This is a genomic window from Micromonospora sp. LOL_021, assembly GCF_048060215.1.
Taxonomy (GTDB): domain Bacteria; phylum Actinomycetota; class Actinomycetes; order Mycobacteriales; family Micromonosporaceae; genus Micromonospora_E.
Genome location: NZ_JBHMIN010000029.1, coordinates 1 through 55,614, shown reverse-complemented (window position 1 = coordinate 55,614; position 55,614 = coordinate 1). Strand labels below are relative to the sequence as shown.

Genomic DNA, 55,614 nt, shown 5'->3' with positions numbered 1-55,614 from the left:
CGGCGGCGTCCAGCCGGGCCCGCAGCGCGTCCAGCTCCGCCCAGAGCACGCCGGGCAGTTTGTCGCCGAACCGCTCGAACCATTCGGTGATCTGCGGCAGCTCCGCGCGCCACTGCGCCGGGTCGACGGCGAGCGCGGCGGCCACGTCGGCCGGGTCGACGTCCAGGCCGGACAGGTCGAGCGCGTCGACGGTCGGTACGTTGCCGATCGGGGTCTCCACCGCCGCGCCGGTGCCGTCCAGCCGCTCGACGATCCACTTGAGCACCCGGGAGTTCTCCCCGAAGCCGGGCCAGAGGAACCGGCCGTCGTCGTCGCGGCGGAACCAGTTGACGTAGAAGATCCGGGGCAGCTTGGCGGCGTCGCCGTCGGTGCCCTTGCCCATCTCGATCCAGTGCCGGAAGTAGTCCCCGGCGTGGTAGCCGATGAACGGCAGCATCGCCATCGGATCCCGTCGGACCACCCCGACCTTGCCGGCCGCCGCCGCGGTCGTCTCCGAGGAGAGCGTGGCGCCCAGGTAGACGCCGTGCACCCAGTCGCGGGCCTCGGTGACCAACGGCACCGTGGTACGGCGTCGGCCGCCGAACAGGATCGCGTCGATCGGTACGCCACGCGGGTCGTGGTATTCGTCGGCGAGGATCGGGCACTGGGTGATCGGGGTGCAGAACCGGCTGTTCGGGTGGGCGGCGTCGGTGCCCCGGTCGGGGTTCCAGTCCTCGCCCCGCCAGTCGGTCAGGTGCGCGGGTGGCTCGCCCATGCCCTCCCACCACACGTCGCGGTCGTCGGTCAGCGCGACGTTGGTGAAGATACTGTTGCCCCGGTCGAGGGTACGCATCGCGTTGGCGTTGGTCCGCCAGTCGGTGCCGGGGGCGACGCCGAAGAGTCCGTACTCGGGGTTGACCGCGTACAGCCGGCCGTCGTCGCCGAACCGCATCCAGGCGATGTCGTCGCCGATCGTCTCGACCTTCCAGCCGGGGATGGTCGGCTCCAGCATGGCCAGGTTGGTCTTGCCGCAGGCGGACGGGAACGCGCCGGCGATGTAGCGGACCCGCCCGTCCGGTGCGGTCAGTTTGAGGATCAGCATGTGCTCGGCCAGCCAGCCCTCGTCGCGGGCCATCACGCTGGCGATCCGCAGCGCGTAGCACTTCTTGCCGAGCAGCGAGTTGCCGCCGTAGCCGGAGCCGTACGACCAGATTTCCCGGGTCTGTGGGAAGTGCGAGATGTACTTGGTCTCGTTGGCCGGCCACGGCACGTCGGCCTGGCCCGGCGCAAGCGGTGCGCCGACCGAGTGCAGGGCCGGCACGAACTCGGCGTCGTCGCCCATCGCGGCGAGCACCTCGGCGCCCATCCGGGTCATGATCCGCATCGAGGCGACGACGTACGCGCTGTCGGTGATCTCCACGCCGAACATCGGCTCCGGGGCGTCCAACGGGCCCATGCAGAACGGGACCACGTACATGGTCCGGCCGCGCATGCACCCCCGGTACAGCTCGGTCATCACCCGCTTCATCTCGGCGGGGTCCATCCAGTTGTTGGTCGGTCCGGCGTCGGACTCGTCGGGTGAGCAGATGAAGGTGCGTTCCTCGACCCGGGCCACGTCGGTCGGGTCGGTGCGGGCCCAGAACGAGTTGGGACGGCGTTCGCTGTCCAACCGGACCAGGGTGCCGGAGTCGACGAGTTCGTCGGTGAGCCGGTGCCATTCGGCGAGCGAACCGTCGGCCCAGACGACCCGGTCCGGTGTGGTGAGGTTGGCGATCTGCCGGACCCAGTCGAGCAGGCGGGCGTGGCTGGTCGGGGCGGGGCCGGGGACGTTCGACGGTACGGACGCGGTGGCCGTTGCAGTCATGGCGATCTCCTCGTGGTCGGCGCTGACCTCGTTCCTGGAGTGCACGGCACCGGCGGATGGTCGGGCCCAGCCGCCGGGATACAAGTCCGGGAGTTGGACTCAGGGTAAACCGATTGATCGTTCAGGGCAGCCGAGGAGCTTGTGAAGAAGTGCACAAGTTATCGACGCATGCAATCTGACGAGCTGTTTCTCGCTCCCACGCGCAGTTGTACGCAAGATTCTCCGGCGCTCGACCGACCCCGACCCAAGTCACTCTGCGTGTTCACGACTCGGGTGGCGAAAGCGTGGGGTGGCCGGAAACTCGGGTGGTGCCGACACATCGGCGGGCGGGAACCCGCTACGCTCGATCACGTGCCCGTCCACGCCGCCGGCGAGCCGTCCGCGCCCGCCTCCAGTCCGGGGTTGATCCGCCGGCTCCGGGACCGGTTCGGCCTGCTGGTTCGCGAGATCGGCAAGTTCGGGGTGGTCGGTGGGATCGCCTTCATCGTCGACATCACCCTGTTCAACATCGCTGCAAGCCTGCTCGGGATGGGCCCGCTCAGCGCGAAGACGCTGTCGACGGTGATCGCCGCCTCGGTGGCCTTCGTCGGCAACCGCTTCTGGACCTGGCGGCACTCGGTCAGGTCCGGGCTGGCCCGCGAGTACGGCCTCTATTTCTTCTTCAACGCCGTGGGCCTGGGCATCGGCCTGGCCTGCCTGGGGATCAGCCACTACGGGCTGGGCAGCATCTGGCCCGGGGTGTTCCAGACGCTGCTCGCCGACAACATCGCGGCCAACATCGTCGGCGTGGCGGTCGGCACCCTGTTCCGGTTCTGGGCGTACCGCAGGTTCGTGTTCACCGTCGCGGCGCCCGCCGTGGTGGCGGCGGCCAGCGAGCGTGACTAGCCCCACCCGGTGCCGCCCTACCCGCCAGTCAACCCGAACGGCCCGTCGACCTGCCGTATGGTGATCTGATGCGAATACTTCGCCTTCTGCCCGAGCGCTGGCAGAGGTTCATCCGCGAGGCGCTGAAATTCGGCACCGTCGGTGGCATCAACACCGCCGTCAACTTCGCGGTGTTCAACGCTCTGGCGCTGACCGTGCTCGCCGACGGTCAGCTGAAGGCGACTGTCGTCGCCGCGCTGGTGGCGACCACCAGCTCGTACTTCATGAACCGGCACTGGACCTACCGGGACCGGCCGAAGTCGGCCATCCGGCGGGAGTACGTACTGTTCTTCCTGTTCAACCTCACCGGCCTGGCGATCGAGGTCGGGGTGCTGGGGCTGGCCAAGTACGGCTTCGGCATCAGCGGGCTGCTGGCCCTGAACATCGTCAAGATCATCGGATTGGTGCTCGGCACAGTGTTCCGCTTCTGGGCGTACCGCACGTTCGTCTTCCGCCCGGCACCCGCCGCCCACCCGACCACTGGGACCGGCCCGACCACCGGAACCGAACCGGCGGCGCAGACCGGACCGGCGGCGGCGGGCAAGCTGGTCCCGCAGCAGATCCAGCGGGACGGGCAGCCGCCAACCGGCCAGTCGACGCAGGTACCGGACAGCCCGGCACCCCTGGCCGACCCGCTCGCCGCCGAGATCGACGCAAGGATCTCCGCGGAGATCGCCGCGAGGATCGACGCGGAGATCACCGCGGCGACGCGCCCGGCCAGGCGCTGACCGACGACCGTGCGCTCCGGCACCGGTGCTGACGCCGACCTGTTCTTCGAGGATCTCGCCCCGGGCGGTTCCTTCGACCTCGGCATCACCACCGTGGACGGCGTCGAAATGGTCAGCTTCGCCGAACGCTTCGACCCGCAGTGGTACCACGTCGAGCCGGAACTCGCTCAGGCCAGCCCGTACGGCACCGTGATCGCCAGCGGATTCTTCACCGTCAGCCTGTTCATGCGGGCGTACGTGGACGCGGTGCTGTCCCGGGCCGCCGCCGACACCTCCCCTGGCCTGGAGGAGCTGCGCTGGCTGGCCCCGGTGTACGCCGGTGACCGGCTCGCCGGGCGGCTGGACGTGCTCACCAGGAAGCTGTCCGACGCCCGGCCGGGCCTGGGCACGGTCACCCTGCTGGGGTCGTTGACCCGGCTCGACACCTACGACCGGCCGGAGCGCGAGGTGCTGCGCACCCGGTTCCGTGGCTGGTTCGCGCTACGCGACGCCGGGCGATGACCTAATCCAGCTGACCGGGCGAGGCGTCGTCCGGTCGCGCCGGGGCTGCCTGGTCCGGCCCGGTGCGTGCCTCGTCAAGGATCTCCCGCAGCTCACCGTCGCCCAAGCTGTGCAGATCGTGATGCGCCTCGACCAGCTCGTAGAGCTGCGTCTGCACCTGGCTCACCCCCGGAAGGTCGGGCAACACGGTCTGCCCGCGTTCACCGGCGGATTCGATGGTCAACGTCCCGCAGCCGAGCAGCCGTTCGCTGAACCGCTGCGTCATGGAGTGGTCGTTGACCCGGTTCAACGGGATGTCCCGGCGCTCTCGGGAGAACACCCCGTGCTGCAGCACCACCCGCTCGTTCGTGAACACGTAGTGCGTACTGCGCCAGACCGCGAACGGCCGGACGGCGAACCAGAACACCGCGACCAGCGCCAGCCCGACGATCACGTACCACACGACGGTGGCTGCGCTGCTCTCCGGCAGCAGCAGGAACCCGGCCACCACCGCGGCGACCGCCAGCACCGTCACCGCCACCGGCCGCACCAGTGCCTTCCAGTGCGGGTGCAGGTGCAACACGACATGCTCGTCGGCGGTGAGCATGTCTTCGGGAAATGCCACGGCAACCTCCTAGCCCGGGCCGGGCGGGGAACCCGGCCGGCGGTCCGTACACCGGCCGCCGGGGTGACCGTAGCGGTTGACCGCCACCCGGACGGTCAACCGGGCGTACCGTTTCCCGGCGCGTCGCCGGACCGCACGTGCACCACGTCCCCTGCCGCGACCGCCAGTTCGCCGCTGGCGGTGCGGACCACCAGGCGGCCGTCCTCGTCGACCGTGCCGGCCAGCCCGGTGTGCGCCGATCCGGACGGCAACGAGACCCGCACCTGCCGGCCCACCGTCACGCAGTGCCGCAGGTACGCCGCCCGTAGGCCGGACGCGACCGGGTCGCCGCCGGCGGCGCGCCACCGCCCGTACCAGTCGGCCACCCCGCGCAGCACCGCCCGCAGCAGCGGGTCCCGGTCGGTCGCCGCCGCTCCGGCCAGCTGCAGCGAGGTGGCCCGCGGACCGCTACCGGGCGGTGGTAGCTCGTCGGCGCGCAGCGTCACGTTGAGCCCGATGCCCAGCACCACGGCCGGGCCGGCCGCCCCGTCCGGGGTCGCCTCAGCGAGGATCCCGGCGCACTTCGCCTCGTCGATCAACAGATCGTTGGGCCACTTCAACCCGGCCGGCAGTTCGGCCAGCCGGGCCACCGCCTCCGCCAGCGCGACGCCGGCCAGCAGCGGCAACCAGCCGTACCGGGACCCCGGCACCGCCGGCCACGACCGGGCGGGCCGAGCCGCCGCCGGCTGCAGCAGCACGCTGACGGCGAGGCCGGCCCGCGGCGGCGAGGTCCAGTCGCGGCCGAGCCGCCCGCGCCCGGCGTGCTGCTGCTCCGCCGTGATCACCAGCCCTTCGGCGGCACCGGCTCGCGCGGCGGCGAGCACGTCCGCGTTGGTGGAGCCGGTCTGCGCCCGGACCTGCACGTCGGTCCACAGGCCGTCGGGAACGATCAGCGCGCGACGCAGCCCACGCTCGTCGAGCGGCGGACGGTCCAGATCGGTGTACGGTGAGCCGGCCATCCGCCCACCCTACGGCGGCTGACTACCGATGGTCGTACCGCTGCGGCACCGGTGCCACGCCACGGTACGGGTGTCCGGTGACGGTCGTACCGATCACCGGCACCGCTGCCGGCGGATCCGACGAGGGAACGGCCGGGTCCGACGCTCGTACGGGTTGTGCGTACGCGTCCGTCGGCCGGTCGAACCAGTCGAAATCCTCGTCGCCAGCAGCCGGCGGCACGGCAACCGGCGGCACAACGACGGGCGGCACAACGACGGGCGGCACAGCGGCGACCGGCGGCTCCGGCAGCATGACGGCGGGCCGACTGCCCCGACGTTGGCGCGGCACGGTCACGCCGACCGTGTGGCGTCCACCGGGCGTCGCCCGGCGACGGAACAGCCCGGTGCGGGTGGCCCGACGTCGCCCCCGCCCTCGACGGCGCCGATGCGGCGCGGCGTCCAGACTTCCGGCCCTGCGGCTGCCGACGGTGGCCGCCCGCGCCGGCCAGAGCGTCCGCCGCATCACCAGCAGCACCGTCAGACCGGACGCGATCAGCGCAACTCCCAACACTGTCACGTGGTGGTAACGAATCGGGCAACAAGCAGGAAACGTCGTCCCGGGGTCGATCGAGCCCGGCCAAGGCCCGCCCGACGACGGTGTACTGAGGGAAACCGCACACCGTCGGCCCCTGACCGGCGGTCGCGACGTCGATAGCATCCGCGGTGTGGGCGTGACGAGTGAGCAGTCCGGGACCGGAACCGACCTCCACAGCACCGCCGGCAAGCTGGCGGACCTGGAGCGCCGGGTCGACGAGGCGGTGCATGCCGGCTCGGCCCGCGCGGTCGAGAAACAGCATGCCCGGGGTAAGAAGACCGCTCGGGAACGGATCGCGATGCTGCTCGACGAGGGTTCCTTCGTCGAGCTGGACGAGCTGGCCCGGCACCGGTCGACAAACTTCGGGCTGGAGCACACCCGCCCGTACGGCGACGGGGTGGTGACCGGCTACGGCACCGTCGACGGCCGGCAGGTGTGCGTCTTCGCGCAGGACTTCACCGTCTTCGGCGGCTCGCTCGGCGAGGTCTTCGGCGAGAAGATCGTCAAGGTGATGGACCTGGCGATGAAGATCGGCTGCCCGATGATCGGGATCAACGACTCCGGCGGCGCGCGCATCCAGGAGGGCGTGGTCAGCCTCGGGCTGTACGGCGACATCTTCTTCCGCAACGTCCGCGCCTCGGGCGTCATCCCGCAGATCTCCCTGGTGATGGGGCCGTGTGCGGGCGGCGCGGTGTACTCCCCGGCGGTCACCGACTTCACCATCATGGTCGACCAGACGTCGCACATGTTCATCACCGGCCCGGACGTGATCAAGACGGTCACCGGCGAGGACGTCGGCATGGAAGAGCTCGGTGGCGCCCGCACCCACAACGCCACCAGCGGAAACGCCCACTACCTGGCGACCGACGAAGAGGATGCCGTCGACTACGTCAAGGCGCTGCTGGCGTACCTGCCCAGCAACAACCTGGACGAACCGCCGACGCTGCCAACCGAGGCGGAGCCGGCCGTCACCGACACCGACCGTGAGCTCGACACCATCGTCCCCGACTCGGCCAACCACCCGTACGACATGCACCGGGTGATCGAACACGTCCTGGACGACGGCGAGTTCTTGGAGGTCCAGCCGCTGTACGCGCAGAACATCGTGGTCGGCTTCGGCCGGATCGAGGGCCGGCCGGTGGGGGTGGTCGCCAACCAGCCGATGCACTTCGCCGGCTGCCTGGACATCGGGGCCTCGGAGAAGGCCGCCCGGTTCGTGCGCACCTGCGACGCGTTCAACATCCCGGTGCTGACCTTCGTCGACGTGCCCGGTTTCCTGCCGGGCACCGACCAGGAGTGGGACGGCATCATCCGGCGCGGCGCGAAGCTGATCTACGCGTACGCCGAGGCGACCGTCCCGAAGGTCACCGTCATCACCCGCAAGGCGTACGGCGGCGCGTACGACGTGATGGGGTCGAAGCATCTCGGCGCGGACCTGAACTTCGCCTGGCCGACCGCGCAGATCGCGGTGATGGGTGCACAGGGCGCGGTGAACATCCTCTACCGCGCCGAGCTGGCCGCCGCCGACGACCCGGCAGCGGTACGGGCGCAGCGGATCGCCGAGTACGAGGAGCGGCTGGCCAACCCGTACGTCGCCGCCGAGCGCGGCTACGTCGACTCGGTCATCGCGCCCTCGCAGACCCGGGTGCAGGTGGCGCGCGGGCTACGGATGCTGCGCGGCAAGCGGGAGACCCTGCCGCCGAAGAAGCATGGCAACATCCCGCTCTGACCGGTGCGGGTCACAGCGGTACCAGTCGCAGCGGTACGGGTCACCCGCCCGGCGGCGTCGGCAGGTCCAGGTCGGCCAGCCACGGGCTGGCGAGCAGCAGCGCTCCGATGAACAACGCGGCGAGGTTGATCAGGCCGAAGAATCCCACCCAGACCAGGCCGGGCACCCGGGTCAGCCAGGCGAGCTGGTCGGCGTCCGACTCCGGCGATCGGCCCTGGGCACGTAGCCGCTGCAGCTCACCGACCGGCCGCACTCCGCCGATCAGTAAGTACCACACCCCGGTGTACGCGAACGCGGCCTGCACGTCCGGGCCGGTGAACCACGAGACGGCGAAGACCACACCGCCGGTGACCAGGATGGACACGATCCCGAAGAGGTTGCGGATCATCACCAGCATGGCGAGCAGCAGCGCCACGGCGATCCAGAGCAGCAGAGTGATCCGGTTGCCGCCGAGCAGCAGGGCACCGGCCAGCCCGACCAGCGACGGCGCGACGTAGCCCGCCAGCAGGGTGAGGATCATGCCCAGTCCGGTCGGCCGGCCGGCCGACAGGGTCAGCCCGGAGGTGTCCGAGTGCAGCCGGATCCCCTTGAGCTTGCGGCCGGTGAGCAGGGCGACCAGCGCGTGCCCGCCTTCGTGGGCGATGGTGATCGCGTTGCGGCCGATCCGCCAGGGCAGCCGGGTGAACACCGCGACCAGCGCGACGGCGGCGGTGATGAGCACGAGCAGTGGTGGCGGGTCGGTCTGGGCCGTGAAAAGGCGGTCCCACATTTCCGTCAGCCCGGTGATCGACACAGCCAGCGAGCCTACTCACCGCTCGCCACGCCCACCAGACCACCGTCCGCCGGCAGGCACGACCGTAGGTTCGGCGCCGGCCCGGTCACTGACGATCATGCGGTACGCCGCTACGGCGGCGATCGTCACGGCCGCACCACCGGACAGCACCAGCAGTACGGGTATCAGACCGACGCTGACGACCAGCAGGGCCGCATCGACCAGGGCCACCAGCGTCCACAGTGCCACGCTCGGCTTGACGATCCGTCGACGGTTGACCATGTCGCACTCTCCTTCCGTCGCCCTCCGGTTGTACCCGGAAGATCGGAAGTTCATGCGGGTGAGTCGTGGCTCAGCTTCCGGCGGGCTGGAACCTGCTCGCCATCAGCTCGAAGTAGACCAGGTCCTGCTGCCAGCGTTCGGCCGTGGTGGACCAGTAGATGGAGTACGCCTTGTCCGGCGCGGTGACAAACCCCCGGTTGCGCACCTGCAACCGGTTGCCCCGGTTGCTGGTGTAGCGGAACTCCCAGTCGGCGGCGTCGAGAAAGTAGTCGACGGCTTCGATCCGTACCCGCTCGTAGTCGTTGTAGGTGCCCCGCCGGGCCTGCTCCTGGTTCTGCCAGTCGGCGACCGGATCGGGCTTCGGGTTGTCGGTCTGGTCGATGATGATCAGGCGACCGAGTTGACCGTTCTCCCGGAACTCCACCCGGGTTCGTTCGCGGCTGACCGACCAGCCTTCCGGCACCGGCACCGAGAATCCGGTCTGGTCCTCGTGCAGTCGCCAGCCGTCGGGCAACGGCGACTGCGGGTCCGACGACTGGGGCGACTCGCCGTTCTGCGGCGGCACCGCCGGCACGTCGGGCGACGCCTCGGCCGCCGGTGAACTCGGCTCAGCGCTCGGCTCAGCGCTCGGCGCGCCGGAGGTCGGGGCCGGGGCCGACGGCGTGGCCGAGGCGGCCGGACCGGTGCCGAGCTGTCCGTCGGGCTCGTCCTCGTCGCCCGTAGCCAGCAGCGCGACGGTCAGCAGCAGCGCCAGTACGACGACACCCGCCACACCGCTGATCAGCCAGGTACGGGGCAGCTCGGTCACGGGCCGGACGGCCCGCGCGGCGTGGTCGAACAGCAGGGCCGGCGCGGACCAGTCTCGCCGGTCCGACGCGCTGGCGGCAGCAGCGGGCGACCCGGATTGTTCCTGAACCGGCGGCCGTTCGGCGGGCTCGGCGGCCGCCGGCTGCTCAGCCGCCTCGGTCGCCGCCGGCTGCTTGACCGGCTCGGCGGCCGGTGACCGCTCGGCCGTCTTACGGTCCGGCGCCGTCTCCGTGCGGCCCGGTACCACCTGGGTGCGCTCCGCCAGGGGCAGCACGGTGGTCTCCGACGGCGGCTCACCGGCTTTGGCCGGCAGTACGCTCGTCTCGGCTGCGGCTGCGATCGCCGCGCCGGCAGGCGGGTCGGTCGACGGCACCACCCTGGTCGGGTCCGCCGAGTTGGTCTGGCGGGTGACCGGCGGGCCGTACTTGGCCGGGCCGGGGACCACCGGCAACGCGGTCGGCAACGGGGTCACCGGCGGCGACACCGGCTCCGACGGGACCGGGGTGCGCGGCGCCCTGCCGCGTGGACCGGGCACGATCCCCGACCGGGACTCGCCAGGGCGGACCTCCCGGCTGCCGTACGGGCTGGGTCGGCGTACCCCGTCGAGCAGTGAGCGACCGCGCCGCGGACCGCGACCGGCGGCGCGGGTCAGCAGCCGCTCCGCCTCGTCGGCCTTCATCCGGGTGTACGGGTCCTTGCGCAGCAGCCCAGCCAGCACCGGCTTGAGTGGGCCGGCCCGGCGGACGGGCGGCGGCGGCTCGGTGGCCAGCGCGGAGAGCGTGGCGATGGCGGTCTGCCGGGCGTACGGCGACTGCCCCTCGACGGCCGCGTACAGCGTCGCGCCGAGCGACCACAGGTCGCCTTCCGGCCCGGCGCTGCCGGTACGGGCCCGCTCCGGGGCGATGTACGCCGGTGAGCCCAGCACCAGCCCGGTACGGGTGACGTTGGGGTCGCCCGGAACGGTGGCCAGGCCGAAATCGGTGAGCACCACCCGGCCGTCGTGACCGAGCAGTACGTTGCCGGGCTTGACGTCCCGGTGCATCACCCCCGACAGGTGGGCGGACCGGAGCGCACCGAGCACTCCGAGGCCGATCTCCGCGGCCCGGGTCGCCGGGACCGGGCCGTTCTGGGCGAGCACGTCCTGCAGCGACCGGGATGGCACGTACTCCATCACGATCCACGGGTCGCCGTCGGTGCGCAGCACGTCGAAGACGCGTACCACGTTGATGTGGTTGAGTCGGGCGATCGCCCGCGCCTCGCGCAGCGAGCGCTCCCGCATCTCGCGGCGTTCCTGATCGGTGAGGCCCGGTGGCGGCACCAGCTCCTTGATCGCCACGTCCCGGTGCAGCACTTCGTCGCGGGCCTTCCAGACCCGGCCCATGCCGCCCTGACCGAGCGGCTCGACCAGCCGGTAACGGTCTGCAACTAGTTGCGGGGGCACAGCGGACATCCAAATGACCGTACCCGGAAGGTTTGGGTGCCACACGATCGGCACGCGGCCGGTGTGAGCCGCGCGTCATATGGTACCGGGGTGGCAACCAGACGCCGAGGGTAGCGCGCCAGTAGTGATCACCACTCGCCGGCCGGCCTGATCGGCACGTACGCTCGGCCGATGAGCGACGCGCAGCCGGCCTGGCGGATCGTCCGGGGCACGCCGACCCCCGAGGAATTGGCGGCGCTGGTGGGCGTGCTCGTCGCCCGTACCCGTCCGGTTGCCGACAGCGGCACCGATCGGCCGGCGCCGTCGCGGTGGGCCCGCAGCGCCCGACCCACGCCGGGTTTCCCGGGCCGGCTCGGTCCGGACGCATGGCGGGCCAGCGCGCTGCCCCACTGATCACACTGAGCGTCGGTACCGCCGACCGGGGCCGGTAGCCTGTCCACCCGTGACTACCTCCCTGCGTCCGCGTCTGGTACTCGCCTCGGCGAGCCCGGCCCGACACAAACTGCTGCAGGCCGCCGGAATCACCCCTCAGGTGCTGGTGAGCGGCGTCGACGAGGAGTCAGTGACGCTGGACCGGGCCGACGAGTTGTGTCTGGAGCTGGCCCGGCGCAAGATGGTCGCCGTCGCCGATCGGCTCCGGCCCGATCTCGTCGACGACGGCACCGACCTGCTGGTCCTCGGCTGCGACTCGGTGCTCGACTTCGACGGGGAGATCCTCGGCAAGCCGGCTGACGCCGCCGACGCGACCGCGCGGTGGCGGCGGATGCGCGGGCGGTCCGGGGTGCTGTACACCGGCCACGCGCTGACCAGTCTGGCCACCGGCGGGTACGCCGGGGCCGCCGCCGCGACCGTGGTGCACTTCGCCGAGGTCACCGACGACGAGGTCGCGGCGTACGTGGCGACCGGCGAACCGCTGCAGGTGGCCGGGTCGTTCACCATCGACGGGTTGGGCGGGCCGTTCCTGGAACGGATCGAAGGTGACCACGGCACGGTGGTGGGGTTGTCGCTGCCGTTGCTGCGCCGGCTGGTCACCGAGGTCGGCTACCGGATCACGGATCTGTGGGGCGAGCCCGACACCGGGCGGTAGTCGGACTACCGTCTGCCCATGACCACCAAGACCTTGCCGATGACCGATGCCCTGCAGGCGTACGTCGTCGCCCACGGCACCCCGCCGGACGAGATCGTCAGTGACCTCATCTCCGAGACCGCCAGCACGCTGCCGGAGAACGCGCAGATGCAGGTCGCGCCCGAGCAGGCGGCGCTGATGACCCTGCTGACCCGGCTGGTGAACGCCCGCCGGGCGGTGGAGGTCGGCACCTTCACCGGGCTGTCCGCGCTGGCCATCGCCCGCGGTCTGCCGGCGGACGGGCAGTTGATCTGTCTGGACGTGTCGGAGGAGTTCACCGCGGTGGCCCGGCGCTACTGGCAGCGGGCCGGGGTCGACGGCCGGATCGACCTGCGGATCGGTCCGGCGGCCGACTCGCTGCGGGCGTTGCCGGGCGAGCCCCACCTCGACCTGGCTTTCATCGACGCAGACAAGATCAGCTACCCGGTCTACTGGGGTGAGCTGGTGCCCCGGATGCGGCCCGGCGGGCTGATCGTGATCGACAACGTGCTACGGCACGGTCGGGTGCTGGCCCCGCAGAGCGAAGAGGACGAGGCGATGGTCACCTTCAACCAGCAGGTGGCCGCCGACGACCGGGTGGACGTGGTGATGCTGGCGATCGCCGACGGGCTGACCCTGGCCCGGCGCAGGTGACAGCGGGCCGGCCGGTCCGGCGGTAGCCTGGAACGGCTGCCCTCTGTGCCGTTGCCGTGCGCAGAGGGCAGCCCCATGACCGGCTACCGAAGAGCGGGGCCTACCGGACGCTGCGGGCGAAGGCGCGCGCCGCCCAGGTGACCGCGAGGCTGGCCAGCGCCAGGGTGATCAGCAGACCCTGCCAGACCGCGTCGTCGCCGAGGTTGCCGGCGAACAGCGCCCGGGTGCCGTCGACCGCCCAGGAGAACGGGTTCCACTGCGCCACCCGCTGCAGCCACAGCGGCGCGAAGGCCAGCGGCAGCAGGATGCCGGAGAGCAGCAGCACCGGCTGGGCCACCGTGTTCATCAGCGGGGCCAGCGCGTCCTCGCTGCGGACCAGCAACGCCACGCCGTACGACACCGCCGAGGTCATCAGCGCGATCAGAGCGAGCAGCAGGTACGCGAGCAGCAGGTTGCCCAACTGCACGGTGAGCCCGAACGGGATCGCCAGCACCGTGATGATCACTGCCTGCATCAGCAGCGAGATCACGTCCCGCAGGCTGCGGCCGAGCAGCAGGGCGAGCCGGCTGACCGGAGTGACCCGGGACCGCTCGATCACACCGGCGCGCAGCTCGGCGATCAGGCCGAAGCCCTGGAACAGGCCGCCGAAGATGGCCAGCAGCACCAGCAGACCGGGCACGAAGATGCGGTAGATCTCCGCGTCGCTGCTGGCCCCCATCGGGGCCAGCGCCGGCTTGAGCAGCGGGGCGAACAGCACCAGGTACATGATCGGCTGGAACACCCCGACGAAGATCCAGACGGGGTTGCGCAGCAGCAGCAACGCCTGCCGCTGGAAGATCAGCCAGGTGTCGCGGGCGAATTTCATCGTACGGTCTCCGTCATCGGGGCGGCCGGGCTCAGGACTCGCGCAGCGAGCGGCCGGTCTTGGCGAGGAACACGTCGTCGAGGCTGGGCCGGTGCAGCTCGATCGAGCCCAGTTCGAGGCCGGCGCCGTCCAGGGTGCGCAGGATCTGCGGGATGGCGGTGGCGCCGTCGTCGACGAAGAGCCGTACGCCGCCGTCGTCGGGGGTCTCCAGCTTGCTGACGTACGGCTGGCTGTCGAGCAGTTGCGCGGCGGCGGCCGACTCGTCCGGGCGCAGCCCGACGCTGACCACCTCGCCGGCGACCTCGCGCTTGAGCGCTGCCGGGGTGCCTTCGGTGACGATCTCGCCGTGGTCCATGATCGCGATCCGGTCGCAGAGCGCGTCCGCCTCGTCGAGGTAGTGGGTGGTGATGAAGACGGTCATGCCTTCGGCGCGCAACCGGCGGATCTCGTCCCACATGTGTGCCCGGCTCTGCGGGTCCAGCCCGGTGGTCGGCTCGTCGAGGAAGACCACCTTCGGCTCGTGGATGATGCCCAGCGCGATCTCGACCCGCCGCCGTTGGCCGCCGGAGTAGGTCTTGCACTTGCGGTCGGCGTACTCGGTCAGTTGGAAGGCGGCGAGTGCCCGGGTGGCCCGGCGCTGCGCCTCGGCCTTGCCGATGCCGTACATCCGGGCGTGCATCACCAGCTCCTCGCGGCCGGTGACCTCGTCCCAGGTACTGCCGCCCTGGGCCACGTAGCCGATCCGTCGACGGACCTCGCCGGGGTTGCGCAACAGGTCGGCCCCGGCGATGACGGCCTCCCCGCCGTCCGGCTCGATCAGCGTGGCGAGCATCCGCAGCGTGGTGGTCTTGCCGGCGCCGTTGGGCCCGAGGAAGCCGAAGATCTCCCCCTCCTCGACGAGCATGTCGACGCCTCGGACCGCGTCCACGGTCTTGGCGCCACGCCCTTGTCGGGAGCGGAAAGACTTCCGCAGCCCCTTGGTCTCGATCATGAGGTTTTCTCCTGGCTTGCCTGGCCGGCCGGGCACCGGCCGCTCTCCCCCGTGGGCATGCCGGGCCGCCCAGCTCCCCACGCTGCGTCTGGAACGCTAGACCCCGGCGATCGGGCTAGTCAACATTGATTATTGCCACCTGACCTGGTCGCTTCCCGGTCGGCGGCGTCCAGGTCAGCCTGCCACCCGGCCCAGGTGCCGTCAGTCGGCTCCTCCGCCGGGTGATACGACGCCCCTGACTCAATCAACCCGGCGATCCGTTCGCACCACGCGATCTCCCCGGCGACCCGGGCGATCGTCAGCTGCAGCATCCAGCCGACGTGCGGCGGTTTCTGCCGCAACCATCCGGCGGTCAGGTCACTGCGGGTCGCCGCGTTGCCGGCCCGCAGCATCGCGGCCCGGCCCCGCAACATGGCGACCGCCTCCGCCCGGGGCATCGCCGGCAGAAAGGCGAACGCGCTGAGGAACGGATCGGCCGATGGTCGGCAGTCGTGCCAGTGCTGCCGCAGCAACGAGTCGAACTCGTCGACCCCGGCGGCGGTGATCTCGTAGCTGGTCCGCGCCGGCCGGGCACCCACCTGGGCGGTGCCGACCTGGCGGAGCAGCCCTTCCTCGGCGAGCTTGCGCAACGCGTGATAGATCGACCCCGGTGCGACGTTGGCCCAGCTGTCCGCCCGCCAACTGAGCAGCTCACGGCGCACGTCGTAGCCGTGCACCGGTTGCATCCATTTGACCAGACCGAGAATCATCATCCGGGTGGCAGACACATCCGGAGCCTAATCGCCAGTGTGCCATCCCACACTGAGCGCCGGTTTAGTTGATCAAGCAGGCCGTTAGACTCCGGCTTGATCCGTGAGCAAAGGAGAACAGGGCGTGCGCAAAGTTCTCGTCGCGAACCGGGGCGAAATCGCGGTCCGGGTGATCCGCGCCTGCCGGGACGCCGGGCTGGCCAGCGTCGCCGTGTACGCCGACCCGGACCGCTCGGCGGTGCACGCCGGGCTGGCCGACGAGGCGTACGCCCTCGGTGGGGAGACCGCCGCCGACACCTACCTGCGGATCGACAAGCTGCTCGACGTCGCCGCCCGGTCCGGGGCCGACGCCGTCCACCCCGGCTACGGGTTCCTCTCCGAAAACGCCGAATTCGCCGCCGCGGTCATCGACGCCGGGCTGACCTGGATCGGGCCCAGCCCGCAGGCGATCCGCGACCTCGGCGACAAGGTCACCGCCCGGCACATCGCCCAGCGGGCCGGCGCGCCGCTGGTGCCCGGCACCGCCGACCCGGTCGCCGGCCCGGACGAGGTGGTCGCCTTCGCCGAGCAGTACGGCCTGCCGGTGGCGATCAAGGCCGCGTTCGGCGGCGGCGGGCGCGGCCTCAAGGTGGCCCGCGAGATGGCCGAGATCGCCGACCTGTTCGAGTCGGCGACCCGGGAGGCGGTCGCCGCGTTCGGTCGCGGCGAGTGCTTCGTCGAGCGCTACCTGGACCGGCCCCGACACGTCGAGGCGCAGGTCCTCGCTGACCAGCACGGCAACGTGATCGTGGTCGGCACCCGGGACTGTTCGCTGCAACGCCGCCACCAGAAACTCGTCGAGGAGGCGCCGGCGCCGTTCCTCACCGACGCCCAGCATGCCGAGATCCACACCAGCGCCAAGGCGATCTGCCGCGAGGCCGGCTACCACGGTGCCGGCACCGTCGAATACCTGGTCGGCGTCGACGGCACCATCTCCTTCCTGGAGGTCAACACCCGGCTGCAGGTCGAACACCCGGTCACCGAGGAGACCGCCGGCATCGACCTGGTCCGCGAGCAGTTCCGGATCGCCGCCGGTGAGCCGCTGCGGTTCACCGACGACCCGACCCCGCGCGGGCACTCGATCGAGTTCCGGATCAACGGCGAGGACCCGGGCCGCAACTTCCTGCCCGCGCCCGGTGCCATCACCGCGCTGCGGCTGCCGTCCGGCCCCGGGGTACGGGTGGACACCGGCGTCACCGCCGGCGACGTCGTCAGCGGCAACTTCGACTCGCTGCTGGCCAAGCTGATCGTCACCGGCGAGACCCGCACCGAGACGCTGGAACGCGCCCGGCGGGCCCTCGACGAGATGGTCGTCGACGGGATGGCCACCGCCCTGCCGTTCCACCGCCTGGTGGTCCGCGACCCGGCGTTCACCAGCGAGCCGTTCGCCGTACACACCCGGTGGATCGAGACCGAGTTCGACAACACCGTCCCGGCGTTCACCCCGCTGGCGGCGGCCGACACGCCGGCCGAGGCCCGCGAGACCGTCGTGGTCGAGGTCGGCGGCAAACGACTCGAGGTCAGCCTCCCCGCCGGCTTCGGCGGCGGTACGGCCGCCGCGCCGACCGCCGCCCGGCAGCCGGCCCGCCGCCGCGGTGGTGCCAGCGCGGCGGCCGCCGCCAGCGGTGACGCGCTGGTCTCGCCGATGCAGGGCACCATCATCAAGATCGCCGTGGCCGACGGCGATCAGGTCGCCGAGGGCGACCTGGTCGTGGTGTTGGAGGCGATGAAGATGGAACAGCCGATCAACGCGCCCAAGGCCGGCACGGTCAGCGGCCTGTCCGCCGAGGTCGGCGCCGTGGTCAGCGCCGGTGCCACGATCTGCTCGATCAGCTGACGAACCCATGTTGGCCCGCCGGGCGGGCATGATGGCCGAGTGCGGTTCACTTCCGACGTGCCCGGCGCGCACGAGCTCACCTACAACGACGTCTTCCTGGTGCCCAACCGCTCCGACGTGGCGTCCCGCCTCGACGTCGATCTGGCCACCACGGACGGCACCGGCACCACCGTCCCGATCATCGCCGCCAACATGACCGCGGTGGCCGGCCGGCGGATGGCCGAGACCGTCGCTCGGCGGGGCGGCCTGGCGGTGATCCCGCAGGACATCCCGATCGAGGTGATCGCCGAGGTGGTCGCCTGGGTCAAGCGACGGCACCGGGTGCACGACACGGCGCTGACCCTGGCCCCCACCGACACCGTCGGCGACGCCATCCACCTGCTGCCCAAGCGGTCCCACGGCGCGGTGATCGTGGTCGAGGCCGGGCGTCCGGTCGGCATCGTCACCGAGTCCGACTGCGCCGGCGTCGACCGCTTCGCCCAGCTGCGGGACGTGATGTCACGCGAGCCGCTGACCGTGCCGGAGACCACCGACCCGCGTACCGGGTTCGACCTGATGGCGCAGGGCCGGCGGCGGGCCGCGCCGGTGGTCGACGCCGCCGGCCGGCTGGTCGGGGTGCTGACCCGGGCCGGCGCGCTGCGCGCCACCCTGTACCGGCCGGCGGTCGACGATGCCGGCCGGCTACGGGTGGCGGCCGCCGTCGGCATCAACGGCGACGTCACCGGCAAGGCCACCGCGCTGCTCGCCGCCGGGGTCGACACCATCGTGGTGGACACCGCGCACGGCCATCAGGAACGGATGCTGGCCGCGGTACGCGCGGTGCGCAAACTGGACCCGGCGGTGCCGGTGGTGGCCGGCAACGTGGTCACCGCCGCCGGGGTCGACGACCTGATCGACGCCGGTGCCGACATCGTCAAGGTCGGCGTCGGGCCGGGCGCGATGTGCACCACCAGGATGATGACCGGGGTCGGCCGGCCGCAGTTCTCCGCCGTACTGGAATGCGCTGCGGCGGCCCGCCGGCGGGGCCGGCACGTCTGGGCCGACGGTGGGGTACGGCACCCGCGCGACGTGGCGCTGGCCCTGGCCGCCGGCGCGGCCAACGTGATGATCGGCTCCTGGTTCGCCGGCACCTACGAGTCGCCCGGCGATATCTACACCGATCCGGACGGCCGCCGCTACAAGGAGAGTTTCGGTATGGCGTCGGCCCGGGCGGTCAGCGCCCGTACCGCCGACGACAGCCCGTTCGAGCGGGCCCGCAAGGCGGTCTTCGAGGAAGGGATCTCGTCGGCGCGGATGTTCCTCGACCCGGCCCGGCCCGGCGTGGAGGACCTGATCGACGAGATCGTCGCCGGGGTACGCAGCGCCTGCACCTACGTCGGGGCGGCGACCCTGGCCGAGTTCCACGACCGGGCGGTCGTCGGGGTGCAGAGCACCGCCGGCTACACCGAAGGGTTGCCGGTGGCCGGCAGCTGGTGATTGCGGTCCAGTAGCTGGGCGCGGTCCAGTAGCTGGGCGCGGTCGCGGTTCAGCGCAGCCGGGTGATCGCCACCTCGACGCCCTGACCGGTGTTCGCCGGTCCGGCGTACACCCCCTTTCAGCGGTGGCACGTCGCCGTACTCCCGGCCCCGGCCGACCACCACGTGCCGTTCGCCGACCGGGATCCCGTTGGTCGGGTCGAACGCCGTCCACCGGCCGGCCCACCATTCCACCCAGGCGTGGCTCTGCCCGACGACCCGTTCACCGGTCGCCGCGTCCGGGCTGGGGTGCGGGTAGCCGGAGACGTACCGGGCCGGCGTGCAGGTGACCCGCAGCAACCCCACCACCAGGTGGCTGATGCCCTGGCAGACGCCTTTGCGCTGCCGCCAGGCGTGCACCGCGTCAGACTGCACCCCGGTCGAACCGGTGGTGTAGGCGACCTGCTCGCGGACCTGCTCGCAGATCGCCAACGCCGCGGCGTGCGGCGTCAGGTGGGCGGCCCGCACCGACTCGGCCAACGCGGTCAGCTCGTCATCCACGGCGGTACGCGGAGTGGGCAGCAGGAACTCGTGCCACTGGTCCACCTGCTCGGGTCGGGCGAGATCGGCCCAGCCGGCTGAATCCGCCGCGTCGAGCAGGTGCCCCGGCGGCAGGGTCTCCACCGTGGAGATCGCGGCGACCTCCAGCGCGTCGTGCGGGGAGTGCACGTCGAAGGCGGTCACCCCGGTGCCCCAGTAGTCGTCGTACCGGTAGGTGCGGGCCGGTGGGAAGACCTCGACCCGGGCCTCCAGCACCGCCTGGCGGGCCTCGTTGCGTGGCGACATCCGGGCCTCGTTGTACGACGACCCGACCTGGCCGGCGTAGCTGAACCCGGTGCGGTGCTCCACCTTCAGCCGCCAGGAGTGCACGCTCACGCCACCGCCTCCGGAAGCCAGAGCACCGCCGAGGTCTGCCGGAAGTACCGCCGGGACACCGCGTAGTTCAGGTGTGAACAGGTGCGCTCCAGGTTGTCCAGCACGGCGGCCAGATCGGCGAGAAGTTCGTCTGCGCCCCGGAACTCGAGGTTGGTCCGGGCCCGTCCGATGATCCGCTGCGCGTCGGTGACCGCCCCGGACCGGCCGGTCGACCCGGTGCCGACGGTCCGTTCCAGCTCGGCCAGGCAGGACTCGGCGGCGGTCAACGCGGCGAACACCGACCGGGGGAAGAGCCGGTCCAGCAGCAGAAACTCAGCCGCGTGCTGGTCGTCCAGTGAGCCACGGTAGGTGCGAAGGAAGGTCTCCCAGGCACCGCACGAGCGCAGCAGGGTCAACCAGGACGGGATGCTGCCGCCGGCCCGTACGTGGGTGGAGAGCAGCCGGGCGGTCATGTCGACCCGTTCGATGCTGCGTCCGCTGCTGCTCGACCCGACGGCGGGCGTCCGGCAGCCCGTGCCAGGTGGCGTTGAGGCACTCCCACATCTCCGACGAGATCGTCTCCCGAGCACCCCGGGCGTTCTCCCGGGCGGCGGCCAGCGACCCGACGACCGAGCTGGCGTTACGTCCGTCGAGGCCGAGCAGGCCGACGAGCCGCGCCGACGACACCGGCTGGTCGTCGACGTCGACGCCCATCACGCCGAGCAGCGACCGGCAGGCAGTCTCCTCGGCCACCCACGGATCGGAGAAGATCCGGTGCAGGTGTACGTCGAGGATGCGGGAGGTGTCCTCGGCCCGCTCCACGTACCGGCCGATCCAGTAGAGCGACTCGGCGATCCGGCTCAGCATCCACCGCCCTCCCCGCGTACCTGTGGTCCTTGGACCTGCCGTTGTTCCTGCTGCTGCTGTTGTTGCTGCTGCTGCTGTCGGGCGGAGGTCTCGGCGATGCCGGGGCCGGGGTCCGGGGTCGGCGCGGTCGGCGACTGGTCGGCACCGCCGACGGTCAGGTCGGCGAGCACCGGCGCGTCGTCCGGGTGCGGCGTGGCGGTCGGCGACGCCAGCACCCAGGTGTCCTTGGAGGCACCGCCCTGGCTGGAGTTGACCACCAGGGCGCCTTCGGGCAACGCCACCCGGGTCAGGCCGCCGGGCAGTACCCAGACCCGGTCGCCGTCGTTGACCGCGAACGGACGCAGGTCCGGACGTGTCCGTCGCGCCGGTCAGCGCGACCGGTAGGCATCGCCGCGATGCTCGACGGCGGTGACCGTGACCACGTACCGCTCATCATCGATCTCGTAGAGGACCCGGTAGGCGCCGCGCCGGGCCGACCAGGTCCCTTCGTAGGGCGGGAGCATTAGCGGTTTACCGAGCCGGTGCGGGTTGTTGATCAACACAGTGGTGACGAACTCGTAGACGGCTGTCGCGACCTTCTCCGGCAGCCGCCCGGCAAGGGCACGGGCCGCCGGTCCGGCGATACGGATCTGATAGGGCCGCTGGTCCGAGGGCTGACTCACTGGTCACCAGATGACGGAGCCCGGCTGGCCATCAGCGCGGCTACCTGGCTGGCATCCAGTACGTCACCGGCCGCGATGGCCGCCCGGGACTCGGCGAGCTGGCGCATGGCCTCCGGGCTGGAAAGTACGTCCAGAGTCTCCTCCAGCGCGGCGAGATCGTCCGGAGAGATGAGAACCGCGACCGGGCGTCCATGGCGCGTGATCTCGATGCGCTCGTGGGTACGTTCGACTTCCTCGATCAGCTCCGAGAGCCTGTTGCGGGCATCAGTGAACGGCATGATCGTCATGTCGTCAGCCTAACAGAACTGGCGCGAATTCTGTACAGTTTCCGATCGCTCCAGGGTCCGACGAATTACGCAGCGTCACCTCGTGGGTTGGGTTGTCCGACCGAACCTGATGCCACAGGTGCATCTTGATGCACCTGTGGCATCAGGCTTTAAAAGCACCATGGGTCTGGCGACGCCGTAAGGTCCGGCAGCCGTCGCAGTCGATCAGATCGTGCGCTGCGGCTCAGATCGACCGTCGGATGCGGCGGTACTCGGCGGCGGCCCGGCGGATCCGTGCCCACGACAACTGCCGGCAGTCGGTGGTGCCAGGGCAGCCGGTGTGGCAGCGGCGGCCAGCGTCATGCGCTTGCACCGCGCCGGCCGCCGCCTCGTCGAGGTCCCGGTCGGTGACCGGCCCGTCGTCCATCACGGTCACCGCCCCACCCCGCCGGTCACGACAGGTAGTACCGGCCGCCGTTGCCGCCCCGCCGGTCAGCCCGGTCGGTACGGGTCGCCGGCCGACCGGTCCCGGGCCGGGCCGGCTGGTCGGCGTACCGGCGACGGCCGGGCACCGGACGGACGACGTCGACCACGGCGTCGACCCGGAGAAACCACTTGCCGATCATCTTCGCGCTCCTCGTGTCAGCGAGGGCGACGGCCCGGCGGGCACGGGGGAACCCGGCCAGACCGCCGCCGATCTGGGGCCCGTTCCCGCGGATCCCACGCGAGGGCATTCGCGGGGTACCGAGCAGGACCGGGCCGTACGGGCCGCACGCCCTGCGGCGCTCCAGCGCAGCTACACGACCCGCACGTAGAGTGCCGGCCACGACGCGTGGCGGTCTACCGATCGCACAGTTACGCGGACGGTGCGGACAGAGCGCGGACACCTGCGGACGCCCTGGCGGCGAGGCGGTCGTCCCCTGTGGTGGCCGCTACCGAGGCAGCCTCGGTGTACGCCTGCTCCGCCGCTCGACGGTCGCCGATGTGTGCGTGGGCACCGCCAAGGTCGCACAGGTGTGCGCCGGACCAACCGGGCCGCCGCCGGTCCGGCGCGAGGCCGGTGGCAAGCAGTTCTACGGCCTTCTCGGCGTAGCCCGGATGGCCGGCGTCGGCGAGGTGCAGGAGGACGACGCCCTTCTGTACCAGGAAGAACGCGCCGGTATGAAAGTAGTTCCAGGGCGGCACCGGACGCTCGAACTGCCGGGTAGCGTGCTCGGCGGACCGGTCCAGGACGCCGAGCACTGCGCTGGGCCGATGCCCGCAGGAGGCCATACCGCGCGCCTCCTGACCGGCACTGTACGCCAGCTGGCCAGGGTGGACACCCGGCTGGCGCTGCGCGGCCTGCGACAGCGAGATCATCGCGCCAGCCTGGCCCTGATGCTCGGCGGCGTAGCCACGGAAGCTCAGGATCGTGGCGGCGAGGTCGGTGTCTCCGGTCTCGGCGGTCCACGCGAGCCCGGCAGCCCACGTCCGCTCAGCTCCGGCGGCGTCGCCCACTGCTGCGTACAACCAGCCAACGAATTGCGCCCACTGCCCCGCGACGTCGACCAGGGCGCGCCGGTTCGCGCCGGCAGCGTCGCGGACGAGGCCCGTGATGACGTCGAGCTGCATCGCGGCCGCCAGGAGCACCGAGCCCGAGCCGACCGCGTCGTCCAGTCGCCGCTGGGCCGCGAGCAGATCGGCGAGTGCCGCAATTCCGCCTGCGCTGATCTGGTTGGTGCGGCTCGCGTGGTGCAGCCGGGCGACCTGGTCGCCGTCGAGCACCGTGGCCGGTGTGTGGATCATCGCGGTGAGCCGTCCTCCGGCCTTGAGCGCGTCGTCGAGACGCGCAAGCAGCTCGGGCGGTGGCTTTCGGCGGCTCTGCTCGATGTCGTGCAAATGTGACCGGCTGGAGTAGACGATCCGGGCGAGGTCACGTAGTGACAGGCCTGCCTGCTCCCGTAGCGCCCGCAGTGTCGCGGGTAGACGCGGGTCGACGACGCGCACAGAGCCCCTCCCACACGGATGTTGACGGCTGGCCACTGCACCGGCCAGCGTCCTCATCGCGACGGTACGCCGGACCGGCCACCGCCGCTACGCTGCTCGGTAGGGGTCGGCCTGCACGCCGACCCCGTCGTATCGTCCGGGTGCTCGGCAGTTGCTTCGCGCCGTCGAGGGAACCGTCATTGTTGTCTGAACGGGCCCGAGACAACAATGTGGGTTCCCTCGGCACCTGGCCACGCGACGCCGGCTCGCCCTCGCCAGTTCGACCAGCACCGCGAGGCGGGGGCGGGCTGCCGGCACGGGACCTGCCGGCAGCCCGGGCGTCGTCCGCGACCACCGGGAACGGGGGGATCCGTGGGTAGCGGATGTTGCCGCGTCAACCGTACGCCTTCCTGGCCGATCCGCGCCGCCCCCGAAAGTTCCTAATCAATCACTCTTCGTCATGCCACATGAGCTGACGTGCGGCTTCAGCGACTGATCCGGACAACGAAGGATAAATTGTGATTGTGTGCGCCAACTGGCTCACCGTCATGTGGTTCTCCACCGCGACGGTGATCGGCATGATCAACTCGCTGGCCTTGGGGGCCACCACCACCCCGCCGATGATCTGCCCGCTGGCCGGGCGGCAGAACAGCTTGACGAAGCCGTCCCGCAGGTCGGCCATCTTCGCTCGGGCGTTGCCGGCCAGCGGCAGCATCACCTGCCGGGCCTGCACCCGCCCGTCGTCCACCTCGTCCTGGGACACCCCGACGGTGGCCAGCTCCGGATCGGTGAAGACGTTCGCCGCGACGGTACGCAGCCGCAGCGGCACCACCGCCTCGCCGAGCGCGTGCCACATCGCGATCCGGCCCTGCATCGCCGCGACGCTGGCCAGCGGCAGCACGCCGGTGCAGTCGCCGGCGGCGTAGATGCCCGGCACGTTGGTACGCGACACCCGGTCCACCGGCACGTGCCCACTGTCCGCGACGGTCACCCCGTACTCGGCGAGCCCCAGGTCCGCCGTGTTCGGCACCGAGCCGACCGCGATCAGCGCGTGCGAGGCGGTCACCGTACGGCCGTCGCTGAGCCGCACCTCGACGCCGTCGCCGACCCGGCTGACCGCGTCGGCGCGCGAGTTGTTCAGGATCGTCATGCCCCGGGCCCGGAACACCTGCTCGATCGCCATCGCCGCGTCGGCGTCCTCGTGCGGCATCACCCGGTCCCGGCTGGAGACGAGGGTCACCGGCACCCCCATCGCCAGGTACGCGCTGGCGAACTCGGCACCGGTCACCCCGGAACCGACCACTACCAGGTGCTCGGGCAGCGCCGGCAGGTCGTAGACCTGCCGCCAGGTCAGGATGCGTTCGCCGTCGGGCACGGCGGTGGGCAGTTGCCGGGGGGTGGCACCGGTGGCGACCAGTACGGTCGACGCCTCGATCGGGTACTCAGCGTCACCACTGTCGGGGCTGACGAGCACCCGGTGGGTGTGACCGAGCGTGTCCTCACCGAGTCGGGCCCGCCCCGCGACGAATGTCACACCGGCTTTGACGAGTTTGCTGTGTACGTCGGCCGACTGGGCCAGTGCGAGCCGCTTGACCCGCGCGTGCACTGCGGCGGCGTCGACGGTGACCGCCTCCAGCCCATCGGAGTCGATGCCGAACTCCTCGGTGTCCCGGTACCCGGTGACCACCTCTGAGCTGGCGATGAAGGTCTTGGATGGGACGCAGTCGGACAGCACGCAGGCGCCGCCGGCCCCGTCCGCCTCGACCACCGTGACGTCGGCCCGCAGCTGTGCCGCGACCAACGCCGCCTCGTAGCCGGCCGGGCCACCGCCGATTATCACTATCCGCTTCAAAACGACTCTCTCCCCAAACTCGAACTTTTGCTGACGAAACACCCGGCTGACTACGGCCGCCGACCGGTCGCCCGACACGCGACACGCTCACTCGTATTCTCCCCCACCCCCCTGCCGGGCTATCGTCATCGCCGTGCGTCACTACGCCGCGTATGGCTCAAACCTCGACCCTGCTCGGATGCGTGCTTACTGTCCGCATTCGCCAATGGTGGGCACCGGCTGGCTGGAAGGCTGGCGGCTCACCTTCGCCGGTGAGGGGGTGATCGGCTGGGAGGGAGCGGTCACCACCATCGTGGAGTCGCCCGGCGACCGAGTCTTCGTCGCACTCTACGACGTACACCCGTGGGACGCCGCGCAGCTCGACGAGGTCGAGGGCGCGTTGTCCGGCACCTACCGGCGGCTGACCGTACGGGCGGTCACCCTCGATGGTGCGGTCACCGCCTGGGTCTACGTCTTCGACGGGTACGAGGGCGGGCTGCCCACCGCCTGGTACCTGTCGGAGATCGCCAACGCCGCCGAAAAGGCCGGCGCGCCGGACGACTACGTCGCCGAGCTACGGAAGCGACCCACCCGTACCGCCACCGCCTGACCTGCCTTCCGCCGGTCGACCGGTCGCCGGCCGCACGTGGGACAGCGCGGCGTGCAGCAGCTCGACGAGTTCCCGCCGGTGCTCCGCACGCAGCGCGGCGAACGCCTGACCGGTGATCCGGTTGGTCACCCGGTCCGCCCACAACCGGCGGCGGATCAGCGGGCCGACCGGTGGCCACGGCGGCGACCACCCGGCCGCGACCGCGGCCTTCGTCCCGTCCGGGCCGCCCAGCAGCGCCTCCACCGGCGTCAGCCCGGCCACCCGTACCGCCATCAGGTGTGCCCCGGAGCGGTGCTCGGCGAGCAGTCGCACCGCGACGGCGGCCCGCGCCCCGGCCGTGTCGTCCGGCCGGGACATCGCCCGCCAGGCGGCGAACAGCGGCATCGCGGTCGCGTCCGCCGCCCCCACCACCGCCTCGGCCAGCTCGGCCAGCCGGTCCACCTGCGGGCAGTCGCCGAGCAGCTCGACACCCCACCGGCAGCATTCGGCCATGCTCACCGCCGCCACCTCGGTCGGGTCTATCACCGCGCCGGCGGCCTGCCAGCCGTCGGCCACCGCGTCGGCGGCGATGAATCCGAGCACGGCCGCGACCGTTTCGGCCGGTACGCCGCCGAGCACCCCGGCCCGACCGGCGATGTGGAACGCCCAGCCGCTGAGCCCCAGTTGGCGCGCCCGGCTCAACGTGCGCGGACATTCCTGGTACGCCGTACTCAACTCGTGCAGGCTGCGCCGGCACGCGCCGGCCGCCTGATCGGGAATCACCGCGTCATCGCCTTTCGCCCACCCGCCCGGCCGGTCACCGCCACCGGCTCTCCGGTCAGCGGTCGGTCTGCGGCCCGGGCAGGTCCTCCAGCGCGGCTGCCACGTCGCCGGCGTACCGTCGGGCGGCAACGGCTGCCCGTTCCGCAGTCTTGCGCGCCACCTTACGACGGGCATGCTCCCGCTCGGCTGCTGAGCGTCGCCGTTCCCATTCGGCCAGTTGACGCTGCGCCTCGGCGACGGCGTCGGCCGCGGCCTGCTCGGCGGCGACGGCCCGGTCGAGTTCGGAGCGGGCGGCCCGCTGGCCGGCCTCGGCTTTGTCCAGCTCGTCGACCAACCGCTGCCGGCGGGCGGCCAGCGCACGAGCAGCCTTGTCCGCCGCCCGCTCAGGCTCGGCCGGCCGGGTCGGCTGATCGGCGGCGGCCACCTCGTCGTCCGGGCCGACCAGCCGCAACCGGGGCCGCGGGACCTCGCCGAAACCGGCGTAGTCGACCGCGCGGACCAGCCGGCCGGACCGCACCTGGGCGGCGATCTCCTCGTCGGCGAGGGCGGCGGACAGGGTCGCCTCGACCTCGCCCAACGGCAGCTTCGTCGACGCCACCGCCGGGTCCTCCGCGACGGCCAGCTCCCGGCACTCGGCCACCAGCCCGTCGACCAGCGCCCGCCGCCGGGTCGACAGCTCCCGCAGGGCCGGGCCCCGCAGCTCCCGCTGGGCGGCGCGCAACTGCCCGGACAGCTCCACCAGACCGTCGAGCAGGTCGGCGCGGCGCAGGGCGAGCAGGTTGACCAGCCAGGCGGCCACCGTCGGTTTGCGGAGCTTGCCGATGGCCCGGGCGGTGTCCGGGTCGCTGCCCCGGGCAGCCGAGACGGCCTCGGTACGGGCCGCGACGAACCGCGCGGGCGGTACCGCGTACAGCTGTCGCACCACCTCGGCGGGCACTACGCTGCCGGTCACGGCGCCCGGCTCAGCGTACCGAGGTGCCGGCCGGCAGCCGGGCGTAGTCGCAGCCGGCCAGCTTGGTCATGTTGCCGTCGGTGACCTTGTGCCCGGCGTCGTTGAGCAACCCGTCGTGCAGCGCGAGCGCCCGGCGCGGGGCCACCGCGCGGACGAACCCGACCGCCTCGGAGAGCTTCAGCCAGGGCGCGGAGACCGGCACGAACAGGGTGTCCACCTCGGCGTCGGTAGGCACGTCGAACGAGTCACCCGGGTGGTAGACCGAGTCGGCGATCAGGAAGCCGAGGTTGGGCACCCGGGGCAGGTCGGGGTGGATCTCGGCGTGCCATCCCCCGTACGCCCGGACCGGGACACCGGCGGCCTCGAAGCGCTCCCCGGACTCGACGGCGGTCGCCACCTCACCGAGTCCGTCCAGCTTGGACACAACCGAGGGATGGGTGTGGATGGTCACCGAGGGTCGTCGGGCGAGCGCATCGGTCAACTGGCCGACGTCGAGGTGGTCGAAGTGTTCGTGGGTGACGAGGACCGCGTCGACACCGTCGAGCGCGGCCGGCTCGCTGAACGCGCCCGGGTCGATCACCAGCACCGCGCCGTCGTGTTCCACCCGTACGCAGGAATGCCCGAACTTGGTCAGTCGCACCGTGACCCCCTGTGAGCCGAATCGTGATCTGCCGCCTCGCAGTCTGCCGGAACCGGCCGGCTCGCGCCGCGCGTCTGAACGACACCTGGTGAAAGCGTATGACGATTCCGAGGAGCACCCCTTGACAGTGAACAACGCAAGACGAGGCCGGTGGCGCCAGCGTGGCCGACGCGGCGCGGCGACCGGGACGGCGGCCCTGCTCGCCCTGCTGATCCTGACCGGTTGCTCGGGATCGGAGGACTCCGGGATCAGCAGCTCCGCCGACATGCCGCAACGGGCCGAGCCGGCACCGGCGGGTGGTGCGCCGGGCGACGGCGGGCTGACCGGCGGGGACGATGCGGGCGGCGAGGAGGCAGCCGGAGCGGACCCGGCCGGCGGCGGTGAGCGGGGCGGCCAGGCCGACCGGCCGGACGGGACCTCGCCGGTCGACCTGGCGGTGGGCAACCGGTCGATCATCTACTCCGGGTCGATCACCGTGCAGGTGACCGACGTGCCGGCGAAGGCCGGCGAGGCGGCGACGATCGCCACCTCGGTCGGCGGGTTCGTCGGGCGCGACCAACGCTCCGAGTACGAGTCGTACGGCCGGGCCACGCTGGAGCTGCGGGTGCCGGCGGAGCAGTTCGACCAGGTCGTCGACCGGCTGTCCCGCCTCGGCGAGGAAGTCAGCCGGGAGCTGACCACCCAGGACGTCACCGAGGAGGTGCTGGACCTGGACGCCCGGATCACCACCCAGCAGGCCCGGGTGCGCAGCGGCCGGGCGCTACTGGCCGAGGCGGAGACCCTGGCCGACCTGGTGATGCTGGAGTCGGAGCTGGCCAAGCGGGAGGCGGATCTGGCGTCGCTGGAGGCCCGCAAACGTGGCCTGGACGACCTGGTGACGCTGTCCCGGATCACCGTCGAGCTGGTCGGCCCGGACGCGCCGCCACCGGTCGACGACGAGTCGGAGCTGGGGTTCCTGGCCGGGCTGGGGGCCGGTTGGCGGGCGTTCGTCGGATCGATGCAGGTGCTGGTCACCGTGCTCGGCGCGCTGCTGCCATGGCTGATCGCTCTCGGCGTACCCGCGGTGGGGGTGTTCTGGCTGGTGCGGAAGACGCGGGGCCGGTCCCGGCCGGTCCCGGCCGTCACCGCACCGGCCGTCACCGCACCCGCTGGCGGCGCACCGGTGCCGGCACCGCGAGGTGACGACGGCGGTACGGAAGGTGACCGCACGGACGACAGCCGAGTCACCGGCGACGCGCCGGTCAGCTAATCCGCCGGTCAGTCGGCCGCGGCCAGCTGCAGCACGGTGTGGACGAGCAGGCGGACGCCGACGGCGATCGCCCGCTCGTCCACGTCGAACGAGGCGCGGTGCAGGTCGCTGCCGGCCTCGGCGCGGCCAACGCCGAGCCGGGCCAGGGCACCCGGCACGTACTCCAGGTACCAGGAGAAGTCCTCGCCACCCATGCTCTGCGGGGTGTCGGCGACCGCGGCGGGGCCGAGGGCCGCCGCGGTGGCGGCGGTGAGTACGCCGATCGCGGCGGCATCGTTGATCACCGGTGGTCGACCGCGCAGGTACTCGATGTCGACCGTCGCGCCGGTCGGGGCGACCACTTCCCGGATGATCTGGGTGACGATGTCCGGTGCGGCGTCCCAGGTCGGCCGGTCGAGTACCCGCAGGGTGCCGGCGGCGCTGGCCTCGTTGGGAATCACGTTGTACTGGGTGCCGGCGGACGCCTGACCGAAGACCAGCAGCAGGCCGGCGTTGGCCGGCACCCGCCGGTTGACCAGCGCGGGCACCTCGGTGACCAGCCGGCCCAGGGCGTTGACCAGGTCGACGGTCAGGTGCGGGCGGGCGGTGTGACCGCCCGGACCGGACAGCCGCACGCTGATGTTGTCCGCCGCGGCGGTGATCGGGCCGACCCGCAGCCCGACCCGGCCGACCGGCAGGTTCGGGTCGCAGTGCAGCGCGAAGATCTGGGTGACGTCCTCGAGCCCGCCGGCCGCGATGACCTCCAGCGAGCCGCAGGGCAGGATCTCCTCCGCCGGTTGGAAGATCAGCCGGACCCGCTGGCGCAGCTCGCCGCGGTCGGCGAGCTGGGCGAGCAGCATCGCCACGCCGAGCAGTACGGTCGTGTGCACGTCGTGCCCGCAGGCGTGGCAGACGCCCGGCACGGTCGACCGGTACGGCACGTCCTTGACGTCGGCCAGCGGCAGTGCGTCGATGTCGGCACGCAGCGCGACCACCGGGCCGTCGGCGGGGCCGGCGTCGATGTCGCAGATGACGCCGTTGCCCTTGGGCAGCAGCCGCGCGGTGAGCCCCATCCTGGTGAGCTGGTTGGCGATGAACGCGGCGGTCTCGAACTCGTGGCCGGACAGCTCCGGGTGGGCGTGCAGGTGCCGCCGGATCGCGGTCAACTGCCGCCCGCGGACATCGAGCAACTGGTCCAGCCCGGCCGGCAGGGGGTGGGCACCTGGCAGTGGATCGGGCCAGGACGACGCCATCTCGCTGCCGGTGGGCAACGTCAACGCACTCGTCACGTCAGATTCTCGATCACTGTGGATGGGATGGGACTCCGACAGCCTAGACCGGGGACGGTAACGCTGCGCAACGTCATTCGGGTAGTGACCGCATCGCGTATTGTCATGGAATGCCTGGTAGAGGCGATCGGACCGCTGCGGTCCGCCCCGAATGTCACCATCGTAGGCAGCCATGGGTCCCACACCTCCTACGCCGAGTAACGAGCCACGCAGCGACCCGGCTGCCGGTTCGACCAAAAACTGACAGATATCTGACTGTCGAGACACCCCCCGGTCGGGGCATGCCATCTGATAACGACACCGTGACGGGTTGCGCACCTAGAGTCCGATCCGGTGTACATTGGGCTACCACACAACGACACAGAGTGGACTTCTCACCAACCTCGGCGCGTAGCTTTCGTTCCGCCGAGCGACCCAGCAAGATAGAGGGGTTGGTTCCCCGGCCCCTCAATTTCTCTCGGCGGCATTTCCTGTGACTCAGATTCCGACGTGGAGTGGCGGACCAGTCAGCTCTACCAGCGCACGGGCGGCACCCGGCACCACCATCGGTGGCCGGTACTCGCTGCGTGCCGCGGTCGGGCACGGTGGCATGGGCACCGTCTGGCGCGCCACCGACACCCTGCTCCGACGCGACGTGGCGGTCAAGGAGGTCGTCCTCCCCCCAGGGCTGGCCCCCAGCGACCGCGACGCGATGTACGAACGCACCCTGCGGGAGGCCCGTGCGGCCGCCGCACTGCAGCACCCGGCCGTGGTCCAGGTCTACGACGTGGTCACCGAGGGTGGCCGCCCGTGGATCGTGATGGAGCTGCTGGACGCCCGCAGCCTCGCCGACATGGTCATCGAGGACGGCCCGGTCGCCCAGCGCGCGGTCGCCAAGATCGGCATCGCGCTGCTCGGCGCGTTGGAGGTCGCCCACGCCATCGGCGTGCTGCACCGCGACGTCAAGCCGGCCAACGTGCTGATCTGCACCGACGGTCGCTGCGTACTCACCGACTTCGGTGTCGCCCGGATGCCCACCGACGTCCAGCTCACCACGCCCGGGATGGTGCTCGGCTCGCCGCACTTCATCTCTCCCGAGCGGGCCATGGGCCAGGACTTCGGGCCGCCGAGTGATCTGTTCTCCCTCGGCGTCACGCTCTACACCGCCGTCGAGGGGCGCCCACCCTTCGACAAGGGCGACCCGATCGAGACCATGCACGCCGTCGTCGAGGACCCGCCCGCCGTCCCGGTGCGCTCCGGCCCGCTCACCGAGGTGCTCTTCGGCCTGCTGGAGAAGGACCCGGCGCGACGCTTCGACGTACCGACCGCCCGGAGCATGCTGCGCGAACTGCTCGCCGGGCCGTTGGCCAGCAAGGCCCCGGCCAACCTGGTCACCGACCCGTACGCGGTGGTCTCGGTGCAGCGGCCGCCCAGTTGGCAGCAGCAGGCCCCACCGGCACCGCCGGCGCAGCCCCAGCCGAGTGGCAGGATCGGCGGCCGGGCGATGATCGGCCCGGACGAGTCGCTCACCGACCGCCTCGCCGAGTTGCGCAAGGCCGGTCGGCAGATGCCGAGCGCGGCGCAGTGGTCCGCCGCCGGGCTGGACAACGCCAACCCGACCTCGCCGGCGGCCGGAGCGACCGCCGCGATGCCGATCAGCCAGGCCGGCGTACCCGGTCCGCGTGGGCAGCAGCCGGGCCGGCACGGCCACGGCCAGCAGAGCGGTCACGGCCAGCAAGGCGGCCAGGGCCAGCAGGGCAGCCAGGGCGGTGCGCTGCTCAGCCCGACCGGGGCGATGCCGGCGCCGAGCTGGGGCGACGGGCAGCAGGGCTGGGACCAACCGCCGGCCGGTCGGCCGGCACCGGGAGGTGCCACCACCGCCGGGGCGATGCTGGACAAGGCGATCGCCGGGCTCCGGCAGGGCACCGGCAGCACCGTCGAGAAGGTGAAGAGCTGGGACCGGAAGGTGCAGATCGGCGCGGCGGCCGGCGCCACCCTGCTGATCCTGCTGCTGTCCGTGACGCTGTTCAACAGCGGCTCCGGCGAACCCCAGCAGCCGACGCTGACCGCGCCGCAGATCACCGAGGAGCCCGTGCCGGCCATCCCGACGAAGACCGTCAACGAGCGCGGCGTCACCGTCGACGTGCCGGAGAACTGGGAGAAGGCCAGCGGCGGGCTGTACACCGATTTCACCGACCCGGACGACACGGGCCGGAAGGTCCGGATCGTGGTCGAGCCGTCCGGTTCGTCGGTGCAACGTTGGGCCGAGGTCGCCGAGAAGGGCCTGAAGCGGCCGGAGTCACAGTCCTGCGCCCGCCCGTACGCCCAGCTCGACATGACCACCGACGTCGAGCTGGCCGGTCGGCAGGCCGTCCAGTTCGAGTACACCTGCGGTGACGGCGACAACAAACGGCACGGCGTGTGGCGGGCGGTCGTCGCCAACGGCAAGGCGTACTCCTTCTTCCTCACCACCCCGGACGCGCGGTTCGAGGAGAGCCTGCCGGTCTTCGAGGAGATGGTCCGGACCTTCCAGCTCGCCGAGGCCGGCTGACCGATGTCCATCGACCAGCCGGCAGCAGCCGGCGACCCGGCGACGTTGCCGGCGCGGGTGGCGGCCTGGCTCGGCGACGAGCCGGACCCGGCCGCCCGCGCCGAACTGCTGACGCTGCTGGACCAACTGCCGGGCAGCGCCGCCGAGCTGGCCGACCGGTTCGCCGGACCGTTGACGTTCGGCACCGCCGGGCTGCGCGGCCCGCTGCGAGCCGGCCCGAACGGCATGAACCTGCAGGTCGTCACCAGGGCCGCCGCCGGGCTGGTGAGCTGGTTGGCCGAGCAGGGCGGCACCGGGCCGGTGGTGATCGGCTACGACGCCCGGCACGGGTCACGGGCCTTCGCGGTGCGCACCGCCGAAGTGGTCACCGGTGCCGGGCGGGACGCCTACCTGCTGCCCCGCCCGCTGCCCACCCCGGTGCTGGCGTACGCGGTCCGCGCGCTCGACGCGGTGGCGGCAGTGATGGTCACCGCCAGCCACAACCCGCCGCAGGACAACGGCTACAAGGTCTACCTCGGTGCCCAGCTCGGCGGACCGGCCGGTGCCGGCGCGCAGATCGCGCCGCCGGCCGACCAGCAGATCGAGGCGGCGATCCGGGCGGTCGGAAAGCTGGTCGACGTGCCGCTCGGCGGCCCCGGCAAGACGCTGGACGACGAGATCGTCGCCGGCTACCTGCGGAGTGCCGTGACGGTGGTGGACCCGGCGACCCCCCGGGCGCTGACCGTGGCGTACACGCCGCTGCACGGCGTCGGCGGCGCGGTGCTGCGGGAGGCGTTCGTCGGTGCCGGATTCCCGGCACCGCTGGTCGTCGCCGAGCAGGCCGAGCCGGATCCGCAGTTCCCGACCGTGGCGTTTCCCAACCCGGAGGAGCCAGGCGCGATGGACCGGGTCGTCGCGCTGGCCCGGGCACACGGAGCCGACCTGGCGATCGCCAACGACCCGGACGCCGACCGGTGCGCGGTCGCGGTGCCGCACGGCGGCGGCTGGCGGATGCTGCGCGGCGACGAGCTGGGGGTGCTGCTCGCCGATCACCTGATCCGGCGGGGCCGGCACGGCCGCTACGCCACCACCATCGTCTCGTCGTCGCTGCTCGGCGCGCTGTGCGCGGCACGCGGCGAGCCGTACGCCGAGACCCTCACCGGCTTCAAGTGGATCGTCCGGGCTGGCAGCGACCTCGCGGACACGGCCGAAGTGCCGCTGGTCTACGGCTACGAGGAGGCGCTCGGCTACTGCGTGGCGCCCGACCAGGTACGCGACAAGGACGGCATCACCGCCGCGCTGCTGCTCGCCGAGCTGGCCGCCGAGCTCAAGGCGGCCGGTCGGGGCCTGGCCGACCGGCTCGACGAACTGGCCACCGAGTTCGGGGTGTACCAGACCGACCAGCTCGCGGTGCGGGTCGACGAGCTGAGTGAGATCGCCGCGGCGATGGCGTACCTGCGGGCGAACCTGCCGACTACGCTACTCGGCGAGCCGGTCACCGCGACGCAGGATCTGCTGCCCGACGCCGACGTGGTGATCCTCCGTACCGGTACCGCCCGGGTCGTGGTCCGTCCTTCCGGGACGGAGCCGAAGCTGAAGGCGTACCTGGAGGTGGTCCAGCCGGTGCCGGGCGGCGACCCGACCGCGGCCCGCGAACGGGCCGACCGGGCGTTGGCAGGGCTGCGGACGGAGACATCGGCCGCCCTGAACATCAAATAATGTCCGTTTGACCCCTTAGGCGCGACCAATTCATATTGCTACTCGTTTAGCTGGTTATGCTGGCTAGCCGCTGCTTCGCCCACCTGACCGCCGCGACGCACCGGCGGTACGCGCTGCTCCCCTTCCACCGGCGGACCACCCTGTTCCGGTTGGCCCGTCGGCCCGGCCAGGTCGCCCGATGCTGGCTGGCCCGACGTCTGCGGCCGGCCCGACCGACCGCCGCCGGTCTCCCCCGGCGATGGTCCGTACTGGACGGACGCCCCATCCTGGCCGTCGTCGACGACACGATCAGCCCGCTCAACGCCCACCGGCGCAACCTGCACCTCGTCACCGACGCGCTGGCCCGGGCCGGGGTGGACCACTTCGTCATCCCGGCCGCGTCCGGGCTCCGCAGCCGGGTCGGGGTGCCGGCCGGCGAGCGTACCGCCGCGCTGCGGGCCCTCGGCCGCGTCGGTGGCCTGGCCGTGGCGCGCGCCGGACACCGGCACCGGCGGCTGCCGGCCCGGCCCGGCTGGCGGCTGCGCCGGGCCCCGGTGATCCGGATCTTCCAGGCGGTGACCAGCGTCGACGGTCAGCTCACGTACGGCGGGCAGGCCGCTTGCGAGATCGAGTTCTGGACCGTCGACGGTGACCGGCTGCACGCGCCCCGCAGCAACGACGTCACCGCCGAGGTCCCGGCCCGGTCGGCCCCGGTACGGCTGACCGAGGCCGAGGCCTGCTGCTTCGCGCCGGAGGACCGGATCGCCCGGCACGTGACCCGTACCCCGTTCACCCGTCGGCCGGCAACCTGGCCCGACTTCCCGGTCGACCTGGTCTGCTGCTGGACCGACCCGACCGACCCGCGGTGGCGGTCCCGCCGGCAGCGGGCCATGGCCCGCACCGCCGGGCCGGTGCCACCGACGCGACGCGCCGACCGGCACCGCCGCCGCACCGGCGGTGCCGGCCCGGCGGGCTACGCCAGCGACGAATGGGTCGGCTGGGACGGCACCGAGGAGCTGCGCCACCTGCTCCGCTCGGTGCACCTGCACGCGCCCTGGATCCGGCGGATCTTCCTGATCACCGCAGACCAGGTGCCGGGCTGGCTCGACGTGGACAATGCACGGTTGACCGTGGTCGACCATCGCGACCTGCTCGGTGGCCACACCGTGCTGCCCACCTTCAACCCGTACGCCGTCGAATCCGCGGTGCACGAGATCGACGGCCTGGCTGAACGGTTCCTCTATTTGCCCGGCAACGTCTTTCTCGGCCGGCCCGTCGACCGGACCACGTTCTTCGAAGCCAACGGGATCCCGAAGGTGCTGCTCAGCCCGCCACCCGGGCCGGCCCGGGGCGCCGGCCAGCCGGCCGTCCAGGGAGACACCCCGGCGGCGGCCGCCGCACGGCGCGTCTTCGCCGACCAGTTCGACCGCCTCGTCGACCCGGGCACCCCGGTCGGCGTACCGTTGCCGGTGCGCCGCTCCACACTGGCCGAGATCTGCGCCAGCAGTCCCGAGCTGGTCGCCCGGATTCGCGGTCACCAGATCCGGCATCCGGACGACGTGTCGCTGATCCGCTCGCTGCACCAGCACTGGTCGTACCTGCGGGGCACTGCGGTGCCCGGGTCGCTGCGTCGGCACCGCGTCGACCCGGCCGCCCCCGACGCCGCGCTGCGACTACACCGGCTGCTCGACCGCCGCGACGCCGACGCGTTCGGGCTGGACACCGGGCTCACCGACGCGGTCGACTCCGTCGCCCGCCGGCTGCGGGTCGAGTTCCTCAACCGCTACTTCCCGACCCCGTCACCGTACGAGGTCGATCCGGAGACCGCGGCGGCCCGCGCCCCGTTCACCGCGACCGAGCTGGCGCAGCGCCTGCTGCGCCCGCCGGTCGGTCGGTTCCCGGTCGGCCCGCAGCTACGGCTGGCCGCCGCGCCGCAGCAGACCCGCCACCGCGACACCGGGTATCCCGCGCAGCCGGACCCGCTGTCGGCGGCCGACCAGGTCCCGGCCACCGAGGTGCTGGTGGGACACCGCTGCGGCTGACCGGCGACCGGGTACCTATGGTGACCAGGTGCAGGCGATCATCGCGACCCTCGGCTACGTACTCTCCCCTGACGGACGTCAGGTGTTGATGCTGCGCCGCGACACCCGGCCGGACGACATCCACTACGGCTACTACAACGGCCTGGGCGGCAAGCTGGAGCCGGGTGAGGACGTCATCGCCGGCATGCGCCGGGAGATCCGGGAGGAGTCCGGGTTGGAGTGCGGGCGGGTCGAGCTGGCCGGGACCATCTCCTGGCCGGGCTTCGGCCGGCACAGCGAGAACTGGTTCGGATTCCTGTTCCGGGTGCCGACCTGGTCCGGCGAGCCCCGGCCGGACTGCCCGGAAGGCACCCTGGTCTGGACCGACCTGGCCGACGTCCTCGCCGGCCGGGTGCCGATGTGGCCCAGCGACCGGCACTTCCTGCCGCTGGTCTTCGCCGAGCAGCCGACCGTCTTCCACGGCGTGATGCCGTTCGTCGACGGCGTGGCGACCAGCTGGAGCTGGACCGCCGCCGGCTGAGCCGAACTGGTCAAGCCGCTCAAAAGCGCGGCATCCCGCCGAACTGGCGGTCACCGGCGTCACCGAGCCCCGGCACGATGAACATCTTCTCGTTGAGCCGTTCGTCGATCGACGCGGTCACCAGCCGCAACGGCAGGCCGGAGCGGTCCAGCCGGTCGATTCCGGCCGGCGCGGCGAGCACGCACAGGACGGTGATCTCGGTGGCACCCCGGTCGGCGAGCAGCCGGCAGCAGTGCTCCAGCGAGCCGCCGGTGGCCAGCATCGGGTCCAGCACCAGCACCGGGATGCCGGCCAGGTCGACCGGCAGCGACTCCAGGTAGGCCCGGGGCTCGTAGGTCTCCTCGTCACGGGCCAGCCCGACGAAGCCCATCGACGACTCCGGCAGCAGCGCCAACGCCGAGTCGGCCATCCCGAGCCCGGCGCGCAGCACCGGCACCAGCAGCGGCGGGTTGGCCAGCCGGGTCCCGTCGGTCGGCGCCACCGGGGTGGTCACCGGGAACGACTCCACCGGGAAGGATCGGGCCGCCTCGTACACCAGCATGGTGGTGAGTTCGTGCAGCGCGGCGCGGAACGCCGCCGAGTCGGTCCGGGCGTCGCGCATCGCGGTCAGCCGGGACTGGGCGAGGGGATGGTCAACTACGAGTACGTCCACGGTCGTTGAACCTACTCGCCAGCCCGGCGGCCGACGCATACACCTCACGGATCGCCTCGGCGTAACGGGCCGGCGTGTGTTCGGCACAGCGGGCCGCCGCCGTGGCCGCCTGCCGGCGGGCCGTGTCCGGGTCGAGCAGCAGCCGCAGCACCCCGCCGGCCAGCGCACCCGGCTGCGGCTCGGTGCGCAGCGCGGCGCCGGCGAGCGCACCGTGCGCGTGCAACGCCCGGTCGACCAGCACCACCGGCACCCCGGCCAGGCCGGCTTCCTGCAGGACCAGCGCCTGGGTGTCGGTCTGCGAGGCGAACGCGAACACCTCGGCGGCCCCGTACGCCGCAGCCACCACGTCCGGGCCCTGCTGGCCGGTGAGGGTGATCCGGGCTGCCACCCGAGGGTCGATGGTCCGCAGCAGCCCGGCCAGCCAGCGCGGCTCGTACAGGGCACCGACCAGCACCAGCCGGGCGGCCGGGCAGCCGGCCAGCACCCGCTCGAACGCGGCGATCAGCAGGTCGATGCCCTTCTCCCGGTTGATCCGACCCACGTAGAGGACCACCCGGTCGCTGGGCGTGATGCCGTGGCCGTACCGGAAGGCGTTGATCTCGTCGGCGGTAGTGCGGCGGGCCGCGACTCCGGTCGGCACCAGGTGCACCCGGTCGGCGGGCACCGGTAGGTGGATCCGGTCCAGCACCGCCCGGGTCGGCACCACCACCGCGTCGGCGCCGCCGAGCAGCAGGGTGTTGGTGGCGTCCATGGCGGCGCGGCGGCGGGCGACCGCGCCGCTGGCCATCGGCCGGTGGTCGCGGGCGTGGCCGGACGGCGCCGCCGCCGGGCGGGGTACGCCGAGCCGGCGGGCGTACAGCCGGACCCCGGCGCTGAGCGCGCGGGCCGGCACCCGGTACGCGTCGGCGTACGCGTGCAGGTCGGTGTGGTAGGTCTGGACCAGCGGCAGACCGAGCCGGCGGGCGGTGAGGACGCCGAGCAGCCCGACCGGTCCGGGGGTGTGCACGTGCACCACGTCCGGGGCGTGGGCGGCGATCTCGGCGATGGTGCCGGTGGCGGCGGCGCCGCGCAGCAGCCACGGCGACAACCGCAGGTCGGCGACTCCGCAGGGCAGCGCGCGTAGCCGCAGCACGTCCGCCTCGGCCGGCTGGTCCGGATGCCGGGGCACCACGATCAGGCCGGGATGCCCGGCGGCGGCCGACGCCGCCGCGAGAGTCCGCAGCGAGGTGACCACCCCGTCGCGGCGGGGCAGGTACGTGTCGGTGAAGTGCACTGCTCGCACGTCAGGGACGGTGGGTCACCGGGGCCAACATGATGTAACGGTAGGCCAACAGCGCCGTTAAGTCTGCTCGTCCGATCGGACGACGGCCAAGATCGTGAACTCGCTGGCGACGTAGACTCGCGGACATGACAGGACTCGCGGGCATGACAGCGGTGAGCACCCCGGCACCCGCGCGCCACGATCTGGCCGAGGTGGGGCGCTCCGCAGCCACCCTGCGTAGCTTCCTGCACGGGCTGCCCGGCGTCGACGAGGTCGGCGCGCGGCAGCGGGCCGCGACGCTCGGCACCCGGTCGATCAAGACGACCGCCAAGGCGTGGGCGATCGACCTGGCCGTCCGGATGGTCGACCTGACCACTCTGGAGGGCGCCGACACCCCCGGCAAGGTACGCGCGTTGTGCGCCAAGGCCCGTCGCCCCGACCCGGCCGACCCCGATTGCCCACCGGTCGCAGCTGTCTGTGTCTACCCGTCGATGGTGCCGACCGCCGCCGAGGCGCTCACCGGCTCCGGCGTGCACCTGGCCAGCGTGGCCACCGCCTTCCCGTCCGGGCAGGCGCCGCTGGAGGTGAAGCTGGCCGACACCCGGGCGGCGGTCGCCGCCGGCGCGGACGAGATCGACATGGTGATCAACCGGGGGGCGTTCCTCGCCGGCCGCTACGAGCAGGTGTACGCCGAGATCGTCGCGGTCAAGCAGGCCTGCGGCGACGCCCACCTCAAGGTCATCCTGGAGACCGGGGAGCTGGCCACCTACGACAACGTGCGCCGCGCCTCCTGGCTGGCGATGCTGGCCGGCGGTGATTTCATCAAGACCTCCACCGGCAAGGTACCGGTCGCGGCGACGCTGCCCGTCACGTTGATCATGCTGGAGGCGGTCCGGGACTTCCACGCCGCCACTGGGCGGCGGATCGGCGTCAAACCGGCCGGCGGCATCCGTACCACCAAGGACGCAATCAAGTATCTGGTGCTGGTCAACGAGACCGCCGGCGACGAGTGGCTCACCCCCGACCTGTTCCGGTTCGGCGCTTCCACTCTGCTCAACGACCTGCTGATGCAGCGGTCGAAGCTCACCACCGGGGTCTACTCCGGTCCCGACTACGTCACCCTGGACTGATCAGCGTGTTCGACTACGCACCGGCGCCCGAGTCCCGTTCGGTCGTCACCATCCGCGACTCGTACGGTCTGTTCATCGACGGCGAGTTCGTCGACCCGACCGACGGCGGCGCGCGCAAGACCGTCAACCCGGCCACCGAGGAGGTGCTCGCCGAGGTCGCCGAGGCCGGCCCCGGCGACGTGGACCTGGCGGTGGCCGCCGCGCGGGCCGCGTACCAGCGGGTCTGGGGTCCGATGCCCGGCCGGGACCGGGCCAAGTACCTGTTCCGGATCGCCCGAGCGCTCGCCGAACGCAGTCGCGAGCTGGCCGTACTCGAATCGCTCGACAACGGCAAACCGATCCGCGAGTCCCGCGACGTCGACCTGCCGCTGGCGTCGGCGCACTTCTTCTACTACGCCGGCTGGGCCGACAAGCTGCCGTACGCCGGATTCGGCCCGGACCCGCGCCCGCTCGGCGTCGCCGGGCAGGTCATCCCGTGGAACTTCCCGCTGCTGATGCTGGCCTGGAAGATCGCCCCGGCGCTGGCGGCCGGCAACACGGTGGTGCTCAAACCGGCCGAGACGACCCCGCTGACCGCGCTGCTGTTCGCCGAGATCTGCCAGCAGGCCGACCTGCCGGCCGGCGTGGTCAACATCGTCACCGGGGCCGGTGCCACCGGGCAGGCCGTGGTCGGCCACCCCGACGTCGACAAGGTCGCCTTCACCGGTTCCACCGACGTCGGTCGGCAGATCGCCCGTACGGTCGCCGGCACCGGCAAGAAACTCACCCTGGAGCTGGGCGGCAAGGCCGCCAACATCGTCTTCGACGACGCCCCGATCGACCAGGCCGTCGAAGGTATCGTCAACGGCATCTTCTTCAACCAGGGCCACGTCTGCTGCGCCGGGTCCCGGCTGCTGGTCCAGGAGTCGATCGCCGAGCCGCTGCTGGAGTCGTTGAAGCGGCGGATGGCCCGGCTGCGCGTCGGTGACCCGCTGGACAAGAACACCGACGTCGGGGCGATCAACTCGGCCGCCCAGCTGGACCGGATCCGTACCCTGGCCGCCGCCGGCACCGACGAGGGCGCGCAGGCCTGGTCGCCGCCGTGTGACCTGCCGCAGCAGGGCTTCTGGTTCGCGCCGACCCTGTTCACCGGGGTCAGCCAGGCGCACCGGATCGCCCGCGAGGAGATCTTCGGCCCGGTGCTGTCCGTGCTGACCTTCCGCACCCCGGACGAGGCCATCGCCAAGGCCAACAACACGCCGTACGGGCTGTCCGCCGGCATCTGGTCGGAGAAGGGTTCCCGAATCCTGTGGGCCGCCGACCGGCTGCGCGCCGGGGTGGTGTGGGCGAACACGTTCAACAAGTTCGACCCGACGTCGCCGTTCGGCGGCTACCAGGAGTCGGGCTACGGCCGCGAGGGCGGCCGGCACGGACTGGAGGCGTACCTCGATGTCTGACAGTGCTGCCGTGGCCGCCGCCAGGCCGGCGCGGGTCGCCGTGCGCAAGACGTACAAGCTGTTCATCGGCGGGAAGTTTCCGCGCAGCGAGTCGGGACGGACGTACCAGGTGCAGGACTCCAACGTGGCGCTCGCCTCCCGCAAGGACCTCCGCGACGCCGTCGTCGCGGCCCGGGCGGCGGTGAAAGGCTGGTCGGGCGCGACCGCGTACAACCGGGGTCAGATTCTCTACCGGGTCGCCGAGATGCTGGAAGGAAGGCGCGAGCAGTTCGTCGCGCTCGGCGAGCCGGCCGGCGAGGTCGACGCGGCGATCGACCGCTGGGTCTGGTACGCCGGCTGGTCCGACAAGCTCCCCCAGGTGTACGGCGGCGTCAACCCGGTCGCCGGCCCGTACTTCAATCTGTCGACGCCGGAGCCGACCGGCGTGGTCGGGGTCGTCGCGCCGGCCGAGCCGTCGCTGCTCGGCCTGGTCAGCGTCGTCGCCCCGGTGATCGTCAGTGGCAACACGGCGGTGGTGTTGGCCTCGCCGACCCGCCCGTTGGCGGCGGTCACCCTGGCCGAGGTGCTGGCCACCAGCGATCTGCCCGGCGGGGTGGTCAACGTGTTGACCGGTGCGCTCGCCGAGACCGCGCCGTGGCTGGCGTCGCATCTGGACGTCGATGCGATGGACCTGACCGGGGTGGCCGACCCGCAGTTGGCCGTCGAGTTGGAGCAGGCCGCCGCCGGCAACCTCAAGCGGGTGCTGCGCCCGGCTGTCGGGTCGGTCGACTGGTCCGCCGACCCGGGTACCCGGCGGATGACCACGTTCCTGGAGACCAAGACCGTCTGGCACCCGAAGGGCAACTGAACCCGCCACGGGTGGTTGCCGGGCAAGGTACGCGGACGGCAGACGCAACGTGTCGGATGGGTGACCGTCCGGCCGGTCAGGGCAGCGGCAGTGGCCGGCCGCCGGGCAGGCTACGCCGGTGTCCCGCGCCGCCAGTGTCCCGAACCAGCTGAGTTTTCTCCCGTTCTCCGGTAGCCACGCCGTCGCCGCCGGCCTGCTCAGCAAACGGATGCTGGCCGGGCCGGCGTGGTGTCGGCTGCTGCCCGACGTCTATGTGCACGCTGCGGCCTTCGACCCCGACGACCATCGGATGTGGTGCAACGCGGTGGCGCTGAAACTGCCGGCCGGCGCGGCGGTCTGCGGGCTCAGTGCCGCGTACCTCTGGGGAGTCGACCTACTCCCCCGGCGCAGCCCGGTCCATGTCGTACTGCCCCGGACCGGTCGGATCCGGCGGCACCCACGCATCGCCGTCACCAACTCGACGCTGGCCGTCGATGACACCGTTCTGCTCAGTGCGGTGCCGATGACCACGGAGGTCCGCACCGCCTTCGACCTGGGGCGTACGTTGCCGCGCCCGGACGCGGTCGCTGCCGTCGACGCGCTGCTGCACGACGCCGGCCTGCCCCGACCGGTGCCACAGCACAAGGTCGCGGATCCGCAGGGGCGCTTTATCGGCCGCGTCGACCTCGCCTACCCGCAGTGGCGGATCGCCCTCGAATATGAGGGCGACCATCACCGGGGTAGGGCCACTTTCCGCCGGGACGTGCACCGCTACAACGCGCTGCGGGCCGCCGGCTGGCTGGTGTTGCGCTTCACCGCGGACCACGTACTGCGCAGAAGCGGGCAAGTCGCACAGGATGTCCGACAGGCGATCGACGAACGCCGCACCAGCCGTCGCGCCCAGCCGTGACGAGCCGAACACCAGATACCTCATCTTCCCGCCGACAGGTACCTGATGTTCGGCTCGTGCCGGGTGGCTAGGTGACGTCGAGCGCGGGCAGGATGACCTGCTCCAGCACCGCGGCCGGGGTGCGCCACTGCTCGGGGTCGTCGTAGTTACCGGCGGTCACGACGACGACGAGCTCCAGGTCGGGCAGGACGATCAGGCGCTGGCCGCCGTTGCCCATCGCCGACGCCGTCCGGTGGCCGGCGACGGTCTGCAGATACCAGTGGTAGCCGTACTCGGCGCTCCACCCGGTCGGCAGACGCGGCTCAAGCATCTCGCTGATCCAGCTGGCCGGCACCAACTGACGGCCACCCCAGGCCCCGCCGGCCAACACCAGCTCGCCGATGCGGGCCAGGTCACGCGGGGTGAGCCGCAGCCCAGACGCGGGCGAGGCCACCCCGTCGTCGCCGGCCATCCAGTGGAACTGCTCGACGCCGAGCGGCGCGAAGAGCTTCGCCCAGCCGTACGCCTCCAACGCCTGCCCGGTGCCGTCGGCGATCAGCTTGCCGAGCAGCGCGGTCGCACCGCCGCAGTAGGACCAGCGCTCGCCGGGTGGCTCCACGATCGGCCGCTCCAGGACGTACCGGTAGCGGTCCGGGGCCAGCTCCATGGCGATCTCACCGTTGTCCAGATTGTCGTACGGCAGATCCTCACGCCAGTCCAGCCCCAGTGACATGGTCAGCGCGTGCGCGACGGTCAGCCCGGCCCGGTCCAGGTCAGCTGCCAGGTCGGAGTACGCGGGAAACCGCCGTAGCAGCGGTTCCGTCGGGCCTGGGACGAGCCCGTCGCCGAGGGCGATACCGTACAGCAGCACGGTAACGCTCTTGGTGACCGAGCGCAGGTCGTGCAGCGTCGTCGGGCCGAACTCGACGACGCCCAGCGAATCACCCCAGGCGAAGTCCTCGCCCGCCCCGTAGTGCTCCAGCAGGGTCCGGCCGCCTTTCACCACCACGACCGCGTGCAGTCCGCCCAGCTGCCCGGCCTGCTCGGCCTCGGCCAGCAGCTCACCTATCCGACTCGTCGTCACACGCCACCCCCCCGTCACCATCCACCGAGGATATGTCGGACCGTCGATCGCCGCCGTCCGCTCCACTTCCCGACGGGCGATCACATGGTGACGACGACCTTGGCGCGGGCGTGTTCGGTCTCGACGTACCGGATGGCGTCCGGCACCTCGCTCAACCGGAACGTCCGGTCGACGACCGGGGTCAACTTGCCCGCCTCGACCAGCTCCCGCAGCACCGTCAGGTGCCCACGACCCGCCGTCGCCGACGGCGCGACGATCTGCTGCTTGACGAACCGCCCCACCAGCGGCCCGCGCAGCAGCAGACCCAGCGGCCCGAAGACACTGCCGCCGGTGGACACGCCGCCGCCGGACAGCAGCAGCGTCCCGTCACGGGTCAGCACCCGTCGGAAGTCGCCCAACGACCGGTTGCCGACCAGGTCCAGCAGCACGTCGTAGCGGCGGCCGGCCCGCACGGCGTCGGTACGGGTGAAGTCCTCCCGGGTGTAGTCGACGACGTGATCGGCGCCGAGCGACCGGACCAGGGCGACGTTGCGGGTCCGGCACACCGCGGTCACCTGCGCGCCGTACACCTTGGCCAGTTGCACCGCGAAGGTGCCGACCCCGCCGGACGCCCCGTTGATCAGGATGTGCTGCCCGGCCCGCAGGTCGGCGGCGTCCCGCAGGCAGACCAGGGCGGTGGTGGCGGCCAGCGGGACCGCCGCCGCCTGCGCGAAGCTCAGGTTCGCCGGCTTCGCCTCGACCAGGTTCTCGGCCAGGCACAGGTACTCGGCGAACGCGCCGCCGGCGGGACCGGCCTCGCCGTACACCTCGTCACCGGGGCCGAACCGGGTCACCGCCGCGCCGACCGCCTCGACCCGGCCGGCGAAGTCCTGGCCGCGCACGGCCGCGCGGGGCCGCCGCAGCCCGAACGACAGCCGGGCGATGTACGGGTCGCCGCGCATGATGTGCCAGTCGTACGCGTTGACCGAGCTGGCGTGCACCCGGATCAGCACCTGGTCGTCGCCGGGGGTCGGGGGGTCGACGTCGCGCAACCGCAGGACGTCGGGTGCGCCGTACCGGTGCTGGACCATCGCTTTCATCGCTGATTCTCCTCACTGGATCCGCTGGGACCCACAGCTTGTCGGCGAAGGCCGGGGTGGCGCGTCGGCGCGTCGGCGGCATCCCGGCTGCGCCCGGCGCGGTAGCGCGGTAGCGGCCTACTCCCCCGGGCGTACGCCGGGCTGCCTCCGTCGGGGCTGCCGCGGTCGACGCCGGCCGGCCTACAGTGCGGGCATGACCCGGCCGCACCCCGACACCGACGCTGGCCCGGCCGCGCCGCACGGGCAACCAGCAGCGCCGGGCGACGGTCCGACGGAGTCGCGACGCGGGCCCGGACTGGCGGTGCTGACCGCGATCGGGCAGCCGGTCGGCACCGCGATCGCCGCGAGCTGGCAGTCGGGCAGCGTCGGGATCACCGGGTACGTGCTGCTGGTGTTCAGCGGGCTGGCGCTGGCCGACCGGCACCGGTCCCCTCGGCGCAACTTCCTGATCGTGGTCGTCGCGACCCTGGCGTACCACCTGCTGGACCAGCCGGCCGGGGTGACCCTGCTGGCACCGCTGATCGCCGCGTCGGCGGCGCGGGCTGCCGGCCACCGCCGGCTGGTCGGCGCGACGGCGATGGCGGCGTACGGCATCTGGGTGCTGGTCACCGGCGCGACCCTGCGGCAGGCGTTGCTCGCGTTGGCGATGGTCGTCGCCGCCGGGCTGGTCACCGAGATCGGCACCCTGGTCGCCGCCCGGGTCCGTGAGGGCGTGGCGGAGCAGCGCCGGCTCTCCGAGGAGCGGCAGCGCCGCCGGGCCACCGAGCAGCGGCTGCGGATCGCCGCCGAACTGCACGACGTACTCGGTCATCATCTGTCGCTGATCAACGTACGGGCCGGGGTCGGTCTGCACCTGATGGACCGCGACCCGGAACAGGCCCGTGCGGCGTTGGAAGCGATCGCGCAGTCCAGCGCGGAGGCGTTGCGTGAGGTCCGGGCGGTGCTCGACACGCTCTACCCGAGCGGCGAGGCCGCGCCGCGCGCCCCGGCACCAGGGCTGGACCGGCTCGGCGAGCTGACCGACGACGCGGCGGTGGCGACCCGAACGGTGATCGACGGTACGGCCCGGCCGTTGCCGGCTCCCGTGGACCGGGCTGCGTACCGGATCGTGCAGGAGGCGTTGACCAATGTGCGGCGGCACGCCGGCTCGGGTGCCGCCGCCACGGTCACCATCGGCTACCGGCAGGATGCGCTGATGCTCCAGATTGACGACGACGGCGCCGGTGCGCCGAGGCCGGGCGCTGCGGCCCCGGGTGCTGCGGCGGCTGCTGCCCCGGCCGGCAACGGGATCACCGGGATGCGGGAGCGGGCCGCCGCGCTGGGCGGCGAGGTGACCGCCGGTCCCGCGCCGGACGGCAGCGGCGGTTGGCGGGTACGGGCCCGCCTGCCGCTGCCCACCGACTCGCAGGCTGAGGAGACGTCGGCGTGATTCGGGTGCTGCTCGTTGACGATCAGGTGCTGGTCCGGGCCGGATTCCGGGCGCTGCTGGCTGCCGAGGGAGACATCGAGGTCGTCGGTGAGGCCGGCGACGGCGCGCAGGCGGTCCGGCTGGCCGGGCAGACCCGGCCGGACGTGGTCCTGATGGACATCCGGATGCCCGGGGTGGACGGGCTGACCGCGACCCGGCAGATCGCCGCCGACCCGCGACTGTCCGAGGTACGGATCGTCGTGCTGACCACGTTCGAGCTGGACGAGTACGTCGGCGAGGCGCTGCGCGCCGGGGCGGCCGGGTTCCTGGTGAAGAACACGCAGCCGGCCGAGCTGATCCAGGGGGTACGGGTGGTGGCCGCCGGGGACGGTCTGCTGTCGCCGAGCGTGACCCGGCGGGTGATCGAGCAGTTCGCCGCCCGTACCGCCGCTCCGGCAGCACCTCGACGGTTGGCCGAGCTGACCGACCGGGAACGGGAGGTGGTGGCGTTGGTCGGCACCGGGCTGTCCAACGACGAGATCGCCGCCCGGCTGGTGGTCAGCCCGGCGACGGCGAAGACCCACGTGTCGCGGGCGATGGTGAAGCTCGGTGCCCGGGACCGCGCCCAGCTGGTCGTGTTCGCGTACGAGGCCGGCCTGGTCCGCCCCGGCTGGCTACCCTGACCATCGCACATGCTACTACTCTTGTAGCATGGTGGCATGCATCTACGCGATGCCCCGGCTCGACGCCGCCGACCTGCGGGTCCTGCGCGAGTTGGACCAGATGCGCGCCGACCTGCGGCTGCAGCTACGGTCCACCCCGCGCTGGGCGGGCCAACTGCGGCGGAGCCTGTTCGCCGCCGCAATCCAGGGCTCGAACACCATCGAGCACATCACGATCAGCGGTTCGGACGCCCGAGCGCTCGTCGAGCAGGCACCCATGTCGGCGGAGACCAGCGACGAGGTCCGCCAGGCGGTCGTCGGCTACCGCGACGCGATGACGTACGTGCAGCAGACGCCTGAGTTGGACTTCTTCGAGTACTCGCAGACGCTGCTCTCGACCTTGCATTTCATGATCACCAAGTATCAGCCGGCGAAGTGGCCTGGCCGTTACCGGACCGGCGGGATCTTCGTGACCAGTGCCGATCCGCTGGAGCCCGTGTACACCGGCCCGGACGCGGAGCGGGTCCCCGGGCTGATGGGCGAACTGGTCGACTGGCTCCGCCACGGCGACCTCGACGCGCCGGCGTACGCGCGAGCGGCGATGGCACACCTGAACCTCGTCGGCATCCACCCCTGGCGCGACGGCAACGGCCGGACCGCCCGCGCCCTGCACACTCTGGTGCTGGCCCGCACCGACGAACTCGCCGCCGAGTTCTCCTCGATCGAGGAGTGGCTGGGCGAGCAGATCAACACAGTCCAGTACTACGAGGCACTGCGGTCCGCCCAGGACGGCAGCTTCCAACCTGATCGCGACGCCCACCCCTGGCTGCGCTTCGTGCTGGCGGCGCATCATCGGCAGGCGCAGCGGGTGAAACGACGCTACGAGTGGACAGTTCGACTGTGGATGGATCTGGAACGCCTCACCGAGCAGCAGGGCCTGCCCGGACGGGTCGTCTCGGCGCTCTACGCCGCCGCCGCCGGCGAGCTGCGGCGGACCACGTATCAACAGGACGAAGGTCTCAGCCGCGATCAGGCCATCCGCGACGTGCAGGCGCTGACCCGCGCCGGCCTGCTGACGCCTCGCGGCAACGCGACCTCCCGGGTCTATCTGCCCGCCGGGGCGGCGGCCGAGATCGCCCAAGCGGCGACCGCAGCTGTACGCGGGCCGGGCCGCGACCCCTACCAGTAGCCCCTCAGGGGATCACCTGGGGTTGGTGCTTTTCGGTGTACCAGGCGGGCGGTTCGGGTGCGGCGGTGGTGGTGGCGGTGATCCCACCCCAGCGGTCGCGGCAGACGTACGACAGGTCGGCGTGAATCCAGACGCCGTCGTTGTCGCGCAACACCGGCCGGCAGCAGTGCCGGCACGGCGCGACCCTCGGGTACGGCGGCGTGACCGGGGTGCCGGTCAGGTCAGTGTGCCGTCAGCGTCGCCGGCACCATTGGCGTTGGCGTCGCTGTCGCCGTCGCCGTCGCACAACCCGCCCAGCCCGGCCGCCCGGTGGAACCCCGGGTGGTGACGGACCTCCGCGCACACCTCATCGTCCGGACCGCGTACCCCGCAGAACAACGGCTCATTGAAGTTCCACGCCTCCGCCCGGGACAGCAGCGGCGCGTACTCACCCAACTCCGGGCACAGGATGGCGAGCCCTTCGGCGTACGCGACGGCCTGCTCCCGCGCTTCGTCGAAGTCGACGGCGGCGAACGTCAGGTGCAGCGTGTACCGGCCAGCACCTACATCGCCTTCGAGGCCGAGGCGTCTGGGCTCCGCACCTGGTCATGGGGCACGTTCAACGGCCTACTACAGACAGAGGATTACGCAAGGGCGACCTTCACCGGCGAGCCAGCAGGACGAGACCGGACGCCACACGACATCGACAAGCACGTCGAGGCAAGGCTGGCCCGCCAGCACCGGCTCACCGAGGACGCGCTGAAGCAGTGGGCCATCCTGGACGAGTCCCTGCTGCACCGGCCTATCGGTGGACCGAAGATCTTCAAGGCTCAGCTCGACCGTCTACTGACACCGCCCAGCAGCGTGACCATCCAGGTCCTCAAGCAGCAGGCAGTCTGGCACGCGGGCCTCAACGGCGCCTTCACGATCATGGATTTCCCTGAGCACCCCTCGGTCGTCTTCGTCGAGACGCTCACGGGTGACCTGGACGTGGAAGGCGAGAGTGACGTCAGGCGGTATAGCCTGGCGTTCGACTACCTGCGGGCGACGGCAGCCGGTGTCGAGGAGTCACGAGAGTTGATCGCTCGCGCACGGGACAGCATCGAGTAGGGGTGACAGCAATGGACCTTTCCAAGGCAAACTGGCGAAAGAGCAGCCGGTCCAGCGGCGACGGAAGCGGCGACTGCGTGGAGGTGGCCGATCTTGACATCGCCGTAGGCGTACGGGACAGCAAGGACGCCACCGGTCCAGCCCTGATCTTCAGCCCTGCGGCCTTCACCAACTTCCTGTCCGGCCTCAAGGACCACGAGTCCGCGAAGGGCTGATCGGCTTGCGCGCAACCGCCTCCGATGGACTTGGCATGACTACGCCAGACATGTCCCGCGCTCACTGGCGCAAAAGCAGCCGCAGCAGCGCCAGCGGCTCGAACTGCATCGAGGTGGCCACGCTGGCCGGCGGTTCGATCGGCGTACGCGACTCCAAGGACCCGCACGGCCCGACGCTCATCTTCCCCACCGACGCATGGACGGCTTTCCTCACCACAGTGTCCGGCCGCTGACCCGACCGGCCTACCCCTCCGACGACCGACACCGTGCCCGCCGACCGCCCGTACGTCTTCCTCGACGTCGACGGAGTGCTGATTCCCCTCGCCGCTCGCGCGACCAGCCGGTCACCTTCGCCCCACCGTGCGGCTCATCTTGACGCCATCGGCAATCCGCTGCTGGAGCGGGTCGATCCGGAGGACGGCCGCCGGCTGCTGGCGCTCGACTGTCAACTGGTCTGGGCGACCACGTGGATGGCCGAGGCGAACGAGGTCGTCGCACCACTGCTCGGCCTGCCGGAACTGCCGGTCGTTGCATGGCCGGACTCCGACGACGAGCCCCCGCGCGGCGTGCACTGGAAGACGCCGTTCCTCACCAGCTGGGCGGCCGGACACGCCTTCGTCTGGCTCGACGACGAGATCTCCGACCTGGACCGGCGCTGGGTCGCAGAGCATCACCCAGGCAAGGCGCTGCTGCACCGCGTCGACCCGCATCTCGGCCTCACCGACGCCGACTTCTCAACCATCGGCCAGTGGCTCGCGGCCTGACTGCAGCAGTGCCGCGTCGATGTCAGGCTGAGACACGCTACGAGCGCGTCGTGAGGTATCTCAGCCTCACATCGATGAAGCGCTCCAGCCCTCGCCATGATCACTTGATGCTCTGCTGGGAGAATGTCGGCGTGTCGCCCAGCAGAGCGTCAAGTGATCATGGCGAGCCGCAGCCGGCATCGGCCCACGTACGTCAGGCGACTCTCGCCGATGTCGATCAGCTGACCGAGGTGCACAGGCAGCGATCAGCGGATCCGGCTGCCACGGCGGTCAACAACATCGTGCTGGTCACCGGCGAGGAGGGCGCCGGCAAGTCGACGGTCCTGCGTGCGCTGCTCCCCTGCACGACTGACGGCACGCGGGTCGACGCCGAGGACATCGGGCAGACCAACCCGTGCCCAATGGACGACGGGTTCTTCGATCTGTTCCGACGCAACATCGCAGCTCTGGTGACAAACTTCTGGGCTGCCGGCTATGTCAATGTCCTCACCGGCAGCTTCCTGCGCGACTACGACGACTATCGCGCGTTCCGGCAACTCCTGCCGCCTCAGACGGCGGTGTTCCTGGTCGAGTTGCTGGTCGACCGAGCCGTACGCGACCAGCGCCGGCTCACCCGGGCGAAGCGGACGACACAGCGATGGCGTGACCGGGTCGATCTGATCCCGGAAGATCGGACCATCCGCGAGGCTCTCGATGCCGACTACCGCTACATCGGCATCGACACGACAACATTGGACGTTGCCGAGACTGTACAGCGGATCATGGATGAGATCCCGGAGATCTACGTCCCGCCGATGCGGTGTCGACCGGCTCAGTAGTGGTCGGACCGAACCAGAACCTGGCCACCTCATCGCGGCGAGGGCACTGGCGAGGGCGCTGGCGGCGTCGGGCCGGGAGAAGTCACTTACCATATGGCGGATCCCGCGACCTCTACCCCGGCTCGCCGAGCGCCCCACTGTCTGACTCCGGAAGCTCCGCGTCGAGGTCAGGGCTCAGGCCGGGCTGACCAGCTGGATGAGGTTGCCGCAGGTGTCGTCGAGGACCGCGCCGACGACCGGGCCCATCGGCGTGGGGGTCTGGACGAAGGTGACCCCGTCGGCCTGCAGCTCCCGGTAGGCCTCCGCGACGTCGTCCACGGCGAACGAGGCCGCCGGGATGCCCTGCTCGGCGAGCGCCTGCTTGTACGCCTGGGCGGCCGGGTTCTCGTCGGGCTCCAGCAGAAGTTCGACGCCGTCCGGGGCGTCGGCGCCGACCACGGTGAGCCACCGGTGCTCTCCGACCGGGAAGTCGGTCTTGGGGACGAAGCCGAGTTTGTCGGTGTAGAAGGCGAGCGCCTTGGCCTGGTCGTCGACGAAGACGCTGGTGATGTAGATGCGGGCTTTCATGGGTTCTCCATATCGCTGAGTGGCCACCGCTCGATGATCGAGCGCAGCGGCCGGGTGTCGAGGTAGTGGAGTTTGGTGCGGCCGACCCGTTCGGAGCGGACGAGCCCGGCTTCCTCCAGGACTGCCAGGTGCTGGGAGATCGCCTGACGGGTGGAGGTGGTGCCGTGTTCGGTTAGCAGCCGGGTGCAAATTTCGAACAGGCTCATCCCGCCTTTGCGGGCGAGCTCGTCCATGATCCGCCGCCGGGTCGGGTCCGCGAGTGCCCGGTAGAGGACCGCCACCCGCCCCACAATAGGCAAGTCTGCACTTGCATATCAAGTCCTACCGGCGGGAACCGGCGTCGTCGTATCGTCGGGCGGCTACCGCGCCCGGTTCCACGCCGACGCGTCCCGGCCCAGCAGGGCGAGCAACTCGGTCTGGCGGTCCGTGGTGGGCCCGACGTCCGGCGCCGCCGCGAAGTATCTCGCCGACAGGGAGCCCGCTACCGGTGCGAGATAGGCATGGGCGGCTTCGACCAACACCGGGTCGAGGGTCGCGTCGGCACCGATCGCCTGGGCCAGGTCCCAGCCGTGCACCAGGTTGTCGTTGAAGCACAGGCCGGCCAGCCGCCGGCCCCGCATGTCGCCGGCCGGATGGTGGACAACGGTATCGAGCACCCCGGGGCGGGAGAACGCCTCGACGGCGACGTCGACCGAGTGGCGTACCGCCGCTGGCGGATCGTCGCCCAGCACGTCGAAGTCAGGGCGTGCGATGTCGAGCCTGCCGAGTTCGGCCAGGTGAATACCGTCGAGCACCGGGACCACCGCGAGGTTGCCACGCACCACGTGGTCGACCAGCGCGCGCACGTCCCACTCGGAGCACGGCGTCGGGGCGCTCCACTGGTCGGTGCCGATCCGCGCGACGAGGTCGCAGAAGTGCCGGCTGGCCTGCTCATAGAACCTGACGAAGTCGGTGGCGATGTCGCACCTCCATACCGCGAATCTGGACCGGGCTCCACACCCGCTTCCTTGACCGTACGGTCAAGTTTACCTAGTCTGTTGACCAGACGGTCAAGAAGGCGGGTTCATCTGATGGCACGAGACACCCGGGAGCGCCTGCTGCGCACGGCACGCGACCTCGTGCACGGCACCTCGCTGGCCGAGGTGAGCATCGAGGACATCTGCGCCGGGGCCGGCGTCCACCGGGGCAGCCTCTACCACTTCTTCCCGTCGAAGGAGGCGCTCGGCCTGGCGGTACTCGACCTCAACTGGTCGATGGTGCGGGCCGTACTGGACGAGGCGTTCCAGGCCGAGATCGAGCCACTCGCCCGCATCGACCGCTCCATCGACGGGTTCGCCCGGATGCTCGGGCTGATGCGCGAGAAGATGGGCGCGACGCCCGGCTGCCCGTTGGGCGGTCTGACCGCCGAGTTGTCCACCCAGCCGGGGCCGGGCCGGGACCGCTCGCAGGACGTCCTGCGAGCCTGGGCCCGCTACTTCGTCGACGCCATCCGGGAGGCTCAGGCCCGTGGTCAGCTGACCCGGACCACCGACCCGGAGGCGGCGGCGCTACGTGTCCTGGCGTACCTGCAGGGGTTGGCGCTGCTGGCGAAGGTCTACGACGATCCCCGCCTCGTGGCGAACGCCCGCACCAGGGTCCGAGCACTCATCGACCAGGCCGACTGACCGCACGTCGACGACGACGTGCGGTTTCGCGTACCCGCCGAGTTGACTGATCGGTCAACTGCGGCCAGCACGACGACACGAGGAGAATCAGCCATGGACAGGCCAGCATCGACGACCGGCAGCCGACCCACATCCACGCCAGGCTCCGCGTACCGGTTCGAGCGTTTCACCACCGCATTGCTCATCGACGACATGTTCTTCCGCGCCGACGCGCCCGGCGCCCGCGACCGGGTGCCGGCGTTCGATCTGCCCACCCTGGACGGCGGGCGGTTCCGCAGCGACGACCTGGGACCGCTGCCGGTGCTGATGATCTTCGGATCACGCACCTGCCCGGTCACCGAGAGCGCCGGACCGATCCTGCGTGCCCTGCACGCCGAGTTCGCCGGACAGGTGCGGTTCGTGCTGGTCAACACCCGCGAAGCACATCCCGGCGAGGTGTTCACCCAGCCACGGACCACGCCGGAGAAGTGGGCACACGCCCAGGAACTGCGTACCCACCACGGGTTCACCTTCGAGGTCGCGGTCGACGACATCGACGGCGACCTGCACCGGGCCATGACCCCGAAACCCAACTCGGCCTACCTGCTGAGCCCTACCGGCGTCATCGTCTACCGGGCACACTGGGCAAACGACGAGCGCGGGTTGCGGTCCGCGCTCACCCGGGCGTCCGCCGGCCAACCGCCGGTACGGGATGCCAGCAGGGCAATGGTGCGACCGTTGCTGCGGGCGGTCGGCCACCTGCCCGGCGTGGGGGCCTTCGCCGGACGCGGCGTCGAACGCGACGTCTGGCGCGCGGCAGCGCCGCTGGCGGTCCTCGGTCGACTGTCACGGCTGTTCCGCTGGCTTCCCGCCGACCGCCGCGGCCCAGCTGCGGCGGGGCTGCTACTGATCATCGTCGCGGTTGTCGGGGGTCTGCTGCTGCGGTGAGCGCCGCCGCCCGCCGTCCGGGACACGCGCATCCTCACCGGCCAGGAACCGCTGGACGGACCCGGTGTACCCGATGGGGATGTGCCCGGTGCCGGGCAGCAGGACGACGGCCGATTGCGGCATTGACATCCTCTCCGCCCTGAGGGACGGAGATCCCCTCCACGCTGCGCGTGGAACACGCAGCGTCCGGGTGGGTTACCGCTTCACTGCGCGCCGCCGGGACAAGTCCCGGTCTTACCCGCGCTCGACGGTCGTTGAAGTCCGCCTGTCCGGCGGCCTTGATGTTGATGGCGGCGTTGAT

60 protein-coding genes and 2 pseudogenes (1 of these 62 only partly in view) are annotated in these 55,614 nt (G+C 71.6%); 29 read left to right on the top strand and 33 right to left on the bottom strand.

Going from position 1 to position 55,614, the window contains the following annotated elements:
- Window positions 1–1,843, bottom strand: the 5' portion of a protein-coding gene (locus tag ACFHWT_RS19370; RefSeq protein WP_416596065.1) for a phosphoenolpyruvate carboxykinase (GTP). It extends 5 nt beyond the left edge of the window; the window shows 1,843 of its 1,848 coding nt (coding positions 1–1,843); it begins with the start codon at window positions 1,841–1,843; its stop codon lies off the left edge, out of view.
- Between the two features lie 351 nt (window positions 1,844–2,194).
- Between ACFHWT_RS19370 and ACFHWT_RS19365 the strand changes: the two genes are divergently transcribed.
- From ACFHWT_RS19365 to ACFHWT_RS19355, 3 genes are all read left to right on the top strand, one after another.
- Complete coding sequence (locus ACFHWT_RS19365; protein WP_416596064.1) at window positions 2,195–2,728, top strand: GtrA family protein; 534 nt, start codon at window positions 2,195–2,197, stop codon at window positions 2,726–2,728.
- A gap of 68 nt (window positions 2,729–2,796) precedes the next feature.
- Complete coding sequence (locus tag ACFHWT_RS19360) at window positions 2,797–3,495, top strand: GtrA family protein (protein WP_416596063.1); 699 nt, start codon at window positions 2,797–2,799, stop codon at window positions 3,493–3,495.
- A 9-nt stretch (window positions 3,496–3,504) separates the two neighbouring features.
- Window positions 3,505–3,996: a MaoC/PaaZ C-terminal domain-containing protein gene (locus tag ACFHWT_RS19355; RefSeq protein ID WP_416596062.1), complete on the top strand. Its 492-nt coding sequence runs from the start codon at window positions 3,505–3,507 to the stop codon at window positions 3,994–3,996.
- 1 nt (window position 3,997) lies between these two features.
- Here ACFHWT_RS19355 and ACFHWT_RS19350 read toward each other — a convergent pair whose 3' ends face one another.
- The 3 genes from ACFHWT_RS19350 to ACFHWT_RS19340 all read right to left on the bottom strand — a co-directional run bounded on the left by ACFHWT_RS19350 (window position 3,998) and on the right by ACFHWT_RS19340 (window position 6,148).
- Window positions 3,998–4,600: a PH domain-containing protein gene (locus tag ACFHWT_RS19350; RefSeq protein WP_416596061.1), complete on the bottom strand. Its 603-nt coding sequence runs from the start codon at window positions 4,598–4,600 to the stop codon at window positions 3,998–4,000.
- Window positions 4,601–4,695: 95 nt separating this feature from the next.
- Window positions 4,696–5,598 carry a biotin--[acetyl-CoA-carboxylase] ligase gene (locus tag ACFHWT_RS19345; protein WP_416596060.1) on the bottom strand — a complete coding sequence of 301 codons (903 nt, stop codon included), beginning with the start codon at window positions 5,596–5,598 and terminating at the stop codon, window positions 4,696–4,698.
- A gap of 22 nt (window positions 5,599–5,620) precedes the next feature.
- On the bottom strand, window positions 5,621–6,148 hold the full coding sequence (locus tag ACFHWT_RS19340; protein ID WP_416596059.1) for a hypothetical protein: 528 nt from the start codon (window positions 6,146–6,148) through the stop codon (window positions 5,621–5,623).
- Window positions 6,149–6,308: 160 nt separating this feature from the next.
- Here ACFHWT_RS19340 and ACFHWT_RS19335 point away from each other — a divergent pair, with 160 nt between their 5' ends.
- The gene (locus ACFHWT_RS19335) at window positions 6,309–7,901 is read left to right on the top strand and encodes an acyl-CoA carboxylase subunit beta (RefSeq protein WP_416596089.1); all 1,593 of its coding nucleotides are present in this window, start codon (window positions 6,309–6,311) and stop codon (window positions 7,899–7,901) included.
- 40 nt (window positions 7,902–7,941) lie between these two features.
- Here ACFHWT_RS19335 and ACFHWT_RS19330 read toward each other — a convergent pair whose 3' ends face one another.
- The 3 genes from ACFHWT_RS19330 to ACFHWT_RS19320 form a co-directional block, all read right to left on the bottom strand.
- Window positions 7,942–8,670, bottom strand: a complete 729-nt coding sequence (locus ACFHWT_RS19330) for a M50 family metallopeptidase (RefSeq protein ID WP_416596088.1) — start codon at window positions 8,668–8,670, stop codon at window positions 7,942–7,944.
- Between the two features lie 39 nt (window positions 8,671–8,709).
- The gene (locus tag ACFHWT_RS19325; RefSeq protein WP_416596058.1) at window positions 8,710–8,955 is read right to left on the bottom strand and encodes a hypothetical protein; all 246 of its coding nucleotides are present in this window, start codon (window positions 8,953–8,955) and stop codon (window positions 8,710–8,712) included.
- Between the two features lie 70 nt (window positions 8,956–9,025).
- Window positions 9,026–11,212 (bottom strand): protein kinase domain-containing protein, encoded by a 2,187-nt coding sequence (locus ACFHWT_RS19320; RefSeq protein WP_416596057.1) that lies wholly within the window; start codon window positions 11,210–11,212, stop codon window positions 9,026–9,028.
- A gap of 162 nt (window positions 11,213–11,374) precedes the next feature.
- Between ACFHWT_RS19320 and ACFHWT_RS19315 the strand changes: the two genes are divergently transcribed.
- Genes ACFHWT_RS19315 through ACFHWT_RS19305 form a run of 3 tightly spaced genes read left to right on the top strand, consistent with a single transcriptional unit; the run spans window position 11,375 to window position 12,962 of the window.
- Entirely contained in the window at window positions 11,375–11,596 is a 222-nt protein-coding gene (locus tag ACFHWT_RS19315) for an acyl-CoA carboxylase subunit epsilon (protein ID WP_416596056.1), read from the top strand.
- 49 nt (window positions 11,597–11,645) lie between these two features.
- Entirely contained in the window at window positions 11,646–12,290 is a 645-nt protein-coding gene (locus tag ACFHWT_RS19310) for a Maf family protein (RefSeq protein WP_416596055.1), read from the top strand.
- 18 nt (window positions 12,291–12,308) lie between these two features.
- Entirely contained in the window at window positions 12,309–12,962 is a 654-nt protein-coding gene (locus ACFHWT_RS19305; protein WP_416596054.1) for an O-methyltransferase, read from the top strand.
- A 100-nt stretch (window positions 12,963–13,062) separates the two neighbouring features.
- On the opposite strand, the gene ACFHWT_RS19300 is transcribed toward ACFHWT_RS19305, so the two are convergent.
- From ACFHWT_RS19300 to ACFHWT_RS19290, 3 genes are all read right to left on the bottom strand, one after another.
- Window positions 13,063–13,827, bottom strand: a complete 765-nt coding sequence (locus ACFHWT_RS19300; protein WP_416596053.1) for an ABC transporter permease — start codon at window positions 13,825–13,827, stop codon at window positions 13,063–13,065.
- A gap of 31 nt (window positions 13,828–13,858) precedes the next feature.
- Window positions 13,859–14,818, bottom strand: coding sequence for an ATP-binding cassette domain-containing protein (locus ACFHWT_RS19295; RefSeq protein WP_416596052.1), 960 nt, complete (start codon window positions 14,816–14,818; stop codon window positions 13,859–13,861).
- 119 nt (window positions 14,819–14,937) lie between these two features.
- Complete coding sequence (locus tag ACFHWT_RS19290) at window positions 14,938–15,585, bottom strand: PadR family transcriptional regulator (RefSeq protein WP_416596051.1); 648 nt, start codon at window positions 15,583–15,585, stop codon at window positions 14,938–14,940.
- Between the two features lie 106 nt (window positions 15,586–15,691).
- On the opposite strand from ACFHWT_RS19290, the gene ACFHWT_RS19285 reads away from it, so the two are divergent.
- Together ACFHWT_RS19285 and ACFHWT_RS19280 are read left to right on the top strand one after the other, a co-directional pair.
- Entirely contained in the window at window positions 15,692–17,443 is a 1,752-nt protein-coding gene (locus ACFHWT_RS19285) for an acetyl/propionyl/methylcrotonyl-CoA carboxylase subunit alpha (RefSeq protein WP_416596050.1), read from the top strand.
- Window positions 17,444–17,482: 39 nt separating this feature from the next.
- Entirely contained in the window at window positions 17,483–18,919 is a 1,437-nt protein-coding gene (locus ACFHWT_RS19280) for a GuaB1 family IMP dehydrogenase-related protein (protein WP_416596049.1), read from the top strand.
- Here ACFHWT_RS19280 and ACFHWT_RS19275 read toward each other — a convergent pair.
- The 10 genes and pseudogenes from ACFHWT_RS19275 to ACFHWT_RS19230 all read right to left on the bottom strand — a co-directional run bounded on the left by ACFHWT_RS19275 (window position 18,883) and on the right by ACFHWT_RS19230 (window position 25,424).
- A complete protein-coding gene (locus ACFHWT_RS19275) occupies window positions 18,883–19,833 on the bottom strand; it encodes a transglutaminase family protein (protein WP_416596048.1) in 951 nt (316 codons plus the stop codon). The two genes, ACFHWT_RS19280 and ACFHWT_RS19275, sit on opposite strands and share 37 nt — an antisense overlap.
- Window positions 19,830–20,285, bottom strand: a complete 456-nt coding sequence (locus ACFHWT_RS19270) for an alpha-E domain-containing protein (RefSeq protein WP_416596047.1) — start codon at window positions 20,283–20,285, stop codon at window positions 19,830–19,832. Before ACFHWT_RS19270 ends, ACFHWT_RS19275 begins: the two co-directional genes overlap by 4 nt.
- Before the next feature lie 97 nt (window positions 20,286–20,382).
- Window positions 20,383–20,679, bottom strand: a pseudogene (locus ACFHWT_RS19265) (alpha-E domain-containing protein); the annotation flags it as partial.
- A pseudogene (locus ACFHWT_RS19260) lies at window positions 20,673–21,026 on the bottom strand (hypothetical protein); the annotation flags it as partial. The pseudogenes ACFHWT_RS19260 and ACFHWT_RS19265, both read right to left, overlap by 7 nt.
- A 21-nt stretch (window positions 21,027–21,047) precedes the next feature.
- The gene (locus tag ACFHWT_RS19255; protein ID WP_305036225.1) at window positions 21,048–21,341 is read right to left on the bottom strand and encodes a type II toxin-antitoxin system RelE family toxin; all 294 of its coding nucleotides are present in this window, start codon (window positions 21,339–21,341) and stop codon (window positions 21,048–21,050) included.
- Window positions 21,338–21,628, bottom strand: coding sequence for a type II toxin-antitoxin system Phd/YefM family antitoxin (locus ACFHWT_RS19250; RefSeq protein WP_123605419.1), 291 nt, complete (start codon window positions 21,626–21,628; stop codon window positions 21,338–21,340). Before ACFHWT_RS19250 ends, ACFHWT_RS19255 begins: the two co-directional genes overlap by 4 nt.
- A 223-nt stretch (window positions 21,629–21,851) precedes the next feature.
- Entirely contained in the window at window positions 21,852–22,043 is a 192-nt protein-coding gene (locus ACFHWT_RS19245) for a hypothetical protein (RefSeq protein ID WP_416596046.1), read from the bottom strand.
- Between the two features lie 16 nt (window positions 22,044–22,059).
- Window positions 22,060–22,233, bottom strand: a complete 174-nt coding sequence (locus ACFHWT_RS19240) for a hypothetical protein (RefSeq protein WP_416596045.1) — start codon at window positions 22,231–22,233, stop codon at window positions 22,060–22,062.
- Window positions 22,234–22,462: 229 nt separating this feature from the next.
- Window positions 22,463–23,593: a helix-turn-helix domain-containing protein gene (locus ACFHWT_RS19235; protein ID WP_416596044.1), complete on the bottom strand. Its 1,131-nt coding sequence runs from the start codon at window positions 23,591–23,593 to the stop codon at window positions 22,463–22,465.
- Between the two features lie 427 nt (window positions 23,594–24,020).
- Window positions 24,021–25,424 (bottom strand): NAD(P)H-quinone dehydrogenase, encoded by a 1,404-nt coding sequence (locus ACFHWT_RS19230; protein ID WP_416596043.1) that lies wholly within the window; start codon window positions 25,422–25,424, stop codon window positions 24,021–24,023.
- Window positions 25,425–25,557: 133 nt separating this feature from the next.
- On the opposite strand from ACFHWT_RS19230, the gene ACFHWT_RS19225 reads away from it, so the two are divergent.
- The gene (locus tag ACFHWT_RS19225; RefSeq protein ID WP_278167063.1) at window positions 25,558–26,013 is read left to right on the top strand and encodes a gamma-glutamylcyclotransferase family protein; all 456 of its coding nucleotides are present in this window, start codon (window positions 25,558–25,560) and stop codon (window positions 26,011–26,013) included.
- Here the strand turns inward: ACFHWT_RS19225 and ACFHWT_RS19220 are convergent.
- The 3 genes from ACFHWT_RS19220 to ACFHWT_RS19210 are packed head-to-tail and all read right to left on the bottom strand — an operon-like array spanning window position 25,978 to window position 28,367.
- Window positions 25,978–26,775: an SCO6745 family protein gene (locus ACFHWT_RS19220; RefSeq protein WP_416596042.1), complete on the bottom strand. Its 798-nt coding sequence runs from the start codon at window positions 26,773–26,775 to the stop codon at window positions 25,978–25,980. The genes ACFHWT_RS19225 and ACFHWT_RS19220 overlap by 36 nt on opposite strands.
- A 55-nt stretch (window positions 26,776–26,830) precedes the next feature.
- On the bottom strand, window positions 26,831–27,727 hold the full coding sequence (locus tag ACFHWT_RS19215) for a hypothetical protein (RefSeq protein WP_416596041.1): 897 nt from the start codon (window positions 27,725–27,727) through the stop codon (window positions 26,831–26,833).
- A 10-nt stretch (window positions 27,728–27,737) separates the two neighbouring features.
- Entirely contained in the window at window positions 27,738–28,367 is a 630-nt protein-coding gene (locus ACFHWT_RS19210; protein ID WP_416596040.1) for an MBL fold metallo-hydrolase, read from the bottom strand.
- Between the two features lie 127 nt (window positions 28,368–28,494).
- On the opposite strand from ACFHWT_RS19210, the gene ACFHWT_RS19205 reads away from it, so the two are divergent.
- On the top strand, window positions 28,495–29,616 hold the full coding sequence (locus ACFHWT_RS19205; protein ID WP_416596039.1) for a DUF4349 domain-containing protein: 1,122 nt from the start codon (window positions 28,495–28,497) through the stop codon (window positions 29,614–29,616).
- Window positions 29,617–29,624: 8 nt separating this feature from the next.
- On the opposite strand, the gene ACFHWT_RS19200 is transcribed toward ACFHWT_RS19205, so the two are convergent.
- Entirely contained in the window at window positions 29,625–30,884 is a 1,260-nt protein-coding gene (locus ACFHWT_RS19200; RefSeq protein ID WP_416596038.1) for an amidohydrolase, read from the bottom strand.
- Window positions 30,885–31,356: 472 nt separating this feature from the next.
- On the opposite strand from ACFHWT_RS19200, the gene ACFHWT_RS19195 reads away from it, so the two are divergent.
- Genes ACFHWT_RS19195 through ACFHWT_RS19180 form a run of 4 tightly spaced genes read left to right on the top strand, consistent with a single transcriptional unit; the run spans window position 31,357 to window position 37,653 of the window.
- Window positions 31,357–33,414 (top strand): protein kinase domain-containing protein, encoded by a 2,058-nt coding sequence (locus tag ACFHWT_RS19195; RefSeq protein ID WP_416596037.1) that lies wholly within the window; start codon window positions 31,357–31,359, stop codon window positions 33,412–33,414.
- A gap of 3 nt (window positions 33,415–33,417) precedes the next feature.
- Window positions 33,418–35,112 carry a phospho-sugar mutase gene (locus tag ACFHWT_RS19190; RefSeq protein ID WP_416596036.1) on the top strand — a complete coding sequence of 565 codons (1,695 nt, stop codon included), beginning with the start codon at window positions 33,418–33,420 and terminating at the stop codon, window positions 35,110–35,112.
- A gap of 56 nt (window positions 35,113–35,168) precedes the next feature.
- Window positions 35,169–37,133 (top strand): hypothetical protein, encoded by a 1,965-nt coding sequence (locus ACFHWT_RS19185; RefSeq protein ID WP_416596035.1) that lies wholly within the window; start codon window positions 35,169–35,171, stop codon window positions 37,131–37,133.
- Window positions 37,134–37,161: 28 nt separating this feature from the next.
- The gene (locus ACFHWT_RS19180; RefSeq protein WP_416596034.1) at window positions 37,162–37,653 is read left to right on the top strand and encodes an NUDIX hydrolase; all 492 of its coding nucleotides are present in this window, start codon (window positions 37,162–37,164) and stop codon (window positions 37,651–37,653) included.
- Window positions 37,654–37,672: 19 nt separating this feature from the next.
- Here ACFHWT_RS19180 and upp read toward each other — a convergent pair whose 3' ends face one another.
- The gene (upp, locus tag ACFHWT_RS19175; RefSeq protein WP_282233921.1) at window positions 37,673–38,305 is read right to left on the bottom strand and encodes a uracil phosphoribosyltransferase; all 633 of its coding nucleotides are present in this window, start codon (window positions 38,303–38,305) and stop codon (window positions 37,673–37,675) included.
- On the bottom strand, window positions 38,286–39,587 hold the full coding sequence (locus ACFHWT_RS19170; protein ID WP_416596033.1) for a glycosyltransferase: 1,302 nt from the start codon (window positions 39,585–39,587) through the stop codon (window positions 38,286–38,288). Before ACFHWT_RS19170 ends, upp begins: the two co-directional genes overlap by 20 nt.
- A 143-nt stretch (window positions 39,588–39,730) precedes the next feature.
- Between ACFHWT_RS19170 and deoC the strand changes: the two genes are divergently transcribed.
- The 4 genes from deoC to ACFHWT_RS19150 all read left to right on the top strand — a co-directional run bounded on the left by deoC (window position 39,731) and on the right by ACFHWT_RS19150 (window position 43,868).
- Window positions 39,731–40,696 (top strand): deoxyribose-phosphate aldolase, encoded by a 966-nt coding sequence (deoC, locus tag ACFHWT_RS19165; RefSeq protein ID WP_416596087.1) that lies wholly within the window; start codon window positions 39,731–39,733, stop codon window positions 40,694–40,696.
- A gap of 5 nt (window positions 40,697–40,701) precedes the next feature.
- The gene (locus ACFHWT_RS19160) at window positions 40,702–42,132 is read left to right on the top strand and encodes an aldehyde dehydrogenase family protein (protein ID WP_416596032.1); all 1,431 of its coding nucleotides are present in this window, start codon (window positions 40,702–40,704) and stop codon (window positions 42,130–42,132) included.
- A complete protein-coding gene (locus ACFHWT_RS19155; protein WP_416596031.1) occupies window positions 42,125–42,979 on the top strand; it encodes an aldehyde dehydrogenase family protein in 855 nt (284 codons plus the stop codon). Before ACFHWT_RS19160 ends, ACFHWT_RS19155 begins: the two co-directional genes overlap by 8 nt.
- Window positions 42,980–43,097: 118 nt before the next feature.
- The gene (locus ACFHWT_RS19150; RefSeq protein WP_416596030.1) at window positions 43,098–43,868 is read left to right on the top strand and encodes an endonuclease domain-containing protein; all 771 of its coding nucleotides are present in this window, start codon (window positions 43,098–43,100) and stop codon (window positions 43,866–43,868) included.
- 67 nt (window positions 43,869–43,935) lie between these two features.
- Here ACFHWT_RS19150 and ACFHWT_RS19145 read toward each other — a convergent pair whose 3' ends face one another.
- Both ACFHWT_RS19145 and ACFHWT_RS19140 read right to left on the bottom strand, forming a co-directional pair.
- Window positions 43,936–44,931 carry a serine hydrolase domain-containing protein gene (locus ACFHWT_RS19145; protein ID WP_416596029.1) on the bottom strand — a complete coding sequence of 332 codons (996 nt, stop codon included), beginning with the start codon at window positions 44,929–44,931 and terminating at the stop codon, window positions 43,936–43,938.
- Window positions 44,932–45,011: 80 nt separating this feature from the next.
- The gene (locus ACFHWT_RS19140) at window positions 45,012–46,010 is read right to left on the bottom strand and encodes an NAD(P)-dependent alcohol dehydrogenase (RefSeq protein ID WP_416596028.1); all 999 of its coding nucleotides are present in this window, start codon (window positions 46,008–46,010) and stop codon (window positions 45,012–45,014) included.
- A 193-nt stretch (window positions 46,011–46,203) separates the two neighbouring features.
- Here ACFHWT_RS19140 and ACFHWT_RS19135 point away from each other — a divergent pair, with 193 nt between their 5' ends.
- Genes ACFHWT_RS19135 through ACFHWT_RS19125 form a run of 3 tightly spaced genes read left to right on the top strand, consistent with a single transcriptional unit; the run spans window position 46,204 to window position 49,269 of the window.
- The gene (locus ACFHWT_RS19135; protein ID WP_416596027.1) at window positions 46,204–47,439 is read left to right on the top strand and encodes a sensor histidine kinase; all 1,236 of its coding nucleotides are present in this window, start codon (window positions 46,204–46,206) and stop codon (window positions 47,437–47,439) included.
- Window positions 47,436–48,101 carry a response regulator transcription factor gene (locus tag ACFHWT_RS19130; protein ID WP_416596026.1) on the top strand — a complete coding sequence of 222 codons (666 nt, stop codon included), beginning with the start codon at window positions 47,436–47,438 and terminating at the stop codon, window positions 48,099–48,101. The genes ACFHWT_RS19135 and ACFHWT_RS19130 overlap by 4 nt, the downstream gene beginning before the upstream one ends.
- Window positions 48,102–48,129: 28 nt before the next feature.
- Entirely contained in the window at window positions 48,130–49,269 is a 1,140-nt protein-coding gene (locus ACFHWT_RS19125; protein ID WP_416596025.1) for a Fic family protein, read from the top strand.
- A gap of 4 nt (window positions 49,270–49,273) precedes the next feature.
- Here ACFHWT_RS19125 and ACFHWT_RS19120 read toward each other — a convergent pair whose 3' ends face one another.
- Together ACFHWT_RS19120 and ACFHWT_RS19115 are read right to left on the bottom strand one after the other, a co-directional pair.
- Window positions 49,274–49,420 carry a hypothetical protein gene (locus tag ACFHWT_RS19120; protein ID WP_416596024.1) on the bottom strand — a complete coding sequence of 49 codons (147 nt, stop codon included), beginning with the start codon at window positions 49,418–49,420 and terminating at the stop codon, window positions 49,274–49,276.
- Between the two features lie 65 nt (window positions 49,421–49,485).
- A complete protein-coding gene (locus tag ACFHWT_RS19115; RefSeq protein WP_416596023.1) occupies window positions 49,486–49,704 on the bottom strand; it encodes a hypothetical protein in 219 nt (72 codons plus the stop codon).
- A gap of 84 nt (window positions 49,705–49,788) precedes the next feature.
- On the opposite strand from ACFHWT_RS19115, the gene ACFHWT_RS19110 reads away from it, so the two are divergent.
- Genes ACFHWT_RS19110 through ACFHWT_RS19090 form a run of 5 tightly spaced genes read left to right on the top strand, consistent with a single transcriptional unit; the run spans window position 49,789 to window position 52,155 of the window.
- The gene (locus tag ACFHWT_RS19110; protein WP_416596022.1) at window positions 49,789–50,358 is read left to right on the top strand and encodes a DUF5753 domain-containing protein; all 570 of its coding nucleotides are present in this window, start codon (window positions 49,789–49,791) and stop codon (window positions 50,356–50,358) included.
- Window positions 50,359–50,369: 11 nt separating this feature from the next.
- Window positions 50,370–50,573: a DUF397 domain-containing protein gene (locus tag ACFHWT_RS19105; protein WP_416596021.1), complete on the top strand. Its 204-nt coding sequence runs from the start codon at window positions 50,370–50,372 to the stop codon at window positions 50,571–50,573.
- Window positions 50,574–50,608: 35 nt separating this feature from the next.
- Window positions 50,609–50,806: a DUF397 domain-containing protein gene (locus tag ACFHWT_RS19100; protein ID WP_416596020.1), complete on the top strand. Its 198-nt coding sequence runs from the start codon at window positions 50,609–50,611 to the stop codon at window positions 50,804–50,806.
- Window positions 50,807–50,839: 33 nt separating this feature from the next.
- Window positions 50,840–51,337, top strand: coding sequence for an HAD domain-containing protein (locus tag ACFHWT_RS19095; RefSeq protein WP_416596019.1), 498 nt, complete (start codon window positions 50,840–50,842; stop codon window positions 51,335–51,337).
- A complete protein-coding gene (locus ACFHWT_RS19090) occupies window positions 51,322–52,155 on the top strand; it encodes a hypothetical protein (protein WP_416596018.1) in 834 nt (277 codons plus the stop codon). Before ACFHWT_RS19095 ends, ACFHWT_RS19090 begins: the two co-directional genes overlap by 16 nt.
- Before the next feature lie 174 nt (window positions 52,156–52,329).
- Here the strand turns inward: ACFHWT_RS19090 and ACFHWT_RS19085 are convergent, their stop codons facing one another.
- From ACFHWT_RS19085 to ACFHWT_RS19075, 3 genes are all read right to left on the bottom strand, one after another.
- On the bottom strand, window positions 52,330–52,722 hold the full coding sequence (locus tag ACFHWT_RS19085) for a VOC family protein (RefSeq protein ID WP_416596017.1): 393 nt from the start codon (window positions 52,720–52,722) through the stop codon (window positions 52,330–52,332).
- A complete protein-coding gene (locus ACFHWT_RS19080) occupies window positions 52,719–53,003 on the bottom strand; it encodes an ArsR/SmtB family transcription factor (RefSeq protein ID WP_416596016.1) in 285 nt (94 codons plus the stop codon). The genes ACFHWT_RS19085 and ACFHWT_RS19080 overlap by 4 nt, the downstream gene beginning before the upstream one ends.
- 78 nt (window positions 53,004–53,081) lie before the next feature.
- Window positions 53,082–53,681, bottom strand: coding sequence for a TIGR03086 family metal-binding protein (locus ACFHWT_RS19075; protein ID WP_416596086.1), 600 nt, complete (start codon window positions 53,679–53,681; stop codon window positions 53,082–53,084).
- A 111-nt stretch (window positions 53,682–53,792) separates the two neighbouring features.
- On the opposite strand from ACFHWT_RS19075, the gene ACFHWT_RS19070 reads away from it, so the two are divergent.
- Both ACFHWT_RS19070 and ACFHWT_RS19065 read left to right on the top strand, forming a co-directional pair.
- Complete coding sequence (locus ACFHWT_RS19070; RefSeq protein ID WP_416596015.1) at window positions 53,793–54,386, top strand: TetR/AcrR family transcriptional regulator; 594 nt, start codon at window positions 53,793–53,795, stop codon at window positions 54,384–54,386.
- A 93-nt stretch (window positions 54,387–54,479) separates the two neighbouring features.
- A complete protein-coding gene (locus ACFHWT_RS19065; protein WP_416596014.1) occupies window positions 54,480–55,313 on the top strand; it encodes a TlpA family protein disulfide reductase in 834 nt (277 codons plus the stop codon).
- Window positions 55,314–55,614: the final 301 nt, after the last annotated feature.

Bases quoted from the DNA above. Each gene is read 5' to 3' on its own strand.
- ACFHWT_RS19065 (WP_416596014.1), top strand. From the start codon at position 54,480: ATGGACAGGCCAGCATCGACGACCGGCAGCCGACCCACATCCACGCCA.
- ACFHWT_RS19295 (WP_416596052.1), bottom strand. From the start codon at position 14,818: ATGATCGAGACCAAGGGGCTGCGGAAGTCTTTCCGCTCCCGACAAGGG.
- deoC (WP_416596087.1), top strand. From the start codon at position 39,731: ATGACAGCGGTGAGCACCCCGGCACCCGCGCGCCACGATCTGGCCGAG.
- ACFHWT_RS19325 (WP_416596058.1), bottom strand. From the start codon at position 8,955: ATGGTCAACCGTCGACGGATCGTCAAGCCGAGCGTGGCACTGTGGACG.
- ACFHWT_RS19330 (WP_416596088.1), bottom strand. From the start codon at position 8,670: ATGTGGGACCGCCTTTTCACGGCCCAGACCGACCCGCCACCACTGCTC.
- ACFHWT_RS19320 (WP_416596057.1), bottom strand. From the start codon at position 11,212: ATGTCCGCTGTGCCCCCGCAACTAGTTGCAGACCGTTACCGGCTGGTC.
- ACFHWT_RS19100 (WP_416596020.1), top strand. From the start codon at position 50,609: ATGACTACGCCAGACATGTCCCGCGCTCACTGGCGCAAAAGCAGCCGC.
- ACFHWT_RS19250 (WP_123605419.1), bottom strand. From the start codon at position 21,628: ATGACGATCATGCCGTTCACTGATGCCCGCAACAGGCTCTCGGAGCTG.
- ACFHWT_RS19140 (WP_416596028.1), bottom strand. From the start codon at position 46,010: ATGAAAGCGATGGTCCAGCACCGGTACGGCGCACCCGACGTCCTGCGG.
- ACFHWT_RS19270 (WP_416596047.1), bottom strand. From the start codon at position 20,285: ATGACCGCCCGGCTGCTCTCCACCCACGTACGGGCCGGCGGCAGCATC.
- ACFHWT_RS19300 (WP_416596053.1), bottom strand. From the start codon at position 13,827: ATGAAATTCGCCCGCGACACCTGGCTGATCTTCCAGCGGCAGGCGTTG.
- ACFHWT_RS19360 (WP_416596063.1), top strand. From the start codon at position 2,797: ATGCGAATACTTCGCCTTCTGCCCGAGCGCTGGCAGAGGTTCATCCGC.
- ACFHWT_RS19085 (WP_416596017.1), bottom strand. From the start codon at position 52,722: ATGAAAGCCCGCATCTACATCACCAGCGTCTTCGTCGACGACCAGGCC.
- ACFHWT_RS19125 (WP_416596025.1), top strand. From the start codon at position 48,130: ATGGTGGCATGCATCTACGCGATGCCCCGGCTCGACGCCGCCGACCTG.
- ACFHWT_RS19345 (WP_416596060.1), bottom strand. From the start codon at position 5,598: ATGGCCGGCTCACCGTACACCGATCTGGACCGTCCGCCGCTCGACGAG.
- ACFHWT_RS19315 (WP_416596056.1), top strand. From the start codon at position 11,375: ATGAGCGACGCGCAGCCGGCCTGGCGGATCGTCCGGGGCACGCCGACC.
- ACFHWT_RS19135 (WP_416596027.1), top strand. From the start codon at position 46,204: ATGACCCGGCCGCACCCCGACACCGACGCTGGCCCGGCCGCGCCGCAC.
- ACFHWT_RS19190 (WP_416596036.1), top strand. From the start codon at position 33,418: ATGTCCATCGACCAGCCGGCAGCAGCCGGCGACCCGGCGACGTTGCCG.
- ACFHWT_RS19240 (WP_416596045.1), bottom strand. From the start codon at position 22,233: ATGATCGGCAAGTGGTTTCTCCGGGTCGACGCCGTGGTCGACGTCGTC.
- ACFHWT_RS19305 (WP_416596054.1), top strand. From the start codon at position 12,309: ATGACCACCAAGACCTTGCCGATGACCGATGCCCTGCAGGCGTACGTC.
- ACFHWT_RS19185 (WP_416596035.1), top strand. From the start codon at position 35,169: ATGCTGGCTAGCCGCTGCTTCGCCCACCTGACCGCCGCGACGCACCGG.
- ACFHWT_RS19105 (WP_416596021.1), top strand. From the start codon at position 50,370: ATGGACCTTTCCAAGGCAAACTGGCGAAAGAGCAGCCGGTCCAGCGGC.
- ACFHWT_RS19070 (WP_416596015.1), top strand. From the start codon at position 53,793: ATGGCACGAGACACCCGGGAGCGCCTGCTGCGCACGGCACGCGACCTC.
- ACFHWT_RS19155 (WP_416596031.1), top strand. From the start codon at position 42,125: ATGTCTGACAGTGCTGCCGTGGCCGCCGCCAGGCCGGCGCGGGTCGCC.